This window comes from Cyclobacteriaceae bacterium (assembly GCA_025808415.1).
In the GTDB taxonomy this organism is placed as follows: domain Bacteria; phylum Bacteroidota; class Bacteroidia; order Cytophagales; family Cyclobacteriaceae; genus UBA2336.
This window is the reverse complement of the sequence record CP075525.1, coordinates 3514743-3572413: the sequence shown is the minus strand read 5'-3', so window position 1 is coordinate 3572413 and position 57671 is coordinate 3514743. Positions and strand designations below refer to the sequence as shown.

The window sequence follows — 57671 nt, the reverse complement described above, 5'->3', positions numbered from 1 at the left end:
TTATTTTTTGTGGGTGGTGTGCTGTTGGGTGGATTGGTGGCTACACAATTGCTCAGTAATCCCGACCCAATTCAGGTTTCGGTAAAAACGGTTAATGATCTTGAAGCATTGAATGTAGCGGTGGATAATGAGCTGATGCCGGCTTTCATTTTCAGTTTTGAGAACCTGTTTAGCCTAAAGGGGATGGTGTTTTTTGTGCTGGGCGGATTTTTAGTGGGCTTCGGAACACGTTATGCCGGTGGCTGTACATCCGGTCATTCCATCATGGGATTGTCAACTTTACAATGGCCTTCGTTGGTGGCTACGTGTTGCTTTATGGCCGGTGGCTTTGCCATGGTTCACCTTATTTTTCCCTGGCTGATGAAATTATTTTAAACGTTGAAAGAAAAAATTATGCAGAATACAACAGAAGAATTTGTAACCAATCCGCTGGTGCTTGAGCACCCGATAGAGTGCGAAGCACCTAACGATCAGCTTACGCGTGAAACACCCATTGCGTCCAATCTTAAGTACATGGTAGTAGGCGTTCTTTTCGGGATTGTTTTTGTGAAAGCAGAAATAATTTCCTGGTATCGCATCCAGGAAATGTTCCGGCTTCATTCCTTTCATATGTATGGTGTTATCGGAACAGCCGTGGTGGTGGGGATGATCTCCGTATGGTTGATAAAGAAATTCAAAATCAGAACGATGCAAGGTGAAGAAGTGGTGTTCCATAAAAAGGATTTTCATTGGGGCAATGTTATTGGCGCCTCCATGTTTGGGTTAGGCTGGGCGATAACCGGTGCTTGTCCGGGACCATTGTTCGCACAAATAGGCAGTGGTTTTTTAGTGGTGTTGGTAACGTTGTTAAGCGCTATTGCCGGAACATGGTTTTACGGATTACTGCGCGATAAACTTCCGCATTAAGATTTTAGCCCAACAAGTTGAAGCAAAGTAACGGCCATGAGCAAGCCTAACAGTTCATCAGACGCTACCCTTGTCAAGCTAACCGCAACACTGGTTACGTTGATCTTGGTGATGGTGATGCTGGTTGTGGCCATGGTGGGTTCATTATTTTTTGCCCCGGAGGTTACAGCATGGTTTTCAACCGATCGTGAAGCCATTAAGCCGAAGTTGACAACAACCAACGGTTCAACCATTCCGGATTTGTGGCGTGCCCCTGACGAGTCAACGATTCCGGGCGATGAAGCGGGTGACCTTATCCGTTACGGTAAGGAGCTAATTGCACACACGGCCGAATATTTGGGACCCAATGGAAAAGTAGCGGCCATGAGCAACGGCATGAATTGCCAGAACTGCCACCTTGATGCGGGCACTAAGCCCTTCGGGAATAATTATAGTGCCGTGGCTTCAACCTATCCCAAGTACCGTCCGCGTTCCGGTACGGAGGAGACCATCGAGAAGCGTGTGAACGATTGCTTTGAACGTAGCCTGAACGGTTCTGCACTGGACAATGACAGTAAGGAGATGAAAGCTATTGTTGCTTACATCAACTGGCTGGGTAAAAATGTTCCGAAAGGGGAGAGCCCTAAAGGTTCAGGACTTGTTGAACTTATTTACCTGGACCGTGCCGCCAGCCCTGAAAATGGCAAAGTAGTATATGAACAGAAATGTGTGGTGTGTCATGGGGCAACCGGTGAAGGAATTCTCAACCGGGAAGGAACAGCCTGGACCTATCCGCCATTGTGGGGCGCAAAGAGTTATAACCTGGGTGCTGGCTTATACCGCATTTCACGCTTTGCCGGGTATGTAAAAGCAAACATGCCGTTAGGTGCTACCTACAATGAACCGCAACTTACCGATGAGGAGGCCTGGGATGTTGCCGCGTATGTGAACTCCCTGCATCATCCGGTTAAGGACCTTAGCAACGACTGGCCCGATATTTCTAAAAAACCAATCGATCACCCGTTCGGGCCTTTTCATGATGACTTTCCTGAAGAACAACATAAGTACGGGCCATTCAAGCCCATTGTTGAGAAGCGAAAAATGTTGAACAAAGCTGTTGCTTCCAAATAAGTGAACTAATGCGCTGGATTTTACCTCTATTATTCATCGTGAATTTCATTGCCGGAAAAGCACAACACCAAGATCCCAGTTGGTCTGCCCGAAGGGCAATCATCAATCAACAATGCATTGAAAATGACAGTTTGTGCAATGTGTTGCATAAACTAGGCACGTTTGAAGGGCATGTGCGAAGTTTTTTTATGGGCACCGTTAATCATCGCGATTATCCTGACTATTACGCACAGGGCATTGGCGGTGGCCTGGGATATTATTCACCAATTATCAAAAATTTTCAGGTGGGTATGTCGGGGTTTATTATCTATAACCTTGCATCCTCACACTTGGGCCCGCAGCCTCCCTACCTTAATCGCTATGAAATCGGACTTTTTGATGTTACTAATCCCGATAATCACGAAGACCTGGACAGGCTTGAAGATCTTTACATACGGTATTATATCTCGCAGGAAAATAAATCATACCTGCAGGTAGGTAAGTTTCATTTAAAAACCCCCATGATCAATTTGCAAGATGGCCGCATGCGGCCCAACCTGCAGGAGGGGGCCTGGGCTGAGTTGAATGAATGGAAAAAAGTAAGGTTTAAAACAGGGTTGCTGTGGCAAACATCACCACGCGGTACCATACACTGGTATGGTATGGGAAATTCGGTGGGGGTGTATCCTATGGGAAGAGCTGTAAATGGCAACAAGGCTGCTTATGCAGGCAATATCAGCACTAAACATGTTTTTATCGGTCAGGCAGAGCTACTTCCGGTAAAAGGATTGAACTACCAATTGTGGAATTATCATGCCAATAACCTGTTCAACATGGCTTTGCAAAAAGTTGAATTCAGAAAAAAGAAACCATCCGTAACGTGGATGGCCGGCCTTCAGTATGCCTGGCAAAAATCATTGTATGCCGATACGCTTTCCATTGAAAAACAATACATCGGTGCGGATGAGCAATCGCATAGCTTTAGCCTTCGCGCCAGTGCAATTAATAACAGAACAAGTGAAGAATGGAATATTAACTATACACGAATTACCGCCCATGGGCGGTTCTTGTTTCCGCGCGAGTGGGGCGTTGAATCCTTTTACACGTTTATGCAACGCGAGCGTATGGAAGGGATGGGCGATGTACATGCCATGATGGTGCAGAACAACCGCCTGCTCGACAAACAAAAGCACCTGTCGCTGCAAACCTCGGCCGGTTTGTTTGTACTGCCCTCGGTGGCCGATGCACGCTTGAATAAATATACCCTGCCATCTTTTTACCAAATGAACATGCGCATGCGGTACAAATTCAGTGGCTTTTTACAGGGCCTCCAGGCCGATGTACTTTACCTGTACAAAGGCAACATGGTTAGCGGCCTTGAACAAATACCTTCTTATTATCACAATAAGGTGGATACGCACCACGTGAGCTTTGTGCTGGATTACTATTTTTAAGCGTAATATCCTACAGCAGGATAAGCAAGGATAAATGCAAATTCAACTGTAACTTTCGTTACATTATCGAAACAATAATTTGACGAATTTTACACCTTCTATTTCCTGAATGTTATGAAGCCATTCGTGGTATTTTTATTCATTGTAATTCCCATCGCTGTTTTTGCCCAGCAGCCACCGCGCGTGGTCATGCACCTGCAAACCAACGATACGCTGGTATACCGATCAATCGTTAACCAGGTTAGCAACATGAAAAAAGAAATACCTGACGTTGAGATTGCCGTGGTTTGCCACGGCCCGGGAATGGACTTCATGTTGAACACAAAGTCAACGTATATAAACAAGCTTGAGAAAATGAAGTTAAGTAATGTATCCTTTATTGGATGTGAGTTTACCATGAAACAAAGAAACTTGACTAAAAGTGATTTGGTGCCCTATGCCAAAACAGTACCTTATGCCCTGGTGGATATTGTTAAGAAACAACAGGATAACTGGATTTATGTAAAACTTGGATTTTAAAAACAATATCATGAAAATTTTAAGGATACTCATTTTATTCCCGATCATCGCCCTAACCGTAAGCTGCCAGGGTCAAACCGGGGTGCAAAAACTTGCGGTAGAAAGTTTTGAGAAGAAACTTCAGGCTACGGGCGATAAAATCATCCTGGATGTACGTACGGCTGAAGAGTTCAACGGAGGGCACCTTGTCAACGCCACCACTATCGATTACTACAGCACCGATTTTAAAAACCAGGTTAACCAGTTGGATAAGTCCAAGCCCGTTTTCGTTTATTGTGCGGCAGGGGTACGCAGCGGTAAAGCTGCAAGCATACTTTCGCAACTTGGTTTTAAAGAAGTTTACGATTTGCAAGGTGGTTTCAACGCATGGGCAGCCGCTCGTAAACCTGTTGAACGCTGATTTTATTTCCATCATTAACTCATTAAAAATTCGCCATGGATCATTGGAGCGATTGTACGTGCTATTCTTGTCAAGCGGAGGCTGTATCTGAAAAGGAGAAAAAGCTACACGTACAAATTTCTGATGCCAGCAGGCGTGAGTTTCTTAAGAAAGCAAGCGGTTTGGGTTTAGCCCTTGGTGTTGGCGGTGGACTAATTTCTCCTTTGGCGGCATCTGCACTGAATAACGGTGATGGTGATGCAAAGCAAAACGAAATTTTTGGCAATAAATCGGTTACGGCAGGTAAAACTTCAGTCGTAACACTTTTACATACAGCCGACATCCATGCGCAGTTGCTTACCCATGATGAATTTTTCATCGAGAATGGTAAACCGGTTTACAAAAAGCGTGGGGGATTCGCCACGCTGAAATCCATGATCAATTCGCTGCGCAAAGAAAACCCGGCCAATACTTTTTTAATTGATGGTGGCGATTGTTTTCAGGGGGGCGGTGTTGCAGCCCTAACCGAGGGGCAGGCTATTGTACCGTTAATGAATGCCATCGGATATGACCTGATGCTTCCCGGAAACTGGGAAGTGGTGTACGGTAAAGAAATGATGATGAAAGACATGTTTGCTTATACTTGCCCAAAGGTGTGCGCCAACATGTTTCATGATACGAAAGATAATTTTAACGGTGATTTGATATTTCCACCTTACTATGTGAAACATATTGGTGGTATAAAGATTGGTTTTATCGGGTACAATGATCCGCTCACACCCAAGCGCCAGTCACCTGCCTATAGTGAAGGCATTCAATTCACCCATCCTCATGAGAATATAGCGAAGTATGTTACGATATTAAAAGAGTACGAGGGGTGTCACTTGGTGATGTTGCTAACCCATATGGGCCTGGCACAACAAATCGGGTTGGCGGATATGCCTGCTATTAAAGGTGTTGATTATATCCTGGGTGCCGATACACATGAACGTGTGCGTGATCCCATAACCGGAAAGTATGCGCGGGTTACCGAACCGGGTGCATTCGGATCGTTTGTAGCTCGTTTGGATATTGCCATTGAAGATGGCCTAGTTAAAGATCAGGCTTATCAATTATTAGATGTTGATCCGGACCGGTACAAGGAAGATGAAGAAATGAAGGCGTTGGTTGAAAAAGCGCGTGAGCCTTATCGTGCCCGCCTGGATCGTGTAATCGGTAAAACTAAAACACCATTGGTGCGCTACTACGTTATCGAAACACCTATGGACAATTTTATTACCGATGCTATAATGTGGAAGTTTAAACCGGATATTGCATTGAGTAATGGTTTTCGGTTTTGTCCGCCATTAGTACCCGACCCCAAAACCGGGGTAGCGGAAATCACAGAAGACTATTTATGGAGCATGTTGCCGGTAGACAGTGAAGCAAAACTTGGTACCATTACCGGCAAACAATTGTGGGACTGGATGGAGAAAGAATTGCACAACGCTTTTGCGAAAGACCCGGCCAAACGTTTTGGCGGATGGGTGGTCCGTTTTAAAGGAATGGAAGTGAATTTTACCATTGGCAATGAACAAGGCAAGCGCATAAACTGGATCAAGGTTAAAGGAAAAGCTTTGGATATGAACACAAGCTATACGTTTGTTGCCTGTGAACGGGAGGGTGATCCGGATACAACCATTTGCCGCGTAGATGACGTGGCTGAACCGAAAAAACTGGGCATTACCATGCATACCGTTATAGAAGAATATTTAGCAAAGCATTCGCCCATTTCACCTAAACTTGAAGGCCGCGCTACGGCAACTGATGCGCCAAATACGTTGCTTACCCAGCTTATGGGTTTTGGTTATGAATTCCGTTAATTAGTAGAGCTTTTTCATTTTGATCGTACAGGTTTTCATAGTTGGTGCAGTGTTTAGTTTCCTGGGATCCATACCGCCCGGCACACTTAATTTGCTTGTGCTTCAAATGGGCCTTGAGCACCGGATAAAAGCTGCCCTGCGATTTGCCTTGGCAGTGGCCATTGTTGAATATCCTTATGCGTGGATTGCCGTTGAGTTTGAACAACTCATCACTTCTTCACCGGTGGTTATGCAAAATTTTCAGTTATGGGGAGCCATTATCATGACCGTCATTGGTATTGCCAGCCTATGGAGTGTACGAAAGCCAACAGCCATTTCAGTTAAACTACAAGAGAGTGGATTTAGACGAGGAATAATTTTAAGTATTCTTAACCCGCAAGCCATTCCCTTTTGGATTGCGCTTACGGCTTATCTAAAGTACCAGGGTTGGATTGATATTAGTACAGGTTGGCGGTTGCACAGTTATGTGTTGGGTACATCGGTAGGGGCATTTGCTCTGCTTTCTTTACTCATCTTTTTGGCGCACCGCATTGCTTCATCTTTCCGGGACAACCGGTTACTTCGTATGATTCCCGGCCTGGTACTGCTCGGGTTAGGTATTATTGGGTTTGTGCGTTATTTTTTCTTTTAATTTATGATTGTCGCTAAAGGAACGAAGCTTTACAGCATACTCCATCACCGATGTCCGCGTTGTCACAACGGAAAATTATTTTCGGAACCGGCTTACAGCAAACATTTTTCGAAAATGCCGGAGCAATGCCCTTCTTGCAGATTACACTACAACCCCGGAGCCATCGTTTTATACCGGAGCTATGTATGTTAGCTATGCCTTGCAGGTAGCCTTATTCACTACGGTATACGTAGCGTTAAGGGTGTTGTTTAACCCATCAACCGAAGTCTATATTATTACCACAATGGCATTGGCTGTCTTACTTTTACCGGTAACCTTGCGGCTGTCGCGTGCCATTTACATAAATTTTTTCTACTCGTATAAACGTGAGTTTGATAAAACCTTAAAGGCAAGGTTAGAGTGACAAAAGAATTTTGGAATAATCGCTACACTGAGCACGACACCGTTTATGGTGATCAGCCCAGTCAATTTTTTAAGGGACGTATACAACAATTAACGCCCGGGCGATTACTGCTTCCAGCAGAAGGTGAAGGACGAAATGCAATCTTTGCTGCACAAGCAGGTTGGCAAGTGGATGCCTTTGACTATAGTTCAGTCGCTGCACTTCGCGCGCTTGAACGAGCATCCAAAAATGGAGTAGCAATTAACTATACCGTTCAGGAAATTGAGTTCTGTAGTTTGCCAAAAAATACTTACGATGTTATTGGTTTAATTTATGTGCACCTCATGCCGGGAATCCGAGCGGCTTTTCATGCGCAATGCGTGTCTGCGTTGAAACAGGGCGGCACTTTAATACTGGAAGGTTTTTCGAAAGAACAGTTACACTTTTCCTCCGGTGGTCCTAAAAACGAGGCAATGCTATATTCCAACGAATTATTGGTGGACGATTTTCAAGGCTTACAGGTAACTAAAAACACGTTGGAAATGAGGGTGTTAAATGATGGCCCTTTTCATCAGGGAAAAGCCGCTATAATATATTTTGCAGGCGTGAAGGTTTAATCCTTTCAGCAGTGTAACCAAAATCACAGAAACTATTTTATTTCTGGTGTAGTTTTGTAGCAGATTGAAACTATTTTATGGAGCAGAAGAAAACCTTCAGCGAGCTTATCCGAAGTGAAAAACCGGTTTTGGTCGATTTTTTCGCCACCTGGTGCGGGCCTTGCCAAATGATGCAGCCTATTTTACAGGAGTTGTCTTCCCGTGTTTCGGATAAAGCAACCATCATTAAGATTGATGTGGATAAAAACCCTCTGATTGCAGGCACGTACCGGATACAAGGCGTGCCAACCCTTATGCTGTTCAGGAATGGCGAAGTATTGTGGAGGCAATCGGGCGTGCTTAATGCCAATCAATTGGAACAAATTATCAACCACTTCACTGCCGAAAGCGTAGTGAAATAAGTCATTCAAAAATCCCGTTACGCGGGATTGATTACCTTTGTATTAGATGAGTTTTGCCGATTTTGTAACTACAACTTTAAAGCGATATGTATTTTCAACACGTTTACGACAAAAGCCTGGCACAAGCCAGTTATTTTATTGGTTGCCAAAAAGCCGGTGTCGCCATGGTGATTGACCCCAAGCGCGATGTGGACACCTACCTGGAAATTGCCGCACAAAATAAAATGAAGATCACCCACATTGCAGAAACGCATATCCATGCCGATTTCCTTTCCGGATCGCGTGAGCTTGCTGCGTTGACCGGTGCACAACTTTATCTATCCGATGAAGGAGGTGAAGGCTGGTTATATGAATTTCCGCATAATGGTTTGAAAGATGGCGACTCGTTTATGGTGGGCAATTTAAAGTTCGATGTATTGCACACCCCCGGACATACGCCTGAAAGTATAAGCTTTTTACTGACAGATACACCCGCCAGCCCTGAACCGGTAATGTTGTTTACGGGCGATTTTGTGTTTGTAGGGGACGTTGGAAGACCCGATTTGCTGGAAAAAGCAGCCGGTGTAACCGGAACGAAAGAAGCCGGTGCAAAGGAAATGTATAAATCGGTTCAACGGTTTAACGCTTTACCCGATTACATTCAGGTATGGCCAGGCCATGGGGCCGGATCAGCATGCGGTAAGGCGTTAGGGGCAGTTCCCAGTTCAACAGTGGGTTATGAAAAAATACGCAACTGGGCGTTCCAATATCAAAAAGATGAAAATGGTTTCGTAAAATATTTGCTGGAAGATCAGCCTGAGCCGCCAAAGTATTTTGCGATGATGAAAAAGCTTAACAAAGTTGATCGCCCATTGCTTACGGAAGTTCCTAAACTCAAAAAACTAAGTGCTGCTGAATTTAAAACGTCTTTCGATAGCGGTGTTAAAGTTATTGACACACGCTTAAAGACTGAATTTGCCGAAGGCTTTATTCCCGGCACGTACAACATCCAGGGAAATAATTCTTTTGCTACTTGGTGTGGATGGATTTTGAACTACGATGAGCCGTTTATTTTAATCGCTGAGGAGAGCAAACTGGAAGATCTTACCCGCAAATTGATGCGCATAGGCCTGGATAATATTTACGGCTATGTGGAGAGCGTAAAGGTTTGGGGAGAACTGGGTAACAAACTTGAAAAAGCAAATATTATTTCCGAGCCTGAACTGAAACAGATCATGCAATCCAACCATACACAGTATGTTGATTTGCGAGGCGAAGCCGAATATAAATCGGGCCACATTAAGGGTGCTGACCATGTGTTTGTTGGTACGTTGGAAAAAAACCTGGATAAAGTTAAGAAAGATCAACAAGTTGTGATTTTCTGCCAGGCAGGTGATCGTTCATCCATTGGCTACTCTATACTCGCGCGTAATGGATATAAGAACGTTAAGAACTACAGTGGAGGAATGAGCGAGTGGATCAATAAGGGAAATCCGGTAGTAACGGAATAATTTTTAAGAGTTGAGTGAAACAAAAAGGCCCCGATAAACATTCGGGGCTTTTTTGTTTATGAAGTTAACTGTGCCGAATTATTTATCCACAGTCTTGCTAATAGTCATTGCCAGTTTTACAGCCTCATAGGCATTTACCAACCCGCCTGAACGGCTCAGCTTACTGAAATCAACCGCTTCTTTTCCACCGGGTGTTATCACTTTCAATCCATCAAACTTGCGCGTAGATTGATTTAAGATTTCTTTTACCTGATTGGCCGTAAGGTCGGGGAAGTATGACATGATGATGGCAGCAACACCGGCAGCGGCAGGGCTTGCCATACTGGTACCCTGGTTGTTTTTATACCCGTTTTCCGGAATGGTCGAATAGATTTCAACGCCAGGTGAAAATAAATCAACTGACTTTTTTCCGTAGTTGGAGAATGAGGCTACAAAGTTTTCATCGGCACCCCAGGAAGATGCACCAACCTCAATCCAGTTTTTGGCTTCTTTACCATCATTGTAGAAACGGGTAGGGAAATTTTTCTTTACATCAATGTCATCACCATCGTTACCGGCCGCGTGTACCAACAGCACGCCCTTCGACTCTGCATATTTCACAGCTTTATCCACCGCTTCTTTTTGGGGTGAGTACGATTTCCCAAAACTCATATTGATGATGTGTGCCCCGTTATCAACTGCATAAAGTATGGCGTTGGCCACGTCTTTGTCGCGTTCATCGCCATTAGGTACAGCCCGCACCGCCATTATTTTCACATTGTCGGCAATGCCTTTAATGCCTAAATCATTTTTGCGGTTGGCGGCAATAATACCAGCTACATGTGTTCCATGTTCAGCATCGGGGCCCTTAACATCGTTGTTTCCATAACCCTTTTCGTAAAGGTTGTTATAGTTATCGCCAACAATATTGCGTGGATCAAACTCGGTGTTGTATCCATAAAGGGCTTGCACACGGTAATAATCAACTGCCCCTTTTAAGTCTTCCAGCACTTCATCCACATCCACATCGGGCCCGAAGTTTTGAAAAATAATGGAGACGGCATTTTTCGAAAAAGCGATTACCGGGTTAGAAGGTTTCAGGGTATCCAGCAAAGCAGGGGTCACCTTTTTTACATTGTAAATACTTTTGAGGGTATCGTTACCAAAGTTGATGTTGGTAAAAATGGTGTTGTACTGATTGTACATTTGTGTGGCCTCCTGGCTGCGCTTTTCGAATTTACTTTTCAGGTCTTTGTAGTAAGCGTATTCAGCCTGGCTTTTCTTGGGTACTTTCTTCTCATCCACGTTGTCGTATTTGGGTTTTAGCCTCACGTACTCGCGGGTAAGTTCGTAGGTATCCTCATTTACGTTACCCCCTTTACCGCCAATGAAATTCCATCCGTGCACATCATCTACGTATCCGTTTTTATCATCGTCAATGCCGTTGTCGGGTATTTCACCTTTGTTCACCCAAATAACATCTTTCAGGTCTTCGTGAAAAATATCTACCCCCGAATCGATAACCGCCACGATTACCGTGCGGCTTGGCCTTCCTTTCAATAGGGTGTTATAAACACGTTCGGCACTTACGCCTTGCACCCGATCTGTTTCCGGATCGAGTAAAAACCAGTTTTTAGGCACTTTTGTGCTATCCTGGTTTGTTTCAGCACCTTGAAAAGCGTAGGATTTTTTTGCCGAAATGCTCAACAAAACAATGAGCATCATCCAAAGTTTATTATGCATAGTAGTTTGATTTACAATAGTTAAGGCGCGCAAGGTAAAAGTTCTTCTAGTAATTTCCTTAAAAATTATCCCGGTGGCTGATGCTTGCAAAACCATGCCAAAACTTACTTCTGTTATTGAACGGGGCACATTAAAATGCCATTAAAAGAGATTGCACGCATTTTTGTATCACCAAACAAAACTGAGGGGGAGAAATTATGATATACCTTGCCGCATCTACTGTTTCACTTTTTTATGGCATCCTTTTCTACGCTTCTGTTCAGCTAACCAAATCATCCGAAGGGTCGCCCGTACCGGAATTGCGCGGTAAACGGCCCTCGATTATGCTTATCTTTAGAAAAGCCTCTGTTTAGCCTTTTTCAGGCCTGTTTCTGCCTTTTACCGTTCGCTGTAAAAAATTGGTAATTTTACATTCTACCAATTTCCTGCAGTTATGGCTACCCGATACATTTTAACCATAATAAGCTTGTTTGTGGTAACAAGCATGTTGGCACAAGCTCCCCGTATTGTTATTAACCCCATGGGGCATTCGGCCAAAATACACAACCTCATTTTTACACCCGATGGCAACCGAATTATCTCCATTTCCGAGGATAAGACCATTCGTATTTGGAATGCCAACAATGGGGAAATGCTCCGTAAGTTCGAATCGCAAATTGGCGATGGCTGGGAGGGCATGCTGTATGCATCAGCCCTTTCGCCCGATGGCAGGCTGTTGGCGGTGGGTGGTTACCCGGTAAGCACTGAAAAAGATAATTACATCGTACTCATTGATATTGAAAAGGGTGTGCAGATAGGCACGGCTATTGGCCACACCAATGTTATAAACAGCCTATCATTTAGCGGATCGGGGATGTACCTGGCCAGCGGCAGTGACGATCGCACGGTGCGCATCTGGAAGATGGATGGTTCGCCCATGGTAAAATCCATTGCCACTATTCCGGTGGGTTCGGCTGTTACCAGTTTGAGTTTTAATGCCCGCACGCAGGATTTGGCAGTGGCTGCCGAAAGCAGGGATGTGCTGGTATATGGCTTGCAAGGTCTTGAAAAGGGAACCACCAAATTTGTACCCAAGCTGCTGAAAAAGCATAAGGGCATGCTCAATAAGGTAGTGTACTCCCCCGAGGGTTCTTACCTGGCCAGTTGCAGTTTTGACAGTGAACTTATTTTATGGAGTGCTGAGGGGGCAATTGTTAAAGAGTTTGCCAATATAAAGGAACCAATAAACGCCCTGGCTTTTTCGTACGATGCAAAAATATTGGCCGCACTGGATGTTTCAGGTAAAGGAACCAGCTACGCCATTCCGGGGGGTACCCGCTTTACTGATTTTCTGGCGCACGATAATACAGTGTTCAGTGCAGCTTTCTCTCCATCCTTAACCGGTAACTACGTAGTGGCTTCGGCCGGGGGCAGCAACAACGAAATTTATCTGTGGAATCCGATAAACGGATTGATTGTCCGAAAAATAAAAGGAAAGGGAAGCGCCATTTATCACCTGGCTTTTGGTGAGGGGCATGAACTTTTCATTAGTCGTGAGTTCAACAAGAGCGGTAAACCTAAATATTCAAGCAGTTTTGATTTTGCATCTTTTTCCATAAACCGAAACCCTTCAAAGAATCCGCTTCAGCGAAGCCAACCAAAAGATGTTGTACAAACCGGGGTAAATACAATTTCGTTGCCGAAAGGAAAAATGGTGCAAACCCGTGAGGCAGAAGATGGCCGGATTTTGGATTACCAGGTACTTACCGATGGAAGTGTGGTAGTGGCCAGCGATTTTTCCCTGAAGTTATTTGATAAGAATGGTTTCCTGAACAAAGAGTTTATCGGGCATTCCGGTGCAGTGCGCACCATTGCCGTTAGTTCCGATGGGCAATACATTGCCTCTGGTGGTGAAGATCAATCGATTATTTTATGGAAACTTTCGGAAACAGGATTTGCCCCCAGCCTTCGGAGTATTTTTGATACACCCGAGTGGGTAACCTATTTTAACTCCTTACCCATCGACTCGTTAACGAAGGAGCCAACCAAAAAGGCCTGGCAGGATGTAATAGCTTTTATGAAAGCCAACGGGCAAAAAGCCGTGAAGGAAGTAGAAACGCAGTTTAAGTCGTTGGGCGAGGTACTCATACCGTTTGCAACCCTGTTTTTAACAGAGGATAACGAGTGGGTATGCTATACACCGCGTGGTTATTTTACCTGCTCATCATCAGGCGGACAGTACTTTGGCTGGCATGTAAACCGGGGCATTGATCAATTGGCAGATTTCTTCACTGCCGAACAATACTTTGAAGTGTTGTTCAGGCCGAAGGAAGAAATGAGCAAAAGTATTTTACAAGGTAAACGGGTGGAAGACATTTTGCGTGAATCCGGTCAACGCATTTTTGATCTGGGTAAACTCCACCGCCCCTCGGTTGGGTTTTTTGATGTTTCGGTAACGATGAAATCAACCGACTTACTTCGTTACGACAAGGGCAAGTTTCTGACCCAGGCACGCACCATGCCGCTTACTGTTGAGGTTTATGATGGTGGTGGTGGTGTGAAAGAAGTCAACATTTATCAAAATGATAAACTCATCATCAGCGACAAAGAAGTGAAGACCAACGGTGAGGGCGAAAAGGTGGTAAAGACCTATGCGGTTGAAATGGTTAATGAATTAAATGAGTTTAAAGTAAAAGTAGTCAACTACCAAAAAATTGAATCGCGCACCGATGTTTTGCCGATCGAATACACTGGCGATGTTATTGCAACATCTTCACTGTACGTGTTGGCGGTGGGTATCAACAGTTATCAGAATACCTCATACAACCTCAATTATGCCAAGCCTGATGCACAAAGTTTTACCGAAAAAATCCTGGAGCATGGCAAGGGTATCTTTAAAACATTAAACCGCATGGAGATTTATGATAAAGATGCCACCCGCGAAAACATTTTAAAAGCATTTAAATCCATAACCGCACGGGCACGGCCGGAAGATGTGTTTGTGTTTTATTATGCCGGTCACGGTACTTTAGATGAAGAAAACAACAATGAGTACTACCTGGTACCAACCGATGTTACCAAATTGTATGGCGATCCGGCACAGCTGGAGGCAAAAGGTATTTCGGCTACGGAATTGAAAAATCAACTTACCCAGCTTAAGGCACAAAAACAGATTATTTTAATGGATGCCTGCCATTCGGGCGGTGCTGTTAAAAGCTTGAATGTGCGTGCCGCTGCAGCGGATGAGAAAGCCATTGTTCAACTGGCACGTAGCTCGGGGGTGGTGATGATGGCCTCTAGCGGCACACAACAGTTTGCAACCGAGTTTGAAGTATTGAAGCACGGTGTATTCACGTACGCGTTACTGGAAGCCCTGGATGGAAAAGCCGATAACGGTGACGGAAAAGTTACCGTAAACGAAATAAAAATTTACATGGAGGAGCGCGTGCCTGAATTAACAAAAAAGCACGGAGGCAAAGCGCAATACCCAACGGGTTACATCACCGGCAACGATTTCCCGATTTCGATAATCAATAAATAGTGAAGTGTCCTGCATTTTCAAATATGCAGGACAATATCTTACCTTCTCCGTTTAGCCGGTGCCTTCGATTTGTATTTTGCCGGTGCCTTGCTTGCCGGTTTTTTATTGTACGCTTTTTTGCGTGGTGCCGAGCTTTTCTGGTTCATGGAAAGCTTCTTCACATTCTGGTACCGGTTATTAGGGGAGTAGGGCGTTAGTTTTTTCTGCTTGCTTTGCAGTTGCTTCGGGTTACGGGCTGAGAATTTTGCTGCAGGGCTAAGGGTTTTTCTACGATAGGCCATTGAGCTTTTGTAATCCGACTGGAAGCGCTCCTTATAGCTATTATCGTTAAAATCGAAGCGTAGGGTTATTTCATTGGCTGCACCGACAAAGCCACCCAGGTTGCTGGTAATCATTTCGCGCGAATACCCTATAAGCAGGTGCTTGGATGGTTTGAAACCAATGGTGGCATTAAACACATTGCCTTTGCGCACGGCCGCACCACCCAATATTTTATTGTTGTAGGTGTAGTACAGGCCTATATCGTAAGTATCGTTTGTTTCAGAAAATTTCCGGAAAGCAACATAGGGCTCAAACAAATCATCGCCACCCCGCACGGGAATCATGCCCTGCACATAGCCCGAATAATAATTTGAGAGGTTCGTATTCTCCTTGTTTATCCATGCAGTAGACAACCGGTTAATGGCAAAGCCTGCTTTCGCAAAACGTGTTTGATAATTCAGGCCAAATGAAAAATCATAGGTCGGGTCGCCATTTTGTAATTGCATGAGCACCGGATCCACTTCAAACGTTGTGGTATTGGATGTTCCGTTTAACCGTGAAATGTTATACTCGGCAGAAACACCAGCCGAAAGTATATTGAATTTGTTAAAGTGGAGGTGGTAAGCAAACGCAGCTGAAGCGTAGGTATTTCGGATAAAGTTTACATCCTCCTGAAACAAATTTACACCGCTTCCGAATTTATGTTTGGCGATGGGCGTGTGCAAGCTGATAAAATGATTTTGCGGGGCACCCGGAACATTCGAATAGTTTTGGCGGTACGAATAGGTAAGCGAACCAAAGGTATGGCCCGCCAGGGCCGGATTGTAGATAAACGAGTTGGTTAACTTTTGCGTAAACAGCGGAATATCCTGGGCGCTGGCAAAGCCGATCGTGATCAGCAACAGAAATACAGTGAGTAGCGGTTTTTTCATGTTGCGTTATTTTAGGACAGTGATCATCTGCGTTACTTTCTGCACGGGCGATTCGGGCGTGAGCTGAAACTCCAATACGCACACATAATTACCCGGGCTTAACCGGCTGAAATCAAAACCATCGGTGTTGGGGTTTATGGGGTCATCGTAATTCCTGAAATTCTTCCAGGTTTTAACGGGTACTCCCCAGCGATCGAGCAGGGTAACTTTATTATCGAAGGTGTACTCAACGTTTACGATCTTTAACTGATCATTAATATTGTCGGCATTAAAAGGAGTGATCAGGTCAAGAATGCGGATGTCTACCCGTTCACCAATGCCAAGCGTAAGAATGGGTTTGGTGGCTGCTAAAAAACTGGAAACAAAATCACCGCTTACGCCTCCCCCCAGGTTTATGGCTAAGGCATCATTTTCATCTTCCGCATGCACTACCACCAACTGTGCAGCCCCATCTACTGACGAACCGGGTACATACAACGATGCGGGCGAGCCCCGGAAAGTACCACCTGATGTATTGATGCGCCAGTGCCGGTTGTTGGCCACTTCACTTACATCCAGCGGCAAGGTTAGGGACACGCCACTGTTGAAGGCACGCACCCCAATTTCAACATCCCCATCCTGAACATTATTGAGCGACATGGGCAGGTAAGTTGTCCCTTCACCTAACGGAAAGAAGCGAGTGCCCACACCGCGTTGGTAAAGGGTTCCGTTTACATAGCTATTAGGATTTCCGGCTAGTATTGCTGAACCTGTATACACTATTCGGCCACCATTTACCGGGGCTAAACTCGGCACCAATAATCCTTGTCGGAAAGCTAACTCCCGTGTTATAGTCCAGGCACCCTCCATGCTTTTATTTCCACTGCCGGCAAGTGCCAGGCCGCCTATCGTTACCGGTTGAGAGGTAGTGAGCACCTGGTTGCCACCGGTGAGTTCAATGGTACCCTGAAAGTTAAAGCGTGTGCTGGCATTTCGAATAGCCCCGTTGGTAGCCATTACGGTAGTGGCTGACGATGAGAATTCGGTCGATGCTCCCAGAGTAATTTGAGCAAAGCCTATTTGCTTAACGTTAAAAATGAAACTGCCCGTTAGCAGAAAGCAAATGAGCCTTTTCATTAGTCTTGCTTTTTAGCGGTCATTCCCAACACCCGTTTAATGGTATCAATCTCCTTGGCCAGCTTTTCTGTTTCATCAGCGTAAGCAGCATTTTGCGCCTTTAGGTTATCAATAATTTGCTGTTGTTCCTGGATGGCTTTGATAAGCACAGGCACCAGTTCGGTATAGCGCATACCCAGCAATTTTTCCTCATCATCACCAACGGTTACAACATCAGGTATTATGTCTTGCACCTCTTGTGCAATCAACCCCAGCGATGTGTTTTCTAAGCTATCGGATTTGAGTATGTAGGAAACAGGTCTTAGAGCCATAACTTCTTTAAGACCATACTGGAGGTTATTGATGTTCTTCTTTAATCGGAAATCAGAAGAAACATTAGGGGCAACAGTAGTAAATAACTGGCCCCAACGTGCTGTTGATTGTCCTAATGTAGGGGTTGGGTTATCCGTATTACCGGGTGTAAAATTTCCCGCATTCATTAAATACATGAGGCCCATGGTGCCATCAATGTCGCCACGATGAAAAGTCAATATTCCAAGTTGTGGCACAACGCGCCAATCTACTGTTCCGGTACCGTCAAATTCAATTCCTGAAGATGCTAAGGTACCCGTGGCGGTAATCCTCAGGTATTGTGTGCCGGAACCCAGGGCATGGATTATCCTGCCTGGTGAGTTGGTACCAACCCCAAGACTACCCTGCACCACCAGGCTATTTGCCGGGGCAGCTACCGTTGCGTAAGAAGCACCAATGGCAGCATTGCCTGAAACTGAAAGCTTGTTAGCAGGAGCGGTTGTCCCAAGACCAACATTACCAGATGGATTGATTACCAATCGGTATGCCAACCCAGTATTATCCCAAATACCAAACGAACCAGCGCCCATGGTTGCCCCGGCACCTGTTGAGCCAATGATGTCATAAGTTCGGTTACCCGATGCTGGATTTGTAAACCTCAACGTTGAGCCCGCGCTGGCTGCGGTTGAATTGAAGACTACCTGACTTACGTCCCAATCGGTATTTTGAACATGTAATTTTCCGGCTGGCGTTGTGGTACCAATACCCACATTGCCATCATTCGTAATCCGCATTCTTTCTGACGGAGCCCCCGAGCCAGCAAGGGTTGTTGAAAACGTAATCCTTCCGGGCACGCTCGTGCCCGATACGGTTCCATCAACAGAAAAATCGATGCTGCTGCTTAGGTTATACGATGAAGCGGTACGTCCTGCTGCTGAAAACCCGGCCAGGTAATCACCATTGGCCACGGCAGCCGGTGCGGCCAGGGAACCTTTTGATCGGATGAAGTTGATACCCGGGCCACGCGAAGTTGTTCCGGAATGTCCTTCCAGCGTAACAACAGAACTACTACTCACGTCTCCTGCAACGTGCAGGAAGTTGCCCGGGCTTGTTGTTCCGATACCTACGTTGCCATCGTTTTGAATGGTGAGGCGGGGGCCATTAATGTTAAATTTCATTTTGTTGGCATCGATTCCATCCCATTCAATCCATGCCCCTCCCGCGCCATTTTGTGAAAAGCCATAAAATGGACGCCCGCCTGTTTGGGTGTCGACATACATACCGCCATAAGCACCCGAGGCAGCACCCGTACCGATGGAAAACCGGTCGGCCCCGGTAATGGCCGTTGTTCGGTTAATGCCAAGGAATGTTCCATTGTCAAAAATTTGGGAAGCGGTTAATCCGGTTCCATCACCTTTAGGGACTATGTTTAGTGTTGAGAACCCAGAACCGCCTGAAGGATTTTGCCACGTAGGCACTCCGGCAACGGTGGTTAATACTTGTCCATTGGTTCCGGGAGTAAGTTTAGCCGGTGCAACGCCCGATGCGATTTTCGCATCCGTTACGGCCAGGTTTTGAATATGGTTTGTGGTTACGGCACGGTTGGCATCCACCGAGGCATCACTTTGAAGTTTGGTTGATGTAACGGCATTATTGGCCAATTGCGTGGCACCAACACCACCATCGGCAATGGCGATGGTTCCGGTGGCAGTAATCGGCCCTCCCGTTAAACCTGTGCCGGTGTTCACTTGGGATACTGTGCCACCACCCGCAAGTACAACCGGTGTCCATTGCGTTCCATTAAATTGATACACACTGTTGGTTGCCGGTACCGCTGCAGAAACCGGCCTGCCGCGAAAACCTTGAACTGTAATGTTTCCGTTGGCGCTGTTCAGTGTGGCATCTTGCCCAACGGTTACGCTTGAATTGTTTGAACCATCACCTACCAAAACCTGGCCTGGGTTTAAGGTAGGTACTCCACCACCGCCTACATTATCGACTGCCGGCTCCCATTGGCTTCCACTCCATTTTAATACCTGGCCTGTTGTAGCGCCTGACTGAAGGATTTTTGAAGGGGCTACATTAACAATCTTAGCATCCGTTACTGCGGCATCAGAAATGTTGGTTGTTTGTACGGCATTTACCGCCAGTTTGGTATTGGTAATGGCACCCGCGGCCACTGCAGGATTGGGGTAAGTTCCGGTAAGGTCACCGCCCGCTGCACCCGAGGCTATTGGTGTTTGCCAGGTGGGTGTTCCACCAGCTATGGTGAGCACCTGGCCATTTGTTCCTGCTGCCAAACGCTGTGCCGCGCCCAGAACACCGCCAACAATCAGATCACCTGAACCAATCATGGGATTAACAAAACCGGTAACCGGGACTTGCCACGTAGGCACACCGGCCACTGTGGTAAGTACCTGACCGTTTGCCCCGGCTGTTAGTTTAGACGGGGAAACACCGGTGGCAATTTTTACATCGGTTACAGCATTATTGGCAAGCTCTGTATTACCAACACCACCGGCTGCTATGCTTATTGTACCTGTTGTAGTTATCGGTCCACCGGTTAGTCCTGTACCGGTTGACACGTTGGTTACTGAGCCTCCTCCTGCAAGTGTTACCGGTACCCAGTTGGTTCCGTTCCATTGCAGTATTTGATTAGTTGTTGCACCTGATTGCGCGAGTTTATTAGCTGTTATTGTAACGTTAGCGATATCCGCACCGGTAATAGTACCATCTTGAATTTTTGTGGTTGTTACGGCATCATTGGCCAACAAGGTATTGTTAATGCCGCCAGGACTAATGCTGATCACCGGAGTTGTGGTTGGCGTGGTTACAGCAATAGGTGCTGTTCCCGAAACGTTTGTTACTGATCCGCCTCCGGCAGCAGCCTGAAATACCCAACCGCCATTGCCACTGTTGGCGGCCGGATCGTACACCAGTACCTGAGCGGAGGCCGGCAAATTGGCCATCGTTTTTCCCCGCAAGCCTGTTACCTGCAGGTTTCCATTAGCACCCACTACATCGCCACTTAACGTGGCATAGCGCCAGGCACCACTTTCAAATACCAGAAAAGCTCCATTGGATTGCGTGCCTGCTGCAATGTTGGTGGAAGCTAATAATGTTCCGCCTGGTGCTGTTAATAACCTCAACAGGTTCCCGGAAACTTCCAGGTGAAAGGTACCACTGCCACCTGAACCACCGCCCACTTCAACCCATGTACTGTTGTTACGATACCACACCTTTTTGTCGGAATTATCGTACACAATCATACCTTCATCGGGCGAAGCCACGGCAGATTTATTAGTTACGGTAGGAAGTATTAAGCCCTGGCTTCCATTGCCATTCAACCATAGTATGGCATTTGTTTTGGTGGTGGCCGATCCGATAGCTACTTCGTTTTGCGCCAAGGTTTTAATGTGTGAAAACCACATTAGCAAAATCAGCAATACCCAAAAAGAAGTCCGGACAGAGGAGTGAAGAGTCTTCATGATTAAAGCGTTTAGGTAAATTTGAAGGTTAATTCAATATACTTTGAATTAGTAAGTTAGCGAATTTGCATAAAACGGAAAGGTTGGCTGATGTGTTACTTTGAAAAAGGCGCAATTGGTAAAATTGGCAAAGCTTTTTACCTTTGCCACCCCTTCCTCAGGATTGAGAAATACATCGAGGGATGTTCTTTAAAAGTTGAAAAGCCCAGGTGGCGAAATTGGTAGACGCACTACTTTGAGGTGGTAGCGCCCGAAAGGGTGTGCTGGTTCGAATCCAGTCCTGGGCACTGGTTAAATTTAAAAGTCAAGATTTAAGATTAGACTATCGAATCATGAATTTTGACTTGAGACACCGAAGTGGTGGAACCTGCCTGCCGAAGGTAGGTTGGTAAACTAAAATAGGAATGCCGAAGTGGTGGAATTGGTAGACACGCACGTTTCAGGGGCGTGTGTCGCAAGACATGCGGGTTCGAGTCCCGCCTTCGGTACTTCATGTTTTATGTTTACGTTATCAAAAGTTTAGGTAGGTTCGAGCCTGCCAGTCCGAGGCAGGTCCCGCCTTCGGTACAACTACCAGAATCTCAAAAAGGAACTTGTTTGTCAGGTTGAGCCTTACGAAACCTGAATTGACTTCGACAAGCCCAGCCTGATAATAGTTTCGGATGAATCAAATGTCTTAAGTTATTTTTGACTTAGTCTTTTAGTGGCAAGAGCAATCACTTCATAAAGCACCACTACTCACTAAGCTTCTCTTTTCAGGATTTATTGTGCCGGTATTTAATCACGGTAAGTTCTTCCAGGGTAATCAAACCTTCTTTAACAACTTCATCCAAAAAGGGCATTATTTTTCGGATGTTTTCTTCCGTGTCAATGATTTCGATTATCAGGGGCAGGTCTTCCGAAAGGCGCAGGACTTTTACTGTATGGATTCGGCTTGCCGCACCAAAGCCCATGATGCCGCGCACAACGGTTGCCCCTGCAAGATTTAGTTCGCGTGCTTTCAGTACAATCGCCTCGTAAAGTGGTTTGCCACCAAGTTTGTCTGACTCGCCAATGTAAATGCGCAGGATCACGCCATTTTCTGAAAGGTTCATGTGTTTATATTTTTAGCCAGCATTAAGCCAACAAAGGCCAGTACAATTCCAACAAGGTTATTGAGCAAAACATTAACCAATGCAAGCTTAAATTCACCATCGCGTAAAAGGTTAATTGTTTCCAATGAAAATGTTGAAAATGTTGTAAAGCCACCTAATATACCCACAAACAAAAACGTTCGGACGTTAGGGTTAAGGGTTGAGTTTTCAGCAAGGCCCCACAGCAAACCAATCAGGAACGATCCAACAAGATTAACAGTAAGCGTGCCTACCGGAAATACCCCATTGTATTTTTGATGTGCAAGCCCTGAGGCACCGTATCGTGCTAATGAACCTAATGCACCTCCCAAGGCTATAAACAGGAGTTTAACCATGCGGTAAAGATAGAATGAATATGGGATTCAGGTATAAAAAAATGATTAGCGGCTCCCTTCAGCGGGTTGCTCCAGTATAACCAGGAGTTTAAGTGAGCCGAAGATGAGATTTGAACTCACGACCTGCTGTTTACGAAACAGCTGCTCTACCCCTGAGCTACTTCGGCCGGTATGCTAATTTGAAAAGAAAAAATATAACTTGTGCTTTCATGCTATCGAAAAAATGTAAGTACGCCATACATGCACTGGTACACATGGCCAAAAAACCTGATGAGAAATTTCTCATCAAGGATATTGCCGATGCGTGCCATATCCCAAAAAAATTTTTGGAAGGCATTCTCCTTGATTTAAAACGGGCAGGGATTTTAGGCAGCAAGCAAGGTAAGGGGGGCGGGTACATTTTAAGGCGAAAGACCCGCGAGGTTAACCTGGCCGAAGTAGTGCGCCTATTTGATGGAGCCATTGCTGCAGTACCCTGTGCCACCTACAAATATTACGAGCCTTGCGATGAATGTGCAGATGAGGAAACCTGTGCCATTCGTTTTGCATTTTTGGAGGTGCGTAACGCTACCGTAGAGATGTTGAAAAAAGATACCTTGGATAAATTGGTGAAACGCGAGCTTAAATTGGTTGCCGCCCGAAAATGATTGCGTGTGTTTGTTGAACAAAAAGCCTGCTCCTAACGTATTCACCTGTGAACCACACTGCTATGCACCAGGTAATCTCATTCAGTTTCATACTTTTAACCGTTATTGTATCCTGTTCTACAAACGGTGAATTTTCAAGCCCGGTTGAAAAGCCTCTGATGGAAGCTGTGTACGCCTCAGGTTATGTTGTTTCGGAAAATGAGTACCAGGTTTTTGCACAGGTTGATGGGTATATTACAGCGCGACAGGTTAAAGACGGGGATGCCGTAAAGAAGGGCGATGTTCTTTTTATTATCGAAGCCGATCAGCAAAATGCCCGTTACCGCATTGCCAGGGAAAACTATGAGCTTGCCCGTGAAAATGCACAGCATGATTCACCGGTGTTTACCGAACTAAGGGCAGCGGTTTCCAGCGCCAAAAGCAAAATGCAATTCGATTCGGTAAATTTTGTACGCTTCAGTAACATGATGGCGCAAAATGCAACCTCGCGTGCCGAGTATGACCGCAGCCGATTAGCGTATGAAAATTCAAGAAATGATTTTTTATTGGCCGATAGCCGGCTAAAAAAAACCATCAATCAATTGAATACTGAGCTGCGTAACGCTGAAAACCAATATCGTATAGCGCGCGATGAATCTGCCCGGTATACCATACGCAGCCAGGTAGATGGAACGGTGTACCGTACCTTTAAAGAGCAGGGTGAACTCATCAGGCGAACGGAAGTAATTGCTGTAGTGGGGAGTGCAGATGCGTATTATCTTCAATTGAATATTGATGAGTTGGACATTCAGCGAGTGCGTGAGGGGCAACCTGTGCTGGTAAAGATTGATGCCTACCCACAGCAAATTTTTAATGCAGAAATTACCCGCATCTATCCCCTGGTAGATGGTCGGCAGCAATCTTTCCGGGCGGATGCAAAACTCAGGGAAAAATTACCAGGCGGGTTTTCCGGCCTGGCCCTGGAAGCAAATATTGTTATCCGTAAAACCGACCAGGCCCTTGTTATACCAAAAGCTGCTTTACTTCCGGGTGACTCAGTTATTGTAAAAACTTCTTCGGGGCAGCAAAGGGTTAAAATCATAAAAGGTATTGAAACACTCGATGAAATTGAAGTGTTGGAAGGGTTAACCGCTTCGAGCCTGATTAAGATTAAACCCTGAGCAAATGAGGCTGGTAATTGATATAGCCAAAACACATTTGCTGGCCAAACCTAAGCAAACCATTGTGGCTATGTTGGGTGTTACGTTTGGTATTGGCATGTTTATCGCGCTGGTAAGTTTAATGACGGGGCTTAATGATTTCACCGAGGAACTTACTATGACTTCCTCGCCCGATATTCATATTTACAACGATATTACGGAAAGCCGCCCATCTATCCTCGATCAGATAAATCAACAGGGTTTAAATGTAGTGTATCATCAAAAGCCCAAAAAGGAAACGGCCAAGTTGCGGAATGCTCTCCAAATTACAGACATGATCAGGCGCGATCCTCGCGTACTGGGAGTTGCACCAACACTTTCTTCGCAGGTTTTTTATAACTATGGGCCGGTTGAATTGCCAGGTTCCATTGCCGGTGTAGATATACTTGAGGAGGATAAGCTTTTTGATTTGCGATCAAAAATGAAAGCCGGTCGTATAGAAGATCTTCTCACCAATAACGATGGTATTATTATCGGAACAGGGATAGCGCGCAAGATGAACATAAAAGTGGGAGATCGTATTGTAATCACCACACCGCAAGGCCATACCATGCCGTTAAAGATTGTCGGACTATTTCAGATCGGCATAGGAACAATAGATAATGTTCGAAGCTATGCCAACATCTCCACCGTGCAAACCATCCTTCAGCAAGATCATACCTACATTACGGATATCAACATCAAACTAGTTGATTTGCATCAGGCCAAAGCCATAGCCCCGGAATTCCAGGCTATGGTTGGTTACAAAGCTGAAGATTGGGAAACGGCCAACGCAACTTTTTTAACGGGTGTGGTAATCCGCAACATCATTACGTACTCGGTTTCCATAACGCTGCTCATTGTTGCCGGTTTTGGAATTTATAATATCCTTAACATGACGATCATCAATAAAATGAAAGACATTGCCATATTAAAAGCAATGGGTTTTTCAGGAATTGATGTGCGATTGATTTTTATGATCCAGTCGCTGGTTATTGGATTTATAGGAAGTATTTTGGGACTGTGCATCGGTTATATACTCTCTTACCTGATTTCCAAAGCACCGTTTGATGGAGGCGATATGATAAGCCTCGATCATTTTCCGGTAAATTTTGATGCTAAGTATTATATCACAGGCATTGTGTTTGGTGTGCTCACCACAGCTTTTGCCGGCTACATGCCTTCGCGTAAGGCGGCTAAAATTGATCCAATAGAAATTATACGGGGGCAATAGTGATGGAGTACGTATTAAAAACCAAAGGCATAACCAAGTATTTCTATGAGCCTGAGAAATTCAAGGTGCTGAACAACATAAACCTGGAAATTAAGCACGGTGAGTTTTTATCGTTGGTGGGTAAATCAGGCTGCGGAAAGTCAACCCTGATGTATGTACTCTCCACCATGGATACAAATTATGAAGGTGAACTTGAAATTGCCGGTGAGCGCTTGACGGGTAAGGATCAGAATTTTCTGGCCGATTTTCGAAATAAGCACATCGGTTTTGTTTTTCAGTTTCATTATTTGTTGCCGGAGTTCACGGCCTTACAGAATGTGATGATACCGGCCTTAAAACGCCACCGCTATTCAAGAAAAGAGGTGGAGGAACGTGCGTACGAGAAGCTTGCCATATTGGGGGTAAAGGATCAGGCTTTAAAAGCAACCAGTAAACTATCGGGCGGACAACAACAACGCGTAGCCATTGCACGGGCGCTTATTAACGATCCGGATATTATTATGGGCGATGAACCAACCGGCAACTTGGACAGCTACAATACCCAATTGGTTTTTGATATTCTTACAGAACTAACGCACACCTATAAACAAACCATTATTGCCGTTACGCACGATGAAGAATTTGCCCGCAAGTCTGACCGCGTAGTGGAAATGAGCGATGGAAAAATCGTGTAGGGGCGAAATCATTTCTTTTTGGCTACGTATTTTACACCAGCCGGTATGGCTATGGGTAGATGATTTTGTTCGGGCACAATAGGGCAGGAGTAGCGTGGGTTGTAGGCGCAATAGGGTGAGTATGCCTTGTTGAAATCAATAACCAGTTCGTTGCCTTCGGTTGGCGCACGCAAATTCAGGTATCGCCCTCCTCCGTAGGTTTCTTTACCATTAGTCAGGTCGGTAAAGGGCAAGAACAAATAACCGACATACTTCGGATTATGCAGCAGGTTTTTGGATTGGTACACGGGCAATGTAAACGACTCTCCGTCAATCGAAAACTTAGCAATACCATACACACGGTAATCCTGCATGTAGGCTTGCGTGGCTTTCATCGGCATAAAATTGGTTTCTGGTGTAAGGGTAAGTTGGGCGGTTACACGGTACTTCAGGTCAATCGGGAAGAATTGGTGTTTCTTGAATTTCTTCAGGTCCTCGGGCAGCAAGGGCGATTTCTTTTTGTCTTTGTATTCGCGGTTTAGTTCTTCCTGAAAGGTTTGTATTTCGGCAAGCGCGGTTTCAGGTTTAGGCTGTGCCAGTGCCACCGTGCAACACAAGAGAAGATACAGGATTCTCATATTGATTTTTTTGAAGCTGTTTATTTTTCAGGAATCGATTGAAAGTAAAAATAGTAATCCTCTTTAAGGTACACTACATCTTTATGGGGTTTTGTGACGGGGGTACAGAAAGTACTTTCAATAAAAAAATACCACCGCCATGAAAACCCTCATTCTCTTGCCTGTGATGCTTTTTATAACGTCAGCCCTTTGTGCGCAGGATAAACTTACCCGATATTTTCCTGCGGGCTTAACAGATGGCCAGGTTTTGATTGACAATTACCTGCGACCCCTTGGTGAAGACATTTGCATACTTCCCAACAATGGGTGGTACACCACAGCTAAAACACACAAGAAGTGGGGATTTGATTTAAATATCACAGTTAATTCAGTTTTTGTTTCGAATGAAAAGAAGTACTTCGATTTACCCCAACTGTCTAACGGCCTTACTTATCAGGGATCTACAACAGGCAACACAACTCAAATCCCAACCTTTTATGCAGATGAAGGTGAGTGGCCATTATATCGGATTGAAGGAGGAGCCAACAATGGTGTTGTCTTTCAGGGGGCTGAAGGTTCGGAGCCGGGAGCGGCTTATTTTATTGATGCTTTTTTCCTGCCCAATATTCAAATGGGATTGGGTTTGGGATTTTTGAAAAATACGGATTTGCGCGTTCGGTTTACTCCGCGCACTCCCATCAGTTCGGTTGAAGTAGGAAGTTGGGGCATTGGAATAATGCATGATATCAGGCAACACCTGAAAGTAGTTGACGAAAACCTGTTTTTTCTGTCCGTATTTGTTGGCTATACCAAGTATTCAATTGATGTTGATTTGAGTGGAGGCTTTGACGGTACGGATCAGGTGGGGGCAATTTCAACCAGTGGATTTACAGGCCAAATTTTAATCGGCAAGGATTTTAAAATAATTTCATTTTATGGCGCTGCCGGGTATGAAACAGGCAAAACTTCAGTAGATATAAACGGTACATATACTGTTGATTCATATTTTAATTCAACTGGTGATTTTGCAACGTTGCCACAGTCGTTTATTCTAAGTAATCCATACTCATTCAATTATAATAAGTCAGGCATGCGCTTTACGGCCGGTACACGGTTAAAACTTGGGCCAATAACCTTCAACGGAGATTATTCCTTTGTTGGCGACAGACGCGTGCTCACGCTGGGGTTTGGGTTTACGGTGAAGTAGGATAAAAGACGATTTTTAAGATTACTCAGAATTTGCCACGAAGGTATCGCGATTGTTTTACCTCAGGTAATCGGGCAAGGCAATTCCTGGTTTCAGCACCGGATCGGCAACGGGCGCAGTACGTTTGGTTTCCAGGGGTACCACACCAGCCCAGATATCCAAATCGTAATCTTCCTCATCGTCTTTAGGCCCGCCTGCACGGATTTTTGCTGAGGCTTCTTCAATGGCAAAGGCAAGCACCATTGTTTTTTTCCATTCACTTTCGTTGGGTTGCCGAATGTCGGCCCAGCGGCCGGGTTGCATTTTGTCGGTGAATATTTCCAAAGCCTTATAGATTTCATCATCATGGTTTACTCGTTCAGCCTTGCTGAAAATAATCACCGAACGATAATTCACGGAATGATGAAATGCCGAGCGGGCTAAAACGATTCCGTCCATCAGCGTTACACTTATGCATACCGGTAATTTTTTGTCAGCGAGTTCACGCATGTAATGGCTCCCTACCGAGCCATGGATGTAAAGTTTGTCGCCCATCCGGCAAAAGCCTGTTGGGATTTGAAAAGGTTCATTGTCTTTAACGAAGGCAAGCGTACAGAAAAGTGCTTCGTCTAAAATGGTGTAAATGGTTTGTTTTTCGTATGTACCGCGTTTGGGTAAACGCGTCAGGGTTGTTTTTTCAGTTTTTGAAAATTCGCTCATGGTATTTGAACAATATAATTCCATTGATGGTCATCGGCCTCAGCACCGATGCGTATGCTGTATAGTTTTTGCTTTACCCGCTGTTGAAAACTGGTTGCGGTAACTTCAGGAAGTTGGTAATCTTTGCCGTGAATATTTATGGTGGCGATGGGTGCAACAACGGCTGCAGTGCCAGCACCGAAAGCTTCGGTTAATGTGCCGTTGTTAAACCCTTCGGCCAAATCGGAAATACTTACCTTCCGCTCTTCCATGGGCAAGCCTAAATCATGCGCAAGGGTAATTATCGAATCGCGTGTAACCCCATCCAAAATGGCCGATGTTAATTTTGGGGTAACCAGTTTTCCGTTCATTACAAACATTACGTTCATGGTTCCGGCTTCGTCAATGTAGTTGTGTTCTTTGGCATCAGTCCACAACACCTGGTCAAAACCCTGGGTGCGTGCCTGTTGGGTAGGTAAAAATGCACCGCCATAATTGCCGGCACATTTGGCAAAGCCAGTTCCGCCTTCAGCCGCCCGAACATAATGTTCCTCAACCTTTACGCGCAGCGGTTTGCTGTAGTAAGGGCCTACGGGGCTGGTCATAATAACAAATTTATATTCATCCGAAACCTTTACACCGAGCCTGGCCTCACTGGCAAATACCAGTGGTCGTATATATAAGGAGGAGCCTTCGGTTGAGGGAACCCAATCGTTATCGGTTTTAACAAGCGCATGTAATCCGTGCACAAATAGATCGTTTGGTATTTCGGGCATGCACATCCGTGCCAATGATTTGTTTAGGCGCTCGTGATGCTTATCAACCCGGAATATTGAAATGTTACCATCTTTCATTTTGTATGCTTTCATGCCTTCAAAAACCGCCTGGCCATAATGTAGGGAGAGTATAGCAGGGCTCATTTTCAGTTCCCCGTAGGGCACTATTTCCGGGGCATGCCACTGTCCTTTCTTGTAATCCGCAACCAACATATGATCGGCTATGTATTTACCGAATTCAAGATTATTGAAATCAATTTTTGGTAAGCTGGATTGTGCAATGCGCTGCACCGAAATGGATGCGGTAAGTGAACTCATGGTTTCTTTCTTTTTTTCAAGTTAAAAATAATTTCACTGATCTTCACTACACGAGAATTAACTGGCCAAGCGCGTGACTACTAAACCACATTTACCCAACGGGTCATGAAAGCTGTAGTTCCATTTTTATATTGCTGCGCTTGTACACACCATCCACTGGAATTTCTTTAAAGCCTAATGCACGATACAGTGCAATGGCCGTGGTCAATACTGTATTGGAATATAAAATTATTTTACGGGCACCAAGCTCCTGGGCTTTAGCAATAGCGGCATGTGCCAGTGCCTTCCCTATTTTGAGTCCGCGAAATTTTTCATCCACTGCCATTTTAGTGAATTCATACACACCCTGCTCAACAAATTTCAGGGCCACCGTACCCGCTGGTTCTCCATTACAGGTTGCCATTAGAATGCTTCCGCCCTTTTTTATGATTTGTTCATCGGGAAAACGCAACACCTGTTCATCGATGGGTTCCATCCAGAAATAGTGTTCAATCCATGAGCGGTTGAATTGTTCAAACCAAGGCTGGTGCTCAGGTTTGTATTCGGTAATGTCAAGTATAATGCTCTCCATATGACGATATCATTGAAAACAACTTACGCAATCAAGTAGAAAAATGGTTTTTGTCTAACGTGAAAATTGTGCCTTCCAAAGATTCCGTAACTGGTAACCACGGTTAACAATGTAAATACCGGCAACGGTAATGAGTATAGCCACCCATATTTTTAGATTGAGTTTTTCATCCAGTATTAACCAGCCCAATACCACGGCCACCAATGGGTTTACATACGCATAGAGGGATACGATGGTCATCGGTAATTTTTTCAACGCGTACATGTACGAAGCATACGCAATGATGGAACCAAATGCGATGAGGTAAAGCAACGCATAGAATGCTTCGCCTGACCATTTTACTTGCGAAAGGTCATCAAACACCAGGCTTACCGGAAAAAGAAACAAACCGCCATAAAATAATTGAAGCCCGGCATTTATGAATGGATTTATATCGCTTGGGTATTTTTTGATCCAGATGCTGCCGCCTGCCCAACTCAAAACAGCCAATACGGTCATCAAAATGCCCAATAAATATTCCGCTTTTGAAAACTCGGTAACATGTTCACCAAAAATCATGACAATACCCACCAGGCCAATCATTACACCCAAAAAGATGGGCACGGTTGGCCGTTCATCCCGATTGATGGAGAGGTTAATAAGAATCACCATTACCGGCATAATGGAGCAGATGATGGCGGCAATGCCGCTCGGTATGTGCATCTCTGCCCAGGCTACCAGTCCGTTACCCAGCGAGATCATAAAAAACCCACCAATGGCTTGCCGGATAATGTGATCGCGCGAAGGCCATAATGGTTTGGCCAGTACCATTACCACCCCAATCAGCAGTCCTCCGGCAATTGTTTGCCGGATAGCCGTAAACAAAAAAGGTGGAAAATGCTGAACAGCAATTCGCAAAGCCAGGTAGGTGGTGCCCCATATAATACACACGGCTGCCAGGGCTAAGTAGGGAAGGTAAGTGGTGCGGTTACTCATGTTTAATGCAGGTGTTGATCTTTTTTGCAGCAAATTTTCTTCTAATTACGGTAAAAGAACAGTTTCAGTTTTATTAATTTTGACCATATCAGTTTGTTATGAAAATTTTAACCCGTCCCGATCATTTATACCTGGAAGTTGCAGAACGTATAGAACGGTTGATTGAACAAAAGTCGTTAAAAGTGGGTGACAAACTTTTATCGGTACGTGCATTGAGCAAAGAGCAGGGTATAAGTTTAAGTACGGCCTTTCAGGCGTATTATCATTTAGAGAGTAAGGGATTGATTGAAGCACGACCTCAGTCGGGTTACTATGTAAAATTCACGCCCCTGAATTTTCCTGAACTGCCAAATTGTTGTGAACCTCCTGAAGATGCTGTGCCCGTGAGTGTAGACGAAATGATTAACAGCGTGTATCACGACCTGGCTTCTGACAACCTGATTCATTTTTCGATGGGTGTCCCTTCTTATGAATTGCTCCCCACTGCAAAGTTGAATAAATCGGTAGCACAGGCATTGCGTGACTCAAAGACAAGCTGTATAAACTATGAACACATTCAGGGAAACACCGCATTGCGCAGGTTGATTGCCAGACAAGCCTTTAATTGGGGTGGCACACCGGCAGAGGAGGATATTGTGGTGACGGCTGGATGTGTTGAAGCATTATCGCTTTGCATGAAGGCCGTTACCAAACCTGGCGATTCGGTGGCCATTGAAAGCCCCACCTATTATGGCATCTTTCAGGCGATGGAAAGCCATGGCCTGAAGGTGGTGGAGATACCGACTGACCCGGTTAACGGAGTAAACCTTCAGGAGTTGGACGATGCCATTGCCCGCTTCGATATTAAGGCTTGCTTGTTTGTAAACAACTTCAACAACCCGTTAGGCAGTTGTATGCCGGATGACAAAAAAAAGCAATTGGTGGAGTTGTTGGCCAAAAAGGAAATTCCCTTGATTGAAGACGATATTTATGGTGAAATGTATTTTGGGAAAACACGGCCCAAAACGTGCAAGTCGTTTGATAAAAAAGGATTGGTGCTGCACTGTTCATCCTTTTCAAAATCACTGGCACCGGGTTACCGCGTGGGGTGGACCATCCCCGGAAGGTTTAAAGAACAAGTGATTCGCTTAAAGCGGATGCACACGGTATCAACCAATACGTTGGCCCAAGCCGCCATTGCACATTTTTTAGCCAATGGCCGTTATGAGTTACACCTGCGCCATTTGCGAAAAGCATTGCACACCCAGTCGCTTCGTTACATACAGGCGATATCGGAATATTTTCCGGAAGATACCCGGGTTACCCGCCCGCAAGGTGGCTTTACATTATGGATCGAACTCAACCCGAAAGTGAATACCTATAAACTGCACAAGCGTGCCTTGAAGCATAACATTGGTATTGCACCCGGACAGATTTTTTCAGGCCAGGCACGGTTTGAGAATTGTTTCCGCCTAAGCTTTGGCGAACCCTGGAGCAACCGGATTGAAGATGGTATTAAAACCCTGGCACGACTGATAAAGGATCAGTACTAAAAGTTTCAGGGCATCACTGGCCTTTGATTAATAATTCGCTCAGCTTTTTTCTTCTATCCAGCCCTGCCCGGAATAATAAGCAAACCCATCCGAGATTAAACGGTTGAGTTCGGAGTGCGGGATATCGTCAGGTTTTTTAAAGCGGAAACAACTTTCACCACCGACAAAGGGTTTGAGCTCATCACTCAATTGATTTTTCAGTTCTTTGTTCAGGTACAAAGGATAGAAGTAGAAACTCACAAATTTTGAGAAAACGATAACCGAAGCGAACATTAACCCTTTTTTGTAGCGCGCTTTTTGGCTAAAGGTACGGTAGATGTGGGTAGTCCATAGTTCATAGTGCTGAGGATTGTTGACCCTGATTTCAAAACTCGCTTGCACCGGTTCCAATAAACCCACCAGGTTGCTAAAGGTTTCCTCCAACGGCAAAGGTATGGCCCTGGAATTTTTCTTTAAGTTTTGAACATGGGCATTTGTTGAGGCTTTGGTTATGCGCACGGGGCAAGTTAGGGCTGAAGGGTTATGGTACTGTATATCGCGTAAACAAACAACCCGAAACTAAACCACATAATAATGCCGTAAATAATGTTTGTTGTTTCCCGGCTTTGAAAAAGCATACAATGCTTGAAGAACTGACGGAGGGTTTCCATGCGTTAAGGTAGATTTTGGGGGACTTGATAAAGTTTAGTAATGATCCCGAAGCTATTCGAAATTGAAAAAAGGAAAAGTGCATTTTTCGGGCAATTCTTACATGGATCTTTCATCGTTTAACGGAGCAAACACCGGCAACGCTGATTCAGTCGTTTTTATGGGTATATTTGCCCCTATCTTGTAACCTCATAAATTAAAATCACTACACATGACCATTGAACAGTTGAAAGACTTGAAGGCCAGAACAGCGGCTTTGAGGAGGTATCTTTGACTACGATCGTAAGATCATTGAAGTAAAGGACGAAGAACAAATTACCCAACAAGCCGATTTTTGGAACAATCCCAAAACGGCTGAAGCTTTATTGAAAGCCCTTCGGGCAAAAAAAATCTGGACGGACTCGTACGAGCGTATTCACAAACTCCTGGAGGACCTGGAAGTGCTCAATGAATTTCATGAAGCCGGGGATGTAGGCGAAGAAGAGCTGGACCGCGAGTATGCCAAAGCGCTAAAAGCATTGGAAGAACTGGAGTTTAAGAAGATGCTGAGCCGCGAAGAAGACCAGTTAAGTGCGATCATAGAAATAAACCCCGGGGCGGGGGGCACGGAAAGCAACGACTGGGCCGATATGCTCAACCGCATGTACATTATGTGGGGCGAAAAGCAAGGCTACACCGTATCACAAATTGATTACCAACCGGGTGAAGTGGCGGGCATAAAATCAGCTTCGTTGGAAATAGATGGCCCTTTTGCTTACGGCAAGCTGAAATCGGAAATAGGCGTGCACCGTTTGGTGCGCATTTCTCCATTTGATTCCAACCAGCGCAGGCACACATCATTTGCCTCTGTATTTGTTTATCCTAAAGTGGACGATACTATTAATATAGAGATAAATCCGGCTGATGTTGAAATCCAAACCTCGCGTTCAGGGGGTGCCGGTGGCCAGAATGTGAACAAGGTGGAGACCAAAGTTCAGCTAACCCACAAACCCACCGGAATTGTTATTGTGTGCCAGGTAGAACGCTCGCAACATGCCAACCGCGAACGTGCCATGCAAATGCTCAAATCAAAACTCTATCAGTTAGAGATGGAAAAGCGCCATGCCGAGCGTGACAAGATTGAAGCCGGTAAGATGAAAATTGATTTCGGCTCGCAGATCAGAAACTATGTATTGCATCCCTATAAATTAGTGAAGGATGCCCGTACAGGTGTGGAGCGTACCGATGCGCAAAACGTGCTTGACGGAGATTTAGAAGATTTCATCAAAGGCTTTTTACTCAGCATGCAGGAAGACTCTGTAACGAAATGATGAGGCAGAGTATCATCATCCTCTTCCTGTTGCTTCCGGTTTGGATGGTTGGTGCACAACCATCGGGTGTTTTTATTATTGAAGGCCGCCTAACCGATGTTACCACAGGGGAGCCTGTTCAATACGCTTCCATTGGTATTGAAGGTGCATCGGTGGGCACAAGCTCAAATGCCGATGGATATTTTTCCCTTCGGGTACCCGCTTCCTATCGTTCCAAAAATTATTCCTTGAAAATTTCATGCGTGGGGTACGATAATGAAATCGTTAAGAATCCCTCTGAAAAACTGGACATCAGCCTGAAACAATCAAAAACCATGTTAAAAGATGTTGTGGTTTTTGGAAAAGATTTATCGCCACAAGGCATTGTGAAAAGAGCCTTCGCCAACATCAAACACAATTACTATACAAAGCCCTTCATGTACCAGACTTTTTACCGGCATTATTGCAAAGATGATTCGGTTTATGGAAGGTTGATTGAAGCCGCAGCCGATGTGTACAAGCGAAAAGGATATAAAGTTCAGCAACCCTTTCCGGGATGGAAAGACGAGGTGCGTGTAAACCAGTTGCGCAGGAGTTATGACAATACCAAAGTAGCGAGTGGCCATGTGCCCATAGCTTTGTATTCCATTATGGGTACTGATCCGGTGGGTTACCAGGCAAAAAGCTCCTCTTCAATCGTGTATGGATTGCACTACGCAAATGAAGTGAGCCATCTCCGTAAAAACTTAAATGCTTACGAATTTACACTGGAGGGCATAACCGAATATGATAATGAACAGGTTTATGTAATCCAGTATAAGCTAAAGCGAGATTCTACCTTGCTTAGCACGGGCATTCCCTGGAAGAATAAGCAGAAAGGAACCTTACACATCACTACGTCAAACTATGCTATTGTTAAATCTGAATTTACCGGGCAGTCTTCCATCGATACGGTTTATACCTTTTCGATTTTTAAAAAGATAGACGGAAAGTACTTCCTCTACCATTCTTTGAAGGATGGAAGAACCTATCAGCCACGGTTGAAGTCTACCCATAATTTCCATATTGAGCTTATTACCACCGACATCGTAACCACCGACATAAAGCCGTTCAAAGGAAAAGAGCCGGACCGGGACAAGTTGCTTTCCATCGATTATGATTCAACATTTTGGAATAACTACAATGTGCTTAAGGCCACACCGCTTGAAGAATCCATTGTGGCCGATCTTGAAAAGGCACAACCCTTGAAAGATCAGTTTACGGATTACATAACATCTGAAAAGGAACGTTACCTCAGCGGCAAAGAAGATGAAGAGCGGTTCAACAAATTTTTACAGGCTGCACGAGGCTACCGCCCGGTATACATTGATGTGTGGGCAAGTTGGTGTGGACCGTGTATTCGCGAGATGCCGGCCTCCATGGAATTGGTGGAAAAATATAAGGCGCGTGTAGCTTTCGTTTATCTTTCGATTGATGATGATAGCGAAGCGTGGCGAAAAGCGCTTAAGCGATACAACATTGATCGCCCCTTCCTCACCAATCATTTTCGCATTGGATCAAATGCTGATGCCGTTGCATTATTTGATATAAAGGCAATTCCCCGCTACATCCTTATCGACAAAAAGGGCAACTTTGTAAACCTGAATGCCATGCGCCCGAGCGAATCCTCCATCAGTAAAGAATTAGACCGTTTACTCGCAGAAGAAATTGAAAAGTAACCCATCCGTTTACAACCGTCAGTTCTGGCTGCTCTGTGCGAGTTCGCTGCTGTTCTTTGCCAGCTTTAATATGCTTATTCCGGAGCTTCCGGCATACCTTACAAGTCTGGGTGGTGCACAATATAAAGGCCTCATCATTTCACTATTCACCGTTACCGCCATGGTATCACGCCCATTCAGTGGAAAGATGGCGGATAAAGTGGGTCGCAAGCCTGTAATGGTAATTGGTTCACTGGTTTGCTTTTTTAGTAGCATGTTCTACCCCGCCATTTCAACGGTATTTGGTTTTCTGTTACTTCGATTGGTTCATGGGTTTTCAACAGGGTTTACGCCTACCGGGTTAACAGCGTATTTATCGGATATCATTCCGGCCAACAAGCGCGGTGAGGCTATGGGGTTGTTGGGAACAGCAGGTACGGTGGGTATGGCGGCTGGCCCCGCTATTGGTGGAGCCATGGCCAACAACTTCGGGCTCGATGCCATGTTCTATACATCATCCGGTTTTGCCATCTCATCCATTCTTATCGTAATGGGTGTAAAGGAAACCCTGTCGCAACGACAAGGCTTCACTACCGAAGTATTTAAAATTCACAAACGCGACTTACTTGAACCAAGGGTATTAGTAACGTGTATCGTTATGTTGCTTACTGCGTACTCCTACGGAGCAGTGTACACGATAATACCTGATTTTGGTGAATTTGTAGGGATCAAGAACAAGGGTTTACTTTTTACCATTTTAACGGTTGCTTCACTCTCGGTGCGATTAATTGCCGGTAAAGCTTCCGATCGCTACGGCAGGCGAAGGGTATTGATGGTGTCATCGGCCATAGCCACCGTATCGATGATGTTGCTGGCGTTTGGCTCAACTCCGCAAGATTTGATGATTGCTATTATGGTGTACGGTGTAGCACAAGGCACAACCTCGCCAACGTTACTGGCCTGGGCTACAGACTTAAGCGATGAGAACCATAAAGGCAGGGGTATATCCAGTTTATATATTTTTATGGAGATGGGCATTGGAGTGGGGGCTTTTGCCTCCGGGTTTATCTATGCCAATAATTCGTCAAATTTCTTTGTTACGTTCTTTACCTGCTCAGTACTTTGTTTTATCGCTTTTGTTTACCTTATCACCCATTGGATTCGGCATACGCGGATGAAAAAGATGCCAGAATCATAGAGCACCCATTTATTTAGAGTAGGCTATGAAAAAAATATCCCTGGTTCTTTTTGCTTTAGCGACCATAGGCGAGTTGATAACGCAACTTATAACCTTGCCTGAATTGCACCAGGTAACCAAGCCTGCTCTTCTGTTGCTATTATTGGCATACTATTACTTCACCCTGCGCGAACAAGGAGGGGCACCTTCTTTTATGGTGGTAGGGGCACTTATTTTTTCGTGGGGTGGCGATGTGTTGCTGATGAAGCAAGGTGAGTTGTTTTTCATGCTTGGTCTCATTTCATTTTTGGTTGCCCATGTGTTCTACATTTTTGTTTTCAGGCAATTCAGAAACGATGATGAAACGAGTTCGTTGCAGGGGCTGCAACGCGTTCGTTTTGCCTTTCCAATCATTCTTTACGGATCAGGCCTTGTGGTTATACTCTATTCATCGTTAGGCGACATGACCGTGCCGGTGCTGATCTATGCCGCTGTACTTACCCTAATGGTGCTGAATGCATTATTTCGTTTTGGGCGAACGTCAGCGGCCAGTTTTGCTTATGTGTTTGGTGGTGCAATTCTGTTTATGATGTCGGATTCTTTACTGGCTGTAGATAAATTTTTAGAACCCGTGCCCCTATCCGGTTTTTGGATTATGCTCACCTATAGTGCTGCCCAGTTTTTTATTGTAACCGGGTTGTTAAAAGACAGCAAGCCTTCGACTAACAACTAAAAAGCGGGACAATATGCCCCGCTTAATTATACTGTTCTTTTATTAAGTCTTGCTACTAAAGTCTTTCTGTCTTGTAGCTAAGAAATTTTTCTCACCTTCCCACTTCCGCTGGAGTTGGCATTAACATGATTGGGGCTGCCTTTGTAACGAACACTACCGCTTCCGCTGATGTTGGCATTGAGTTCGCTTTTAACATTAATCTCAACACTTCCCGATCCGGCAATTTTAATATCCGCTGATTCAACTTCAAACTCTGCTGCACGGATGCTTCCCGAACCGCTGATGCTGGTCTTTACGTTAGTGGCTTTTCCGGTAGCAATCAATTTACCGGAGCCGGAAATGCTTACATCCAGCAGATTGGCAACGGCAATATCGGCCTCTATATCACCGGAGCCGCTGATACCGCTTTCCATGTTGTTACACTTGCCACGTAATTTTATTCTTCCGGAACCCGATACACTGGCATCAAGGTTATTGGCTTCTACTTCGGCTTTCAACGATCCGCTTCCGCTTACTTTAAGATCCAGGTCACCGGTCACAATTTTGGTTTGGGTTTCCAGGTCGCCTGAACCGCTTACGCTTAACCCACGGATATCTTTGGCGGTAATGTATACCGTTACACGGTCTTCTTTGCCCCAACTCCAGCTTACCCAACGTTCTTTGGAGCGGATAACCAGTTTTCCGTTTTCTACTTTTATGTCAATTTTCTCCAGGGTTTCTTTTGATGCTTCTACCTCTACACGCTGGGTTGATCCTTGTTTAACATAGGCATTTCCGGATACGCCAAACGAAATTTTGGTAAAGGGATCAATGTTAATGGTTTGCCGGTTTTGTGCCGATGCCAGCGAACCGATCAGCAGGAATAATAGGATACTCAGTTTTTGCATGGTTTTATGTTTCAGTTTTCAGGTATAGAGACAGTATGGTTTATAATAGGTTGCACGAATTGTCAAGGATACCTTACTTTGACGCTAAACCACCCCCAAACGTTGCACGCTCAGGACTATAGTTTTCGTACGCTGGAGAAACCCTCGGAAGGCCTGTTTAAGGAAAAAGGTAGCAAATTCCTCGCTTTTGCGTATCCGGTAAAAACCGAGGAGGACATCAAAGCCAATCTTAGCGCACTGCGAAAAAAATATTTTGATGCCAGTCACCATTGCTATGCCTGGATGCTGGGTGCGGATAAAGGCCGGTTTCGGGCCTTTGATGATGGTGAACCAAACCACTCGGCCGGTGATCCTATTCTCGGTCAACTCCGTTCAGTCAACCTTACCAATGTACTGATTGTGGTGGTGCGTTATTTTGGCGGTGTTAAACTGTGCGTGGGTGGATTGATCAGCGCCTATCGTGCTGCTGCTGCGGATGCTATAAGCAAAGCTTCCATTGTGGTTGAGGAGGTCAGACAAGAAATGGATTTACTATACGATTATACTTTTTCACGTGAGGTCATGCGCCTGGTTAAAGATTATGAATTGAATATTTTGGATCAGAACTTTTCTGGAAAAGGATTTATGAAGGTTGCAGTTCGGATGGCCGTTAAGGACAAGTTCATTGAACAATTGAAATTATTGCAGGCCATGAAGATTGAAATTGATTTTAAGGAACTTTAGGGCATTTACTGATGACTACAATTTGGGTTAAGTGTAACTTTGGTTAAGTAACTTGCGGTATTCTCCCAAACCGATTTGCTTTCAGTAAACGATCTTTGACATGAAACCTTTTTGTAATAACTATCGGGCGACTGTTGTGATTTGCTTTCAGTAAACGATCTTTGACATGTTTGACTTGGTAGGTAACTATCATCGTAATAGTTGTGATTTGCTTTCAGTAAACGATCTTTGACATGAACGCCACCGCGCAAAACCCTAACGATAATGTTGTGATTTGCTTTCAGTAAACGATCTTTGACATGTATGCTAACGGTGGTGTCAAGAGGATTGTAGTTGTGATTTGCTTTCAGTAAACGATCTTTGACATGCACTTACTTTCACGATGTTGTATTGATACTGTTGTGATTTGCTTTCAGTAAACGATCTTTGACATGGTGAAATAATCCCTATTCCGGCATTTCGTTGTTGTGATTTGCTTTCAGTAAACGATCTTTGACATGCGTAACGTGAATTTACGAGACACCATTGTGTTGTGATTTGCTTTCAGTAAACGATCTTTGACATGCGGTCAAAATTTTACCCATGTTTGCAAACAGTTGTGATTTGCTTTCAGTAAACGATCTTTGACATGTCGAATATAGATAGGTACCTCCAATTCATAGTTGTGATTTGCTTTCAGTAAACGATCTTTGACATGGCTAATGCTTTTGTGTATAAACCGGAAGGGGTTGTGATTTGCTTTCAGTAAACGATCTTTGACATGACGGCAAAAATAATTGAAAAATATTCAACCGTTGTGATTTGCTTTCAGTAAACGATCTTTGACATGAGAGTAACGTGAAACATACTTTCCGTTTCTGTTGTGATTTGCTTTCAGTAAACGATCTTTGACATGACTTGAATATATAGAACCATCATCATAGTGTTGTGATTTGCTTTCAGTAAACGATCTTTGACATGTCGCCACGTTATCAATACTTGACCAAGCAAGTTGTGATTTGCTTTCAGTAAACGATCTTTGACATGGCTGCTGGCCGGGCACTTTGACGCTGAAGCGTTGTGATTTGCTTTCAGTAAACGATCTTTGACATGCAGCAAAAGGGCTATAATTAACCCCTCAGCGTTGTGATTTGCTTTCAGTAAACGATCTTTGACATGTAAAGATGCTATAGCACCCGTGTGCTTATAGTTGTGATTTGCTTTCAGTAAACGATCTTTGACATGAGCCGCACGGGTGACGGTACAACGATGAAGGTTGTGATTTGCTTTCAGTAAACGATCTTTGACATGAAATCTGCCGTAGGTGATCCTTCAACAACCGTTGTGATTTGCTTTCAGTAAACGATCTTTGACATGGCTGTTGACCTTGTTTATCTCTGTAATCCTGTTGTGATTTGCTTTCAGTAAACGATCTTTGACATGTACGTTAGTAGTCAGTGTTGTTGCTGTCTTGTTGTGATTTGCTTTCAGTAAACGATCTTTGACATGAGGGCATTCAGTAACGCACTGGACCGCCTGTTGTGATTTGCTTTCAGTAAACGATCTTTGACATGATCACTTTCAGATTTTACGATCAGCTATAAGTTGTGATTTGCTTTCAGTAAACGATCTTTGACATGGCCCAATTAGGCGAGCCACAGCAATTCGTAGTTGTGATTTGCTTTCAGTAAACGATCTTTGACATGTTAATGTTTATTCCTGAACCGGTTGTGAATGTTGTGATTTGCTTTCAGTAAACGATCTTTGACATGATGATCTTCATGAGGATGCTAATGGTAAGAGTTGTGATTTGCTTTCAGTAAACGATCTTTGACATGCTATCCGATGCACTTATAAATAACCTTCTTGTTGTGATTTGCTTTCAGTAAACGATCTTTGACATGACACCCCTATTGGCTGTGTTGCCGGTTAGGGTTGTGATTTGCTTTCAGTAAACGATCTTTGACATGTTGCCGGCTTCGTGGACCTACAGTGATCCTGTTGTGATTTGCTTTCAGTAAACGATCTTTGACATGTTCGTCATTGATTTCCCGCTGCACGTTTAAGTTGTGATTTGCTTTCAGTAAACGATCTTTGACATGCTTGCGCCCCCGTGTTTCTTTTATCTTCATGTTGTGATTTGCTTTCAGTAAACGATCTTTGACATGGTTTTTTCCAAGAGTGGTCTAACCAATAAAGTTGTGATTTGCTTTCAGTAAACGATCTTTGACATGCGAGTCGGCCATATTAGCAACCCTATGCTGGTTGTGATTTGCTTTCAGTAAACGATCTTTGACATGATTTGAGAAAATTTAAACATTAAAAACTATGTTGTGATTTGCTTTCAGTAAACGATCTTTGACATGCATGATGTCGCTGGCAAGTTTGTGTTTTTCGTTGTGATTTGCTTTCAGTAAACGATCTTTGACATGGTAGCATTGTACTGTCAATACACAAGCATAGTTGTGATTTGCTTTCAGTAAACGATCTTTGACATGAACACAAGTGGTTGGAAGTGCGGGTTGATAGTTGTGATTTGCTTTCAGTAAACGATCTTTGACATGGTGTTACAATAAAAGGCAAAATTAAGGCGAGTTGTGATTTGCTTTCAGTAAACGATCTTTGACATGGCTGTTGCCATGGCAACAGGCGATAACCTTGTTGTGATTTGCTTTCAGTAAACGATCTTTGACATGTCTGAGTAAGGTCTGTTGTTTCGCGATAGGGTTGTGATTTGCTTTCAGTAAACGATCTTTGACATGCACTACAGTAATCATGCCATCGGGCGCAAGGTTGTGATTTGCTTTCAGTAAACGATCTTTGACATGGAAATGAATTTAGACGAGCTTTTGGATATAGTTGTGATTTGCTTTCAGTAAACGATCTTTGACATGAGATTGACTTAATCAGAGAGCTAAGAAGCTGTTGTGATTTGCTTTCAGTAAACGATCTTTGACATGCGTTGAATGTAGGCGGTCTGTGCGCCTCCGTTGTGATTTGCTTTCAGTAAACGATCTTTGACATGAGGGGCAACGAACGCCAATACCCCGAGAGAGTTGTGATTTGCTTTCAGTAAACGATCTTTGACATGTATTGAAGCAGAATCAAGATACATTCGGTAGTTGTGATTTGCTTTCAGTAAACGATCTTTGACATGCGGGCATTGAGGGATTACCCAGCACCATTTGTTGTGATTTGCTTTCAGTAAACGATCTTTGACATGTATAGGTTGGTATATGCTGAGGTTATGGTGTTGTGATTTGCTTTCAGTAAACGATCTTTGACATGGAGCATAGCTGACAAATGCGATATGAGCGAGTTGTGATTTGCTTTCAGTAAACGATCTTTGACATGTTCCCTGGCTTTGCCCTTCGTATTCTTTATGTTGTGATTTGCTTTCAGTAAACGATCTTTGACATGAAACAAGAACGAAAGTACAGAAGTTGAATTGTTGTGATTTGCTTTCAGTAAACGATCTTTGACATGTAAAGTTCGGGTCATCTGAATCAACTTTGTGTTGTGATTTGCTTTCAGTAAACGATCTTTGACATGCCATTCCTTACAATCCGTGAAAAGCATTAAGTTGTGATTTGCTTTCAGTAAACGATCTTTGACATGTTTTTCCAGGGCACATCAGAAAAAAATAAGTTGTGATTTGCTTTCAGTAAACGATCTTTGACATGCTTCGCGTATTTCATTACAAGGGCATTGTGGTTGTGATTTGCTTTCAGTAAACGATCTTTGACATGATAAAGAACCTGAGTATTTCAAGCAATTGGTTGTGATTTGCTTTCAGTAAACGATCTTTGACATGGGATTTTTGCGTATTAGTGATGGTGCCATAGTTGTGATTTGCTTTCAGTAAACGATCTTTGACATGTCCGAAGGAATGGAAACTAAACAACACATTGTTGTGATTTGCTTTCAGTAAACGATCTTTGACATGCGGTGGCCTTGTCGCGGGTTGCGGGTTTCGGTTGTGATTTGCTTTCAGTAAACGATCTTTGACATGTTCATTTGTTGTTCCATTCCAAGGATTAATGTTGTGATTTGCTTTCAGTAAACGATCTTTGACATGAACGATGGAAAGGTGCTGGTAAACCGCCATGTTGTGATTTGCTTTCAGTAAACGATCTTTGACATGCTTTATCAATATTGATGATATTGATTGGTCGTTGTGATTTGCTTTCAGTAAACGATCTTTGACATGTCAATATCCGAATGCAACACAGAACTCGGAGTTGTGATTTGCTTTCAGTAAACGATCTTTGACATGCGTTGTAGTTAATGCAGTTGTATATACTTCGTTGTGATTTGCTTTCAGTAAACGATCTTTGACATGGGGCACTGGCTTAACGGTGCGCACCCTGGCGTTGTGATTTGCTTTCAGTAAACGATCTTTGACATGAATATATGTAATCGCTGCCAAGCATAAGCGTTGTGATTTGCTTTCAGTAAACGATCTTTGACATGTTAGGCCGTGACCATACTGCTCAAAAGCCGGTTGTGATTTGCTTTCAGTAAACGATCTTTGACATGAAAGAAAGAGAACTTACAGCGGAATTTGGTGTTGTGATTTGCTTTCAGTAAACGATCTTTGACATGGAAATAGCGAAACTACCTAAAGGCTACCACGTTGTGATTTGCTTTCAGTAAACGATCTTTGACATGTGGCTGGTTTGCAAAGTTCATCACCTTTGCGTTGTGATTTGCTTTCAGTAAACGATCTTTGACATGATTTTAATTACGTCCAAATAACCTTCAACGTTGTGATTTGCTTTCAGTAAACGATCTTTGACATGCCATAATCTAAATTACTTAAACATTTCTAAGTTGTGATTTGCTTTCAGTAAACGATCTTTGACATGTATAAAACCGGCATTCAATAAGAACGCCAGGTTGTGATTTGCTTTCAGTAAACGATCTTTGACATGATTTCAGACCGTGAAATGAGAGACCATATAGTTGTGATTTGCTTTCAGTAAACGATCTTTGACATGTAAACAGAAACATGGTCTATGATTGACGTAGTTGTGATTTGCTTTCAGTAAACGATCTTTGACATGGAGCAGGAAAATTATTCATGGGAGATTGATGTTGTGATTTGCTTTCAGTAAACGATCTTTGACATGGTACTGTTATTGACCCTGTAAACGCTGACGGTTGTGATTTGCTTTCAGTAAACGATCTTTGACATGTCATCGGCAGGAATTAACTATCGTGTTTCAGTTGTGATTTGCTTTCAGTAAACGATCTTTGACATGGCAACAACCGGCCATGTAGGATTCTTTTTAGTTGTGATTTGCTTTCAGTAAACGATCTTTGACATGCACAACGGTAATAATGCCATCAGGGGCAAGGTTGTGATTTGCTTTCAGTAAACGATCTTTGACATGTGATAATTACTACTCCATACGCTTAGGTTTGTTGTGATTTGCTTTCAGTAAACGATCTTTGACATGGATTATCAGCATAACCACAAGAACGACAATGTTGTGATTTGCTTTCAGTAAACGATCTTTGACATGAGATAAGGCGATTTGTTGACAATTTCAGCAGTTGTGATTTGCTTTCAGTAAACGATCTTTGACATGAAGTTCTGGAGTATATCCTGACTCTGTCTGGTTGTGATTTGCTTTCAGTAAACGATCTTTGACATGCCGCGCAATGTGGGCGGCAAAGGCTTGGCGGTTGTGATTTGCTTTCAGTAAACGATCTTTGACATGCAGCTTCAGCCCTTGCCCGATCGTTTGAGGTTGTGATTTGCTTTCAGTAAACGATCTTTGACATGGCAACAACCGGCCATGTAGGATTCTTTTTAGTTGTGATTTGCTTTCAGTAAACGATCTTTGACATGTAACAGCTAACTTTGGAGGCTTTGACACACGTTGTGATTTGCTTTCAGTAAACGATCTTTGACATGGTTCCATAAACACGGTTAGCGGCATCTACAGTTGTGATTTGCTTTCAGTAAACGATCTTTGACATGATTAACAAGTGATGGAACTGACATTGCGTGGTTGTGATTTGCTTTCAGTAAACGATCTTTGACATGCCACTACATGGCATTGAAGAAACAAGAGAAGTTGTGATTTGCTTTCAGTAAACGATCTTTGACATGCGGACAAACCACAACAGCTTTAAATGTAAGGTTGTGATTTGCTTTCAGTAAACGATCTTTGACATGAATGTAAAGATGTAATTGCAAAAAAATATAGTTGTGATTTGCTTTCAGTAAACGATCTTTGACATGTAGAGAGGAAAGAGAAAGTAGAGATAGATAGTTGTGATTTGCTTTCAGTAAACGATCTTTGACATGTTCTTGAATTTATTTGCGCGTAGGGGCTTTGTTGTGATTTGCTTTCAGTAAACGATCTTTGACATGTTTAAGAATAACGGCAAATACATTATTTAAGTTGTGATTTGCTTTCAGTAAACGATCTTTGACATGAAAACGTTATTTGGGAATTCATCAACAGTGGTTGTGATTTGCTTTCAGTAAACGATCTTTGACATGTCCGCGAAATACACGGACGATGATTGCAGCGTTGTGATTTGCTTTCAGTAAACGATCTTTGACATGGAAATCGCCACCGTTTACAACCGTCCAAAGGTTGTGATTTGCTTTCAGTAAACGATCTTTGACATGCATTTCGTTGCACAAGGTGCAAAAATTTGGGTTGTGATTTGCTTTCAGTAAACGATCTTTGACATGATTTTGGATTTGATTACTTGCTAAGTTTAAGTTGTGATTTGCTTTCAGTAAACGATCTTTGACATGTTGCCACACTATTAAGTATTTGCGCACTTGGTTGTGATTTGCTTTCAGTAAACGATCTTTGACATGCGGAAAACCCATTTGAGTAAACTCGCGCACGTTGTGATTTGCTTTCAGTAAACGATCTTTGACATGCGGGATTCAGAAAAATAAGGGTAGGGCAATGTTGTGATTTGCTTTCAGTAAACGATCTTTGACATGCTGCTCCACGAAACGGTAAACGATGCTATTGTTGTGATTTGCTTTCAGTAAACGATCTTTGACATGCGTGGTATTGAACGTTGAAACAACTCCAGCGTTGTGATTTGCTTTCAGTAAACGATCTTTGACATGTTCATCAACAGTGCGGCACAAACTCCGTCAGTTGTGATTTGCTTTCAGTAAACGATCTTTGACATGTGTTAGACGAAACGAACACAGCAAAAGAAGTTGTGATTTGCTTTCAGTAAACGATCTTTGACATGCTGCAACCCGTAACCCGCAACACGAAATGGTTGTGATTTGCTTTCAGTAAACGATCTTTGACATGCGGGTAAACGTGCTGGGAGGCGCACAGACAGTTGTGATTTGCTTTCAGTAAACGATCTTTGACATGCAAGTAACCAACGGTTACCTGTTCACACTTGTTGTGATTTGCTTTCAGTAAACGATCTTTGACATGAAAAAAGAATTTCACCGCCTTAACAGCGATGTTGTGATTTGCTTTCAGTAAACGATCTTTGACATGAGAAATTTACCGAAGGCCGTACCGGCTTATTGTTGTGATTTGCTTTCAGTAAACGATCTTTGACATGAGCGAAAGATAAATATGAAGCATTGGTTGGTTGTGATTTGCTTTCAGTAAACGATCTTTGACATGTCATCGGCAGGAATTAACTATCGTGTTTCAGTTGTGATTTGCTTTCAGTAAACGATCTTTGACATGAGTACTGGTGAGCAACTACAAGACCGTATGGTTGTGATTTGCTTTCAGTAAACGATCTTTGACATGTGCGGCATACTTCAGGCAGCAAGTCTTTGGTTGTGATTTGCTTTCAGTAAACGATCTTTGACATGACGGTCCATGGGTGGCACAAAACCGAAATAGTTGTGATTTGCTTTCAGTAAACGATCTTTGACATGTTGGTATTTTACAAAGAAAAAAGTAAACTGTTGTGATTTGCTTTCAGTAAACGATCTTTGACATGGTAATGGTTATGGGTAGCTGAAGGTAATTAGTTGTGATTTGCTTTCAGTAAACGATCTTTGACATGGAAATTTACCGAAGGCCGTACCGGCTTATTGTTGTGATTTGCTTTCAGTAAACGATCTTTGACATGACCGTAACACGCAGCGCCATAACCTTACAGGTTGTGATTTGCTTTCAGTAAACGATCTTTGACATGCTGATATGGTTTATCATCTCATAGTCCTTGTTGTGATTTGCTTTCAGTAAACGATCTTTGACATGTTAACCGGTGTTATTGAATTGCCATCAACGTTGTGATTTGCTTTCAGTAAACGATCTTTGACATGCCAGTTCTGATTTCAATTGTTCCACCGGTGTTGTGATTTGCTTTCAGTAAACGATCTTTGACATGCTTTGTTGGAACAGATGCAAACGGTGATCCGTTGTGATTTGCTTTCAGTAAACGATCTTTGACATGCGTATGTAGTTACAAATGAAGTAACATACAGTTGTGATTTGCTTTCAGTAAACGATCTTTGACATGCTTATTTTGCTGAGGCTGATCGCCTTCATTGTTGTGATTTGCTTTCAGTAAACGATCTTTGACATGTCGAAATAAATATACCGTTGCTAATCGGCTGTTGTGATTTGCTTTCAGTAAACGATCTTTGACATGCTAATGAATTCGCAAGGTTCACGCCACTACGTTGTGATTTGCTTTCAGTAAACGATCTTTGACATGAATCCTGCAGGTTTACATCCTTACCACATGGTTGTGATTTGCTTTCAGTAAACGATCTTTGACATGCCTTTCTTTTTTATGAAAAGAAACACGCACGTTGTGATTTGCTTTCAGTAAACGATCTTTGACATGAAAGCAGTCCTTCATGAAGGAAAGGTAATTGTTGTGATTTGCTTTCAGTAAACGATCTTTGACATGCAAAGGTGACACGCTAGCAGCCTCTATTATGTTGTGATTTGCTTTCAGTAAACGATCTTTGACATGTGCTGCCCTTGGTTCTACTGGTTCAATCGAGTTGTGATTTGCTTTCAGTAAACGATCTTTGACATGTTCAAAAAATATGGAAATCATAATCACAACGTTGTGATTTGCTTTCAGTAAACGATCTTTGACATGCCATTTAGGCCTGGGGCTATGAATACCAACCAGTTGCAGCGGTTTTTACAGAAAAAAACCGCTCATTCATGTCAAAAGAAGCCTCCGGAACCTCAAAAAAGCTCAAGCTGTTGGGGTATCGGGGGCTTCTCTTTTTCTTCCTTACCATAATAAATCTGCATCATGCCAAACTGCTTGTCGGTAATGCGCAATATGCCCACGTGCCCGCGGGGCGGCAGGTTTTTCTTTATTCGCTTTATATGCACTTCGGCATTTTCCTGGCTGGGGCAATGGCGCAGGTAGGCGCTAAACTGAAACATGGTAAAGCCATCCTTCATCATCTTCTTTCTGAATTCCGTATAGTTCTTCCGGTCTTGCTTGGTTTCGGTGGGCAAATCGAAAAGTACCATGATCCACATAACACGGTATTCGTTCAGTCGCATGTTTACGAGGGCAGTTCGGGGTACAGTATTTTTTTATCGGTTCCTTCAAAGCACTTGGCCAGCGAAGCAGTAGTGCGCTGAACGGCTATTTGCAAAGGGCTACGTTCTCCTTTAATGATTGCATCAACCGATGGCAGCATGAGCAATTGTTTCTTTACCGAGGGTGTAAGTGTTGAATAATCTTCACCATTACGGATCAATTCCAGCACCTGGGCATCGGCAAAGGGCCTGTACGGTTCCATGATGTCATCGGCCAGGCAATAGTGGTTGTACTTGTTATGATGGTGTATGCCCAATGTAGGCAACAACCCTGAACCCACCAGGCTGCGTGCAACAATAGCACGTATTATCGCGTAGGCGTAGTTTAATAAATTGTTAGGGGGTATGCCACCGCGTTCACGCCTGAAGCCGGGCACTTCGGGAAAAATATTTTTCCAATAATAGGCTGCTGCCCGTGCCTCCAGGTTGTCAGGATCGCCCGACAGCACATCCTTTGCCCACTTATGCATATTGCCCGATTCAATGCTTTGCCGGCCAAGCAGCAGTGCCTGGTTTTTAATTTTGGCTTTTATGGTCTGTTGCCAAAGCTGCTTGAGCAAGGGTTGCGATGCACCAAGCTGATCTTTAAAACGTGTGGCCTGCAAGGTATGCCCTGACAGGTTAAGCATTAAACCTGAGGGGTGGTGTGTGTTGTCGCAGGTGATGAATGCGGTGTTGTTGGCCAATAGCTTGGCCATTAATGCCTGCGTGATAATGATTTGCTGATGGTCCAGAATAACTACACCTATGTCTTCGATAGGAATTTTAGCCTGTGCTTCTTGTTTAAAACCATCTGGCAAGGTTTCATTTTTCTCTACTTCGGGCAGGCGTACCACTAACTGTTCCAGGTGTGTACTTAGATAGGCTGGGTTCCCAAAATAAAGCGTGCGTTTGACCATGACGATGAGGTTTACTGAATTCAGGTGCTTTCAGGATTTTTCACGGGCGGTTCATGCATTTTTTGAAATTCGGTAAGGCTGCCAAACCATTGGATCAGCCACTCGCCTGCTAACCAATCGGGCTTGTTGCGTGAAAGCAAGGTAGTGTATGAACTCCAAGGCCACTCTCCCGGGTGTTTGGTAAAACCATGGCCAACCGGATTATAGTGGATGTAGCGTATAACGGATGTAAGTTGCTGATCGCTTTGGATTTCTTTGCGGTGAAACGAACGGGTGAACAATGAGCCCATGCGATTGTACATTTTATTATAGGCCTTGGAGTAGGCATTGAAAAGGTGGCTAAACTGGAGTACCGTAAGACCTGACAGGTTTGCGAAATCAAGATCTGACAGGTTTTTAAAACCTGTCAGATCTGTAGTTCTAATCCTTTTCAATTCTTTCAATGCCTCGGCCAGGCTGCTTTCATTTTTGATTTGCACCAACAGGTGCAGGTGGTTGGGCATAAGGCAGTAGGCCAGCGTATGCGCTACAGGTGGAATAAAACTCCCAAAACGTTGAAGGAAGTAACGGTAGTTCTCTCCTTCCCGAAACAGGTTTTCGCTGCCATTGGCATGGGTGTAAATGTGGTAGTATTTTCCAGGTTCCACCAGTTTTAAAATTTTAAATATTTAAGACCTGAGGCCAGACAGGTTTTAAAAAACCTGTCTGGTCTATGTGTGTATAGTAATATAATTAGTTTAAATTTTTCGTACTCTTTTAAACGTCATTAATGTAGAGGCCTATCTCCATTTTATTTTTCCGTCCATTTTTATTTCAAAATCATAACCTTCGACTGCAATATTCAGATTGTCTTTTGAAAGTTTTAATTTAGGATACGGTGATTCGAAATTCATCTTTGAAAACCCTTGCCAAATTGCCTTACCAAAGCTTTCCTCCAGTTCTTTCAAATGATTATCAGTCCTGCTGTCTATATGATGCTTGAACCTGATACGACCGTCTTTCTCAAAACCTTCAATTACATAAAGACGATTAGAAATTTCTTTTTCATCAACATCCGACTCTCTAAGCTCGGATAAGTTTTCGTTTAAGAAAATCACTTTCAATCCTGAGGTGAGCACATACTTTAGTTGAACTCTGGCCTTAGGCTTCTGTATTTCGATTTCCGGTTCAAACATTTCTTCTAAAATTGCTGAAGTCTTTTTTAATTTCGCAGCATCATAAAGATTCAATATTCTAAAACCCCTTTGGTTTTGCTTGTTTTCATAAAGTCCATATGCAAAATTTTCTCCATTAGCCGCCCAATAACTTTGCTTATATTCTTTATCAGAGAGGTTGGTTTGTTTTTTAATTGCCAGGGGCTCCGAAACACTTGCCCATACACGTATATGCCTTATTTTATTTCCGTTAGGCTTTCCATTTTTGTCTAACAAGTAAATACCTTCTTCAAAAGCTTTCTTAAAACTCCCAGCTCTTTGAACGTGTTCATTTATTTGCTTTTTCAATCCCTCATCAACTATTTTATCAACACCGGTGAAATCAGCGGTAAATGGAATTCTTAATACGTACTTTAAACTCTCTTCCTGAATGAATTTTCCTTCTTCATCTTTCAATAAATTTCCTTTTTCTCCTTTTCTAGCAGGCTTTATTGCACCATAAAAAGTTTCCTGGTGCAGTTGCCCCCGGATACTATCTCCTGTTGCCCATTTGTTGACCTTCGTTCCATCCGGTTTTTCAATAAATACTTCTTTACCGCGTTTGCGTACTTTTCGCTTGGCAGGTGTTAATTCCTGATTGTTGGTAATGTTGTTTATCAAAACATTGTCGTTAATACTCCAAATAAACTCTCGCTTAAAACCTTTATAAGGCTCTTCTTTAAATGTGGCTTTTGGATTTTTTTCTTTCGCTTCATAATACCTTTCTAAAATAGCATCGCGTTTGGCGGCCACAGGAATAAGCGTTAATACTGCCGCATCTTTGGCATGGTGGGAATGTCTGCTTCGATCTTTCTTCTCATCGGGAGGCTGCAGTTGGTAAATTTTTCTGAATTCCGATGTTATGCTTCCCTTCTGTACATCCACTTTGTCAAAATAGGTTTTCAAATAATGGAATGCATATTTTGAAATAAGCTGTGTGTCCACCTTTTGGCTGTTTTTGAATCCACTTGTAATCTCGGTAATCGTAAACCTATCCAATTTGATTTGCCAGTAATCCAATTCCATTTGCCACAGGTGCCGTTGGCGAATGGCATCGTCTTTCCAGGTTTTATCAGCCGCTCTTTTGGATTTTGTCTTCCAAAAATCAATTTGTTGTTTGATGCGTTTTACTCTCTCTTCCCACGTTTCTAATCTTGGTTTTATGGCCGAGCACTTTCCAATATTCCCGCCAAAGTCATGTTCTTTATCATAATTGAGAAGCTGGGTAGGAATTTGATTTTTCTTGACACTGCGATTATAGTCTGCAAAACAAACAGTAAGGTTAGCCAAAGAATTATCAAAGGATTTGCTTCGTGGAAGTGTGTGTTCAAAATCAATGACGTTTTCATTGAACAAATCCGTTAACTTGATAAACCGGCCTGTATATATGCACTGGTAGCCCTGTTCTTTCCATAACCTATATTTATCAATCAGTTTTTTACCGTGTCCACTCCAACGGATGGCTTCATCTTTTTGAGTAGATTTTTTTCTTTTCTTTTTCCCTTTCTCGTCCCCTTCTGCTTCCGCAACTTCCGGCAGTATTTGTTCAGCATTTTGTTCATAAAACAAGCGCACCTTATCAATGTCGTCATTACTTGACGCGCTTGCTTTAATGCTTCCATCTTCGCTTAGAAGCTGCTTGATGGCCTCTGCAAACTCCTGATTTTCTGCTTCGCGCTGGCGTTGCCAGGTTTCAATGGCCCAACGTTTGTTGGCATCGTTTAGCTCTCGCGCAACCTCTACCACAACTCTTGTTTCGCTGTCGATCTGATTGGTTTCAATCATGTAGTTCATCAACTTACGCAGTTCATGTAAGGTGCGCATAGCCATTGGGTTTTTAAACGAACCTGTTTTGGGGCTGCCGAGCTTTAGTACTCCATCCTTATCAGTCTTAGCAGGCGGGTAAATATTGGTTTCAGAAGGATGATAAATTTTTGAGAGTCTCTTCTCGTCAAGACTTTCAAAGTTATCAAGTAGAAACGCTTTTAATGTATCAATTAGTTTGGGCAACTGGTAATAACCCGACTCAGTCCTGTAATATTTTCTGCCGTTTGATTGAATGGTGACAATTCGTTCTTTACTTCCGGAATCCCTGACAATTCCATGTTTAGTAAAATAGGCTTGATAACAGTCTTTAACGGTATCAAATATGCGTTTCTTACTCTGTTCAGAAAAGCTATTCCACTTACCTTTTCCGATAGTTTCTTCAATGGTGATTTGAATCTGCTTTAAATCACTCTCATCTATTATATAATTTTTACTGCCAAACTTTTCATTTGCTTCAAGATTTTTGTGTTTTGAAATAAGATTGTTTACAATGGTAAGAATCGTTTTTTGCTGACGATTTTCTTCAATAACCTCACCAATGCTGTCTAACAGCATTTTTTCATTTTGTTGCCATAAATCTTTACCCAAGATTTCAGGAATATTGGCCAACAAAACAGCCTCGGTATAAATTAAGCCTTTCTGTAAAAAGACATTTATTTTATTTATTGCATTCAAGCTCAACATGCCGTAACCAACGGGTAAAGCGTTCCATGCAATTACAAATTTTTTTACTTTCTCAGGTTCAAGTTTCAATTTGTGCTCAGCCAATTCAGCCACATACTCCTGGTCTTCATAGCTAAATAAAACGTGCCAAATATCCTCAATATCGTAGTAATCCTTTCCGGATTTTGATTTTGTGTCTTTCTTAATCTTTACATTCAAAAAATCATCACCAAAAATGTCTTTTAACCGAGCCGAGACAGGGCATCCGGTTACAGTTGTTTTAAGCGAGTAATTGAATTGCCAATCTTTCCCTTTTTTCTTTAAAAATTCGACAATTTCCGAGAATGGAAAATAGCCTTTGGTTCGCAAGAAGAATTTTTCGTATAGCTCTTGCAAAAGAGGAAGTTCAATTTTGTTAGCCTCATTAGGATTGTTTGTATAGGAAAGTTTCTCCCCGGCAGATGGTTTGAATTTAAGGTTGTTTAAAAATGCCCAAGCCCGGAAGGTTTCAAAAGCTGGGTGGCTGATGGGCGCGCGGTATTTGCCCGTTTGAATTTGTTTTCTTGTTTTTTTATCTATTCGTGTTTCTTGTTCTAATGTACACAGGCCAATTAGACCTTTTTGCGAGCGCAATGGACGTTTGTAAAAAATTGCACCACCTATGTAGCTCTTTTCTTTGCCATTTCTAATTGTTTTAAAGGCAACACACAACGAAGTGAAAAGTGGATGTTCAAGACCTAATTCTTGCGTTTTAAAAATGTACTTTATTTCATCTTTATAATTTTCACGAACAAGGTATTGTGTAATATCAAGTCGAATTCTTTGTCCCTCATTTTCTTTGTTTGCCAGGAAAACTCCAATAGGTACTGAAGAATCATAATCAGGAAATAATTCTTTCAGTTTGTTTGTTTTCTTTTGCTCTGATTTCTGAAGTGTAGTCTCATTCCCATCAACAACATCAACTTCTTCCTCTTTTACGTCATCGGCACCTTTGCGACTACTTTTAAACCCTCTTCGTTGCGCAATGTGGTACAAGGCCCTGCCTAATTTAAAACGGTTTATTTCTTCATTAAAATCCAGCTGTGTTTCCGCTAATTCTTTACGCAATTGATACGGGCTTGTGTAGTCTGGCTTGCCGTCATTATCAAAATCTAATTTTATCCAGGCATCAAATGCTGTATTCCAAATCGGATAAACACGCCCTGCGTTGTTATTCTTGCGCGCTTCTTCCTTGCTGTAATGTCGCCATTTGTTTAAGTCTGCAATAGTTAACGGACAATAACCTTCGGTTATCAGGGCTTCAAGCGTAGCCCATAGCCGGTATTTTCGGGCTTGGTATAGTCTTCTTGTCGAACGTTTTTTTGTGCGTTCGGCTGCATAGGAATATTCGCCCGTTTTTCCTAATCCTACCCCCTTGTTAAAAGTCAGCACTCCGAATTTTTCAATTTGATTTTCTGTCGCGTTCGGGTTTCGTAAAGCCCAACCGATCGAGTTTGTTCCTAAGTCAAGTCCTAAAATTTTGCTCATATGCTTGTCTATTTTAATTATGTCTTTAACTTTACTCTTGCAAATCACAATAAGGCTATAAGCCGAAGAATTTCTCAGCCCTGCCTCGGTGGGGCTTTTTTGTTATTTATTCCGTTGTGAAAACATTTAAGACGGCCCTGGCAAAACCGGGGTCGTCTTTTTTAAGCCAATATTGATTCAATGATACCCTAATTTAGGAAACTTGTACTGACAGCCCATGTCACTTTTTGTGTTTATGCAGAATTTGCCTTATAAATGCCTTATTTTGGCATAATTGAAACTTCCCATTTTATGCCCTCTCACCGCCAGCCCGCCCTTGGCTTCATTTTTATAACGTTGCTTATTGATGTTACCGGTCTTGGAATAATTATTCCGGTATTACCAAAGCTGATACAGGAGCTTAGCCATGGTTCGCTGAGTGAAGCGGCAGCTTACGGAGGTTGGCTGGTTTCGGTATATGCCATCATGCAATTTATCTGTTCGCCAATTGTTGGCGGATTAAGCGATCGTTTCGGGCGAAGGCCTGTATTGCTGGCTTCGTTGTTTGGCTTTGGTTTGGATTATTTATTCCTCGCTTTTGCCCCCACGTTGGGTTGGCTTTTTGTGGGGCGTGTAATAGCCGGAATTATGGGCGCGAGTTTTACTACCGCAGGCGCTTACATTGCCGACATCAGTACACCTGAAAAACGTGCACAGAATTTTGGGATCATCGGTGCGGCTTTCGGATTAGGATTTATTATCGGCCCGGTGATTGGCGGGTTGTTGGGAAGTTATGGTTCGCGCATTCCGTTTATGGTTGCGGCTGCCCTTACATTGCTGAATTGGTTGTATGGATTGTTTATACTGCCCGAATCGTTAAAACCTGAGAATCGCAGAAAGTTTGAATGGAAAAGGGCCAACCCGGTGGGTACGCTAAAAAGTCTTTTTCGCTACCCGGTAATTGCCGGGTTATTTGTGTCGCTGGCGTTTCTTTACATATCCAGTCATGCGGTACAAAGTAACTGGTCGTATTACACCATCGAGAAATTTGCGTGGGATGAACGTGCCATTGGTATTTCATTGGGCGTGGTTGGGTTAGTATCGGCCGTTATTCAGGGCTGGCTTATCCGTTTGATCATACCCAAGCTGGGGCAGGAGCGAAGCGTTTATGTTGGCTTAAGTTTATATGCACTGGGATTTTTATTGTTCGGTTTGGCAACAGAAGGCTGGATGATGTATGCCATTACCGTGGTGTATTGCTTAGGTGGGATTGCCGGCCCGGCCCTTCAGGGAATTATGTCGGGCATAGTGCCGCCCAATGAGCAGGGAGAATTGCAAGGGGGCTTTACCAGTTTGATGAGCATTACGGCAATTGTTGGTCCGCCTTTAATGAACAACTTGTTTGCTTATTTTTCCAGAGCAAATGCACCGGTGTATTTACCAGGAGCGGCTATGCTGCTAGGCGCTGTTCTCACTATCATCAGTTCGTTGCTGGCGCGAAGGAGTTTGAAGCGGAAGATGTTGTAAGACCTCCAAGGCCTTACAGGCCTTGGAGGTCTGTTAGATGTTGATTTAAAAACTTTTCTTTAGTCCCAAACCAATTAATCACTTCATTTTTCTTTATCCACGATTCACCTTCATCTGCGATTATATTGAATGAACTCCACTCCCAAAGAGATGGGAACTTGACAAACCCATGATGCACTGGATTTAGGTGAATATAAAGGATAACCCGAGTTAGGTAGTCGTTGTCTTCAATAGGTTTACGTTTGAAATTCGGGATGAATAAGCTTCCCATTCTGTTGTATTTTTTATTGTAGGCCTTCGTATAGGAATTAAACTGGTTGCTAAATGGTTGTGTAATTTGTTTGTTCGATTTTGTTTCCGGCTCAAGAACCTGATGATTTTTTAAACGAGCTAAAAAATGGATATGATTGGGCATTAAACAGAAAACCAATGTATCGGCTACCGGGCTAATGTATTTTTTATAC

At 43.4% G+C, this 57671-nt stretch carries 44 protein-coding genes, 3 tRNA genes and 1 CRISPR repeat array (1 of these 48 only partly in view); of the genes, 27 read left to right on the top strand and 20 right to left on the bottom strand.

The window, feature by feature from the left end:
• The 12 genes from KIT51_15790 to KIT51_15735 form a co-directional block, all read left to right on the top strand.
• Positions 1–375, top strand: the 3' portion of a protein-coding gene (locus KIT51_15790; GenBank protein ID UYN86306.1) for a YeeE/YedE family protein. 192 nt of this gene lie to the left of the window's left edge; only the last 375 of its 567 coding nucleotides appear in the window; the start codon falls outside the window, past its left edge; it ends in the stop codon at positions 373–375.
• An 18-nt stretch (positions 376–393) separates the two neighbouring features.
• On the top strand, positions 394–906 hold the full coding sequence (locus KIT51_15785) for a YeeE/YedE family protein (GenBank protein UYN88610.1): 513 nt from the start codon (positions 394–396) through the stop codon (positions 904–906).
• Between the two features lie 36 nt (positions 907–942).
• Positions 943–2016 (top strand): c-type cytochrome, encoded by a 1074-nt coding sequence (locus KIT51_15780; protein UYN86305.1) that lies wholly within the window; start codon positions 943–945, stop codon positions 2014–2016.
• An 8-nt stretch (positions 2017–2024) separates the two neighbouring features.
• Entirely contained in the window at positions 2025–3449 is a 1425-nt protein-coding gene (locus KIT51_15775) for a hypothetical protein (protein ID UYN86304.1), read from the top strand.
• 114 nt (positions 3450–3563) lie between these two features.
• The gene (locus KIT51_15770) at positions 3564–3968 is read left to right on the top strand and encodes a DsrE family protein (protein UYN86303.1); all 405 of its coding nucleotides are present in this window, start codon (positions 3564–3566) and stop codon (positions 3966–3968) included.
• Positions 3969–3978: 10 nt separating this feature from the next.
• Positions 3979–4368: a rhodanese-like domain-containing protein gene (locus KIT51_15765; GenBank protein UYN86302.1), complete on the top strand. Its 390-nt coding sequence runs from the start codon at positions 3979–3981 to the stop codon at positions 4366–4368.
• Between the two features lie 35 nt (positions 4369–4403).
• Positions 4404–6209 (top strand): 5'-nucleotidase C-terminal domain-containing protein, encoded by a 1806-nt coding sequence (locus tag KIT51_15760; GenBank protein ID UYN86301.1) that lies wholly within the window; start codon positions 4404–4406, stop codon positions 6207–6209.
• Between the two features lie 19 nt (positions 6210–6228).
• Positions 6229–6840 (top strand): LysE family transporter, encoded by a 612-nt coding sequence (locus KIT51_15755; GenBank protein UYN86300.1) that lies wholly within the window; start codon positions 6229–6231, stop codon positions 6838–6840.
• Positions 6841–6847: 7 nt separating this feature from the next.
• The gene (locus KIT51_15750) at positions 6848–7243 is read left to right on the top strand and encodes a DUF983 domain-containing protein (GenBank protein UYN86299.1); all 396 of its coding nucleotides are present in this window, start codon (positions 6848–6850) and stop codon (positions 7241–7243) included.
• Positions 7240–7839, top strand: coding sequence for a class I SAM-dependent methyltransferase (locus tag KIT51_15745; protein ID UYN86298.1), 600 nt, complete (start codon positions 7240–7242; stop codon positions 7837–7839). The genes KIT51_15750 and KIT51_15745 overlap by 4 nt, the downstream gene beginning before the upstream one ends.
• Before the next feature lie 77 nt (positions 7840–7916).
• Positions 7917–8240, top strand: coding sequence for a thioredoxin (gene trxA / locus KIT51_15740; GenBank protein UYN86297.1), 324 nt, complete (start codon positions 7917–7919; stop codon positions 8238–8240).
• Positions 8241–8326: 86 nt separating this feature from the next.
• Positions 8327–9730 (top strand): MBL fold metallo-hydrolase, encoded by a 1404-nt coding sequence (locus KIT51_15735; GenBank protein ID UYN86296.1) that lies wholly within the window; start codon positions 8327–8329, stop codon positions 9728–9730.
• A gap of 78 nt (positions 9731–9808) precedes the next feature.
• Here KIT51_15735 and KIT51_15730 read toward each other — a convergent pair whose 3' ends face one another.
• Complete coding sequence (locus KIT51_15730) at positions 9809–11452, bottom strand: S8 family peptidase (protein ID UYN86295.1); 1644 nt, start codon at positions 11450–11452, stop codon at positions 9809–9811.
• Between the two features lie 433 nt (positions 11453–11885).
• Here KIT51_15730 and KIT51_15725 point away from each other — a divergent pair, with 433 nt between their 5' ends.
• Positions 11886–14972, top strand: coding sequence for a caspase family protein (locus KIT51_15725; GenBank protein UYN86294.1), 3087 nt, complete (start codon positions 11886–11888; stop codon positions 14970–14972).
• Positions 14973–15010: 38 nt separating this feature from the next.
• Here the strand turns inward: KIT51_15725 and KIT51_15720 are convergent, their stop codons facing one another.
• The 3 genes from KIT51_15720 to KIT51_15710 are packed head-to-tail and all read right to left on the bottom strand — an operon-like array spanning position 15011 to position 21060.
• Positions 15011–16165, bottom strand: a complete 1155-nt coding sequence (locus KIT51_15720; protein ID UYN86293.1) for a PorP/SprF family type IX secretion system membrane protein — start codon at positions 16163–16165, stop codon at positions 15011–15013.
• Positions 16166–16171: 6 nt separating this feature from the next.
• Positions 16172–17281: a hypothetical protein gene (locus KIT51_15715; protein UYN86292.1), complete on the bottom strand. Its 1110-nt coding sequence runs from the start codon at positions 17279–17281 to the stop codon at positions 16172–16174.
• Positions 17281–21060, bottom strand: a complete 3780-nt coding sequence (locus KIT51_15710) for a tail fiber domain-containing protein (protein ID UYN86291.1) — start codon at positions 21058–21060, stop codon at positions 17281–17283. Before KIT51_15710 ends, KIT51_15715 begins: the two co-directional genes overlap by 1 nt.
• A 203-nt stretch (positions 21061–21263) precedes the next feature.
• On the opposite strand from KIT51_15710, the gene KIT51_15705 reads away from it, so the two are divergent.
• Together KIT51_15705 and KIT51_15700 are read left to right on the top strand one after the other, a co-directional pair.
• Positions 21264–21347 (top strand) — tRNA-Leu (locus KIT51_15705).
• Positions 21348–21466: 119 nt separating this feature from the next.
• A tRNA-Leu gene (locus KIT51_15700) sits at positions 21467–21548 on the top strand.
• 267 nt (positions 21549–21815) lie between these two features.
• Here KIT51_15700 and KIT51_15695 read toward each other — a convergent pair.
• The 3 genes from KIT51_15695 to KIT51_15685 form a co-directional block, all read right to left on the bottom strand.
• Positions 21816–22154 (bottom strand): DUF190 domain-containing protein, encoded by a 339-nt coding sequence (locus KIT51_15695; GenBank protein ID UYN86290.1) that lies wholly within the window; start codon positions 22152–22154, stop codon positions 21816–21818.
• Positions 22151–22528, bottom strand: a complete 378-nt coding sequence (gene crcB, locus KIT51_15690) for a fluoride efflux transporter CrcB (protein ID UYN86289.1) — start codon at positions 22526–22528, stop codon at positions 22151–22153. The genes KIT51_15695 and crcB overlap by 4 nt, the downstream gene beginning before the upstream one ends.
• A gap of 95 nt (positions 22529–22623) precedes the next feature.
• A tRNA-Thr gene (locus tag KIT51_15685) sits at positions 22624–22695 on the bottom strand.
• A gap of 42 nt (positions 22696–22737) precedes the next feature.
• Between KIT51_15685 and KIT51_15680 the strand changes: the two genes are divergently transcribed.
• The 4 genes from KIT51_15680 (at position 22738) to KIT51_15665 (ending at position 26261) form a co-directional block, all read left to right on the top strand.
• Positions 22738–23175: an Rrf2 family transcriptional regulator gene (locus tag KIT51_15680; protein ID UYN86288.1), complete on the top strand. Its 438-nt coding sequence runs from the start codon at positions 22738–22740 to the stop codon at positions 23173–23175.
• Between the two features lie 62 nt (positions 23176–23237).
• Positions 23238–24335 carry an HlyD family efflux transporter periplasmic adaptor subunit gene (locus KIT51_15675; protein ID UYN86287.1) on the top strand — a complete coding sequence of 366 codons (1098 nt, stop codon included), beginning with the start codon at positions 23238–23240 and terminating at the stop codon, positions 24333–24335.
• A 4-nt stretch (positions 24336–24339) separates the two neighbouring features.
• Positions 24340–25587, top strand: a complete 1248-nt coding sequence (locus KIT51_15670; protein UYN86286.1) for an ABC transporter permease — start codon at positions 24340–24342, stop codon at positions 25585–25587.
• A gap of 2 nt (positions 25588–25589) precedes the next feature.
• Entirely contained in the window at positions 25590–26261 is a 672-nt protein-coding gene (locus KIT51_15665; GenBank protein ID UYN86285.1) for an ABC transporter ATP-binding protein, read from the top strand.
• Positions 26262–26269: 8 nt separating this feature from the next.
• On the opposite strand, the gene KIT51_15660 is transcribed toward KIT51_15665, so the two are convergent.
• On the bottom strand, positions 26270–26878 hold the full coding sequence (locus KIT51_15660; protein UYN86284.1) for a DUF1684 domain-containing protein: 609 nt from the start codon (positions 26876–26878) through the stop codon (positions 26270–26272).
• A 139-nt stretch (positions 26879–27017) separates the two neighbouring features.
• Between KIT51_15660 and KIT51_15655 the strand changes: the two genes are divergently transcribed.
• Positions 27018–28064, top strand: a complete 1047-nt coding sequence (locus KIT51_15655) for a hypothetical protein (protein ID UYN86283.1) — start codon at positions 27018–27020, stop codon at positions 28062–28064.
• 57 nt (positions 28065–28121) lie between these two features.
• On the opposite strand, the gene KIT51_15650 is transcribed toward KIT51_15655, so the two are convergent.
• From KIT51_15650 to KIT51_15635, 4 genes are all read right to left on the bottom strand, one after another.
• Complete coding sequence (locus KIT51_15650) at positions 28122–28763, bottom strand: pyridoxamine 5'-phosphate oxidase family protein (GenBank protein UYN86282.1); 642 nt, start codon at positions 28761–28763, stop codon at positions 28122–28124.
• Positions 28760–29836, bottom strand: coding sequence for a branched-chain amino acid aminotransferase (locus KIT51_15645; GenBank protein ID UYN86281.1), 1077 nt, complete (start codon positions 29834–29836; stop codon positions 28760–28762). Before KIT51_15645 ends, KIT51_15650 begins: the two co-directional genes overlap by 4 nt.
• Before the next feature lie 103 nt (positions 29837–29939).
• Positions 29940–30407, bottom strand: coding sequence for a GNAT family N-acetyltransferase (locus KIT51_15640; GenBank protein ID UYN86280.1), 468 nt, complete (start codon positions 30405–30407; stop codon positions 29940–29942).
• Between the two features lie 54 nt (positions 30408–30461).
• On the bottom strand, positions 30462–31382 hold the full coding sequence (locus KIT51_15635; protein UYN86279.1) for an EamA family transporter: 921 nt from the start codon (positions 31380–31382) through the stop codon (positions 30462–30464).
• A gap of 98 nt (positions 31383–31480) precedes the next feature.
• Between KIT51_15635 and KIT51_15630 the strand changes: the two genes are divergently transcribed.
• On the top strand, positions 31481–32914 hold the full coding sequence (locus KIT51_15630; protein UYN86278.1) for a PLP-dependent aminotransferase family protein: 1434 nt from the start codon (positions 31481–31483) through the stop codon (positions 32912–32914).
• A gap of 39 nt (positions 32915–32953) precedes the next feature.
• Here the strand turns inward: KIT51_15630 and KIT51_15625 are convergent, their stop codons facing one another.
• Together KIT51_15625 and KIT51_15620 are read right to left on the bottom strand one after the other, a co-directional pair.
• Complete coding sequence (locus KIT51_15625) at positions 32954–33412, bottom strand: hypothetical protein (GenBank protein UYN86277.1); 459 nt, start codon at positions 33410–33412, stop codon at positions 32954–32956.
• 8 nt (positions 33413–33420) lie between these two features.
• On the bottom strand, positions 33421–33564 hold the full coding sequence (locus KIT51_15620; GenBank protein UYN86276.1) for a hypothetical protein: 144 nt from the start codon (positions 33562–33564) through the stop codon (positions 33421–33423).
• 209 nt (positions 33565–33773) lie between these two features.
• Here KIT51_15620 and prfB point away from each other — a divergent pair.
• From prfB to KIT51_15600, 4 genes are all read left to right on the top strand, one after another.
• A protein-coding gene (prfB, locus tag KIT51_15615; GenBank protein UYN86275.1) for a peptide chain release factor 2 occupies positions 33774–34872 on the top strand; the annotation gives its coding sequence in 2 pieces (ribosomal slippage) (positions 33774–33833 and positions 33835–34872; 1098 coding nt in all).
• Positions 34869–36569 (top strand): carboxypeptidase-like regulatory domain-containing protein, encoded by a 1701-nt coding sequence (locus tag KIT51_15610; GenBank protein ID UYN86274.1) that lies wholly within the window; start codon positions 34869–34871, stop codon positions 36567–36569. Before prfB ends, KIT51_15610 begins: the two co-directional genes overlap by 4 nt.
• 70 nt (positions 36570–36639) lie before the next feature.
• A complete protein-coding gene (locus KIT51_15605; GenBank protein UYN88609.1) occupies positions 36640–37746 on the top strand; it encodes an MFS transporter in 1107 nt (368 codons plus the stop codon).
• 25 nt (positions 37747–37771) lie between these two features.
• A complete protein-coding gene (locus KIT51_15600; GenBank protein UYN86273.1) occupies positions 37772–38458 on the top strand; it encodes a lysoplasmalogenase in 687 nt (228 codons plus the stop codon).
• Positions 38459–38535: 77 nt separating this feature from the next.
• Here KIT51_15600 and KIT51_15595 read toward each other — a convergent pair whose 3' ends face one another.
• Positions 38536–39345 (bottom strand): DUF2807 domain-containing protein, encoded by an 810-nt coding sequence (locus KIT51_15595; GenBank protein ID UYN86272.1) that lies wholly within the window; start codon positions 39343–39345, stop codon positions 38536–38538.
• A gap of 6 nt (positions 39346–39351) precedes the next feature.
• Here KIT51_15595 and KIT51_15590 point away from each other — a divergent pair, with 6 nt between their 5' ends.
• Positions 39352–40068, top strand: a complete 717-nt coding sequence (locus KIT51_15590; GenBank protein UYN86271.1) for a YigZ family protein — start codon at positions 39352–39354, stop codon at positions 40066–40068.
• A 67-nt stretch (positions 40069–40135) separates the two neighbouring features.
• Positions 40136–49131: direct repeats of the CRISPR family, unit length 36 nt; unit sequence GTTGTGATTTGCTTTCAGTAAACGATCTTTGACATG.
• A 92-nt stretch (positions 49132–49223) separates the two neighbouring features.
• Here KIT51_15590 and cas2 read toward each other — a convergent pair.
• The 4 genes from cas2 to KIT51_15570 form a co-directional block, all read right to left on the bottom strand.
• Positions 49224–49529, bottom strand: a complete 306-nt coding sequence (gene cas2 / locus KIT51_15585) for a CRISPR-associated endonuclease Cas2 (protein ID UYN88608.1) — start codon at positions 49527–49529, stop codon at positions 49224–49226.
• Between the two features lie 26 nt (positions 49530–49555).
• A complete protein-coding gene (cas1, locus tag KIT51_15580; protein UYN86270.1) occupies positions 49556–50491 on the bottom strand; it encodes a type II CRISPR-associated endonuclease Cas1 in 936 nt (311 codons plus the stop codon).
• Between the two features lie 20 nt (positions 50492–50511).
• Positions 50512–51159, bottom strand: a complete 648-nt coding sequence (locus KIT51_15575) for a transposase (GenBank protein ID UYN88607.1) — start codon at positions 51157–51159, stop codon at positions 50512–50514.
• A gap of 111 nt (positions 51160–51270) precedes the next feature.
• On the bottom strand, positions 51271–55281 hold the full coding sequence (locus tag KIT51_15570; protein ID UYN86269.1) for a hypothetical protein: 4011 nt from the start codon (positions 55279–55281) through the stop codon (positions 51271–51273).
• Positions 55282–55992: 711 nt separating this feature from the next.
• On the opposite strand from KIT51_15570, the gene KIT51_15565 reads away from it, so the two are divergent.
• Positions 55993–57207 (top strand): TCR/Tet family MFS transporter, encoded by a 1215-nt coding sequence (locus KIT51_15565; protein ID UYN86268.1) that lies wholly within the window; start codon positions 55993–55995, stop codon positions 57205–57207.
• Positions 57208–57220: 13 nt separating this feature from the next.
• Here the strand turns inward: KIT51_15565 and KIT51_15560 are convergent, their stop codons facing one another.
• A complete protein-coding gene (locus KIT51_15560) occupies positions 57221–57622 on the bottom strand; it encodes a hypothetical protein (GenBank protein ID UYN86267.1) in 402 nt (133 codons plus the stop codon).
• Between the last annotated feature and the right edge of the window lie 49 nt (positions 57623–57671).

What these genes read in the sequence shown, in the direction of transcription:
- KIT51_15785 (UYN88610.1), top strand. Translation starts at nt 394, where the DNA reads ATGCAGAATACAACAGAAGAATTTGTAACCAATCCGCTGGTGCTTGAG.
- KIT51_15780 (UYN86305.1), top strand. Translation starts at nt 943, where the DNA reads ATGAGCAAGCCTAACAGTTCATCAGACGCTACCCTTGTCAAGCTAACC.
- KIT51_15775 (UYN86304.1), top strand. Translation starts at nt 2,025, where the DNA reads ATGCGCTGGATTTTACCTCTATTATTCATCGTGAATTTCATTGCCGGA.
- KIT51_15770 (UYN86303.1), top strand. Translation starts at nt 3,564, where the DNA reads ATGAAGCCATTCGTGGTATTTTTATTCATTGTAATTCCCATCGCTGTT.
- KIT51_15765 (UYN86302.1), top strand. Translation starts at nt 3,979, where the DNA reads ATGAAAATTTTAAGGATACTCATTTTATTCCCGATCATCGCCCTAACC.
- KIT51_15760 (UYN86301.1), top strand. Translation starts at nt 4,404, where the DNA reads ATGGATCATTGGAGCGATTGTACGTGCTATTCTTGTCAAGCGGAGGCT.
- trxA (UYN86297.1), top strand. Translation starts at nt 7,917, where the DNA reads ATGGAGCAGAAGAAAACCTTCAGCGAGCTTATCCGAAGTGAAAAACCG.
- KIT51_15735 (UYN86296.1), top strand. Translation starts at nt 8,327, where the DNA reads ATGTATTTTCAACACGTTTACGACAAAAGCCTGGCACAAGCCAGTTAT.
- KIT51_15730 (UYN86295.1), bottom strand. Translation starts at nt 11,452, where the DNA reads ATGCATAATAAACTTTGGATGATGCTCATTGTTTTGTTGAGCATTTCG.
- KIT51_15725 (UYN86294.1), top strand. Translation starts at nt 11,886, where the DNA reads ATGGCTACCCGATACATTTTAACCATAATAAGCTTGTTTGTGGTAACA.
- KIT51_15720 (UYN86293.1), bottom strand. Translation starts at nt 16,165, where the DNA reads ATGAAAAAACCGCTACTCACTGTATTTCTGTTGCTGATCACGATCGGC.
- KIT51_15715 (UYN86292.1), bottom strand. Translation starts at nt 17,281, where the DNA reads ATGAAAAGGCTCATTTGCTTTCTGCTAACGGGCAGTTTCATTTTTAAC.
- KIT51_15710 (UYN86291.1), bottom strand. Translation starts at nt 21,060, where the DNA reads ATGAAGACTCTTCACTCCTCTGTCCGGACTTCTTTTTGGGTATTGCTG.
- KIT51_15695 (UYN86290.1), bottom strand. Translation starts at nt 22,154, where the DNA reads ATGAACCTTTCAGAAAATGGCGTGATCCTGCGCATTTACATTGGCGAG.
- crcB (UYN86289.1), bottom strand. Translation starts at nt 22,528, where the DNA reads ATGGTTAAACTCCTGTTTATAGCCTTGGGAGGTGCATTAGGTTCATTA.
- KIT51_15680 (UYN86288.1), top strand. Translation starts at nt 22,738, where the DNA reads ATGCTATCGAAAAAATGTAAGTACGCCATACATGCACTGGTACACATG.
- KIT51_15675 (UYN86287.1), top strand. Translation starts at nt 23,238, where the DNA reads ATGCACCAGGTAATCTCATTCAGTTTCATACTTTTAACCGTTATTGTA.
- KIT51_15670 (UYN86286.1), top strand. Translation starts at nt 24,340, where the DNA reads ATGAGGCTGGTAATTGATATAGCCAAAACACATTTGCTGGCCAAACCT.
- KIT51_15665 (UYN86285.1), top strand. Translation starts at nt 25,590, where the DNA reads ATGGAGTACGTATTAAAAACCAAAGGCATAACCAAGTATTTCTATGAG.
- KIT51_15660 (UYN86284.1), bottom strand. Translation starts at nt 26,878, where the DNA reads ATGAGAATCCTGTATCTTCTCTTGTGTTGCACGGTGGCACTGGCACAG.
- KIT51_15655 (UYN86283.1), top strand. Translation starts at nt 27,018, where the DNA reads ATGAAAACCCTCATTCTCTTGCCTGTGATGCTTTTTATAACGTCAGCC.
- KIT51_15650 (UYN86282.1), bottom strand. Translation starts at nt 28,763, where the DNA reads ATGAGCGAATTTTCAAAAACTGAAAAAACAACCCTGACGCGTTTACCC.
- KIT51_15645 (UYN86281.1), bottom strand. Translation starts at nt 29,836, where the DNA reads ATGAGTTCACTTACCGCATCCATTTCGGTGCAGCGCATTGCACAATCC.
- KIT51_15640 (UYN86280.1), bottom strand. Translation starts at nt 30,407, where the DNA reads ATGGAGAGCATTATACTTGACATTACCGAATACAAACCTGAGCACCAG.
- KIT51_15635 (UYN86279.1), bottom strand. Translation starts at nt 31,382, where the DNA reads ATGAGTAACCGCACCACTTACCTTCCCTACTTAGCCCTGGCAGCCGTG.
- KIT51_15630 (UYN86278.1), top strand. Translation starts at nt 31,481, where the DNA reads ATGAAAATTTTAACCCGTCCCGATCATTTATACCTGGAAGTTGCAGAA.
- KIT51_15620 (UYN86276.1), bottom strand. Translation starts at nt 33,564, where the DNA reads ATGGAAACCCTCCGTCAGTTCTTCAAGCATTGTATGCTTTTTCAAAGC.
- KIT51_15610 (UYN86274.1), top strand. Translation starts at nt 34,869, where the DNA reads ATGATGAGGCAGAGTATCATCATCCTCTTCCTGTTGCTTCCGGTTTGG.
- KIT51_15605 (UYN88609.1), top strand. Translation starts at nt 36,640, where the DNA reads ATGCTTATTCCGGAGCTTCCGGCATACCTTACAAGTCTGGGTGGTGCA.
- KIT51_15600 (UYN86273.1), top strand. Translation starts at nt 37,772, where the DNA reads ATGAAAAAAATATCCCTGGTTCTTTTTGCTTTAGCGACCATAGGCGAG.
- KIT51_15595 (UYN86272.1), bottom strand. Translation starts at nt 39,345, where the DNA reads ATGCAAAAACTGAGTATCCTATTATTCCTGCTGATCGGTTCGCTGGCA.
- KIT51_15590 (UYN86271.1), top strand. Translation starts at nt 39,352, where the DNA reads ATGTTTCAGTTTTCAGGTATAGAGACAGTATGGTTTATAATAGGTTGC.
- cas2 (UYN88608.1), bottom strand. Translation starts at nt 49,529, where the DNA reads ATGTGGATCATGGTACTTTTCGATTTGCCCACCGAAACCAAGCAAGAC.
- cas1 (UYN86270.1), bottom strand. Translation starts at nt 50,491, where the DNA reads ATGGTCAAACGCACGCTTTATTTTGGGAACCCAGCCTATCTAAGTACA.
- KIT51_15565 (UYN86268.1), top strand. Translation starts at nt 55,993, where the DNA reads ATGCCCTCTCACCGCCAGCCCGCCCTTGGCTTCATTTTTATAACGTTG.
- KIT51_15560 (UYN86267.1), bottom strand. Translation starts at nt 57,622, where the DNA reads ATGCCCAATCATATCCATTTTTTAGCTCGTTTAAAAAATCATCAGGTT.